The organism is Microbacterium sp. (genome assembly GCF_036566905.1).
Taxonomy (GTDB): Bacteria; Actinomycetota; Actinomycetes; order Actinomycetales; family Microbacteriaceae; genus Microbacterium.
Window position 1 is genome coordinate 113,505 of record NZ_DATCVK010000169.1, and the last position, 57,671, is coordinate 171,175.

44 protein-coding genes (2 of these 44 cut by a window edge) are annotated in these 57,671 nt (G+C 70.0%); 13 read left to right on the top strand and 31 right to left on the bottom strand.

Annotation, left to right across the window (positions count from 1 at the left end):
• Together VIP82_RS13115 and VIP82_RS13120 are read right to left on the bottom strand one after the other, a co-directional pair.
• Window positions 1-617: the 5' portion of an MFS transporter gene (locus VIP82_RS13115; protein WP_331909274.1), read on the bottom strand. Its footprint begins 781 nt before the window's first position; 617 of the gene's 1,398 nt are visible here — the first part of the coding sequence; its start codon is at window positions 615-617; the stop codon falls past the left edge of the window.
• 28 nt (window positions 618-645) lie between these two features.
• On the bottom strand, window positions 646-1,878 hold the full coding sequence (locus tag VIP82_RS13120) for a glycoside hydrolase family 1 protein (RefSeq protein WP_331909276.1): 1,233 nt from the start codon (window positions 1,876-1,878) through the stop codon (window positions 646-648).
• A gap of 97 nt (window positions 1,879-1,975) precedes the next feature.
• Between VIP82_RS13120 and VIP82_RS13125 the strand changes: the two genes are divergently transcribed.
• Window positions 1,976-2,599 (top strand): TetR/AcrR family transcriptional regulator, encoded by a 624-nt coding sequence (locus tag VIP82_RS13125; protein WP_331909278.1) that lies wholly within the window; start codon window positions 1,976-1,978, stop codon window positions 2,597-2,599.
• On the opposite strand, the gene VIP82_RS13130 is transcribed toward VIP82_RS13125, so the two are convergent.
• The 9 genes from VIP82_RS13130 to VIP82_RS13170 form a co-directional block, all read right to left on the bottom strand.
• Window positions 2,588-4,042: a glycoside hydrolase family 43 protein gene (locus tag VIP82_RS13130; RefSeq protein WP_331909280.1), complete on the bottom strand. Its 1,455-nt coding sequence runs from the start codon at window positions 4,040-4,042 to the stop codon at window positions 2,588-2,590. The genes VIP82_RS13125 and VIP82_RS13130 overlap by 12 nt on opposite strands.
• A gap of 1 nt (window position 4,043) precedes the next feature.
• The gene (locus tag VIP82_RS13135; protein WP_331909282.1) at window positions 4,044-4,883 is read right to left on the bottom strand and encodes an ATP-binding cassette domain-containing protein; all 840 of its coding nucleotides are present in this window, start codon (window positions 4,881-4,883) and stop codon (window positions 4,044-4,046) included.
• The gene (locus VIP82_RS13140) at window positions 4,880-6,667 is read right to left on the bottom strand and encodes an ATP-binding cassette domain-containing protein (protein ID WP_331909284.1); all 1,788 of its coding nucleotides are present in this window, start codon (window positions 6,665-6,667) and stop codon (window positions 4,880-4,882) included. Before VIP82_RS13140 ends, VIP82_RS13135 begins: the two co-directional genes overlap by 4 nt.
• A gap of 29 nt (window positions 6,668-6,696) precedes the next feature.
• Window positions 6,697-7,638 carry an ABC transporter permease gene (locus VIP82_RS13145; RefSeq protein ID WP_331909286.1) on the bottom strand — a complete coding sequence of 314 codons (942 nt, stop codon included), beginning with the start codon at window positions 7,636-7,638 and terminating at the stop codon, window positions 6,697-6,699.
• A 57-nt stretch (window positions 7,639-7,695) separates the two neighbouring features.
• On the bottom strand, window positions 7,696-9,258 hold the full coding sequence (locus VIP82_RS13150; RefSeq protein ID WP_331909288.1) for an ABC transporter substrate-binding protein: 1,563 nt from the start codon (window positions 9,256-9,258) through the stop codon (window positions 7,696-7,698).
• A gap of 160 nt (window positions 9,259-9,418) precedes the next feature.
• Window positions 9,419-10,693 (bottom strand): mannitol dehydrogenase family protein, encoded by a 1,275-nt coding sequence (locus VIP82_RS13155; protein WP_331909290.1) that lies wholly within the window; start codon window positions 10,691-10,693, stop codon window positions 9,419-9,421.
• A 71-nt stretch (window positions 10,694-10,764) separates the two neighbouring features.
• Window positions 10,765-12,198, bottom strand: a complete 1,434-nt coding sequence (gene uxaC / locus VIP82_RS13160) for a glucuronate isomerase (protein ID WP_331909292.1) — start codon at window positions 12,196-12,198, stop codon at window positions 10,765-10,767.
• On the bottom strand, window positions 12,195-14,843 hold the full coding sequence (locus VIP82_RS13165) for a family 78 glycoside hydrolase catalytic domain (RefSeq protein ID WP_331909294.1): 2,649 nt from the start codon (window positions 14,841-14,843) through the stop codon (window positions 12,195-12,197). The genes uxaC and VIP82_RS13165 overlap by 4 nt, the downstream gene beginning before the upstream one ends.
• A gap of 145 nt (window positions 14,844-14,988) precedes the next feature.
• Entirely contained in the window at window positions 14,989-15,444 is a 456-nt protein-coding gene (locus VIP82_RS13170; protein ID WP_331909296.1) for a MarR family winged helix-turn-helix transcriptional regulator, read from the bottom strand.
• A 180-nt stretch (window positions 15,445-15,624) separates the two neighbouring features.
• On the opposite strand from VIP82_RS13170, the gene VIP82_RS13175 reads away from it, so the two are divergent.
• The 3 genes from VIP82_RS13175 (at window position 15,625) to VIP82_RS13185 (ending at window position 20,263) form a co-directional block, all read left to right on the top strand.
• A complete protein-coding gene (locus tag VIP82_RS13175; protein WP_331909298.1) occupies window positions 15,625-17,484 on the top strand; it encodes a flavin-containing monooxygenase in 1,860 nt (619 codons plus the stop codon).
• Window positions 17,481-18,488: an SMP-30/gluconolactonase/LRE family protein gene (locus tag VIP82_RS13180; protein ID WP_331909300.1), complete on the top strand. Its 1,008-nt coding sequence runs from the start codon at window positions 17,481-17,483 to the stop codon at window positions 18,486-18,488. Before VIP82_RS13175 ends, VIP82_RS13180 begins: the two co-directional genes overlap by 4 nt.
• Before the next feature lie 176 nt (window positions 18,489-18,664).
• On the top strand, window positions 18,665-20,263 hold the full coding sequence (locus VIP82_RS13185; RefSeq protein ID WP_331909302.1) for a GH35 family beta-galactosidase: 1,599 nt from the start codon (window positions 18,665-18,667) through the stop codon (window positions 20,261-20,263).
• A gap of 38 nt (window positions 20,264-20,301) precedes the next feature.
• Here the strand turns inward: VIP82_RS13185 and VIP82_RS13190 are convergent, their stop codons facing one another.
• Complete coding sequence (locus VIP82_RS13190; protein ID WP_331909304.1) at window positions 20,302-21,213, bottom strand: SDR family NAD(P)-dependent oxidoreductase; 912 nt, start codon at window positions 21,211-21,213, stop codon at window positions 20,302-20,304.
• A 108-nt stretch (window positions 21,214-21,321) separates the two neighbouring features.
• On the opposite strand from VIP82_RS13190, the gene VIP82_RS13195 reads away from it, so the two are divergent.
• Entirely contained in the window at window positions 21,322-21,777 is a 456-nt protein-coding gene (locus VIP82_RS13195; protein ID WP_331909306.1) for a MarR family winged helix-turn-helix transcriptional regulator, read from the top strand.
• Window positions 21,778-21,822: 45 nt separating this feature from the next.
• On the opposite strand, the gene VIP82_RS13200 is transcribed toward VIP82_RS13195, so the two are convergent.
• Window positions 21,823-22,335 (bottom strand): DUF1990 domain-containing protein, encoded by a 513-nt coding sequence (locus VIP82_RS13200; protein WP_331909308.1) that lies wholly within the window; start codon window positions 22,333-22,335, stop codon window positions 21,823-21,825.
• Window positions 22,336-22,527: 192 nt separating this feature from the next.
• Between VIP82_RS13200 and VIP82_RS13205 the strand changes: the two genes are divergently transcribed.
• Complete coding sequence (locus VIP82_RS13205) at window positions 22,528-25,572, top strand: alpha-mannosidase (RefSeq protein WP_331909310.1); 3,045 nt, start codon at window positions 22,528-22,530, stop codon at window positions 25,570-25,572.
• A 59-nt stretch (window positions 25,573-25,631) separates the two neighbouring features.
• On the opposite strand, the gene VIP82_RS13210 is transcribed toward VIP82_RS13205, so the two are convergent.
• On the bottom strand, window positions 25,632-26,882 hold the full coding sequence (locus VIP82_RS13210; protein ID WP_331909312.1) for a multidrug effflux MFS transporter: 1,251 nt from the start codon (window positions 26,880-26,882) through the stop codon (window positions 25,632-25,634).
• Between the two features lie 100 nt (window positions 26,883-26,982).
• Here VIP82_RS13210 and VIP82_RS13215 point away from each other — a divergent pair, with 100 nt between their 5' ends.
• Window positions 26,983-27,855: a helix-turn-helix transcriptional regulator gene (locus VIP82_RS13215; RefSeq protein ID WP_331909314.1), complete on the top strand. Its 873-nt coding sequence runs from the start codon at window positions 26,983-26,985 to the stop codon at window positions 27,853-27,855.
• Window positions 27,856-27,961: 106 nt separating this feature from the next.
• On the opposite strand, the gene VIP82_RS13220 is transcribed toward VIP82_RS13215, so the two are convergent.
• Window positions 27,962-28,783, bottom strand: coding sequence for an alpha/beta fold hydrolase (locus VIP82_RS13220; protein WP_331909316.1), 822 nt, complete (start codon window positions 28,781-28,783; stop codon window positions 27,962-27,964).
• A gap of 56 nt (window positions 28,784-28,839) precedes the next feature.
• Entirely contained in the window at window positions 28,840-29,556 is a 717-nt protein-coding gene (locus VIP82_RS13225; RefSeq protein WP_331909318.1) for an alpha/beta fold hydrolase, read from the bottom strand.
• Window positions 29,557-29,899: 343 nt separating this feature from the next.
• On the opposite strand from VIP82_RS13225, the gene VIP82_RS13230 reads away from it, so the two are divergent.
• Window positions 29,900-32,167, top strand: coding sequence for a helix-turn-helix domain-containing protein (locus tag VIP82_RS13230; RefSeq protein ID WP_331909320.1), 2,268 nt, complete (start codon window positions 29,900-29,902; stop codon window positions 32,165-32,167).
• 42 nt (window positions 32,168-32,209) lie between these two features.
• On the opposite strand, the gene VIP82_RS13235 is transcribed toward VIP82_RS13230, so the two are convergent.
• The 8 genes from VIP82_RS13235 to VIP82_RS13270 form a co-directional block, all read right to left on the bottom strand.
• A complete protein-coding gene (locus VIP82_RS13235) occupies window positions 32,210-33,430 on the bottom strand; it encodes an RNA polymerase sigma factor (protein ID WP_331909322.1) in 1,221 nt (406 codons plus the stop codon).
• Complete coding sequence (locus tag VIP82_RS13240) at window positions 33,427-33,756, bottom strand: YciI family protein (RefSeq protein WP_331909324.1); 330 nt, start codon at window positions 33,754-33,756, stop codon at window positions 33,427-33,429. Before VIP82_RS13240 ends, VIP82_RS13235 begins: the two co-directional genes overlap by 4 nt.
• Before the next feature lie 68 nt (window positions 33,757-33,824).
• Window positions 33,825-34,424 carry a dihydrofolate reductase family protein gene (locus VIP82_RS13245; RefSeq protein WP_331909326.1) on the bottom strand — a complete coding sequence of 200 codons (600 nt, stop codon included), beginning with the start codon at window positions 34,422-34,424 and terminating at the stop codon, window positions 33,825-33,827.
• A 189-nt stretch (window positions 34,425-34,613) separates the two neighbouring features.
• Complete coding sequence (locus VIP82_RS13250) at window positions 34,614-36,095, bottom strand: aldehyde dehydrogenase family protein (protein ID WP_331909328.1); 1,482 nt, start codon at window positions 36,093-36,095, stop codon at window positions 34,614-34,616.
• Entirely contained in the window at window positions 36,092-37,258 is a 1,167-nt protein-coding gene (locus tag VIP82_RS13255) for an amidohydrolase (RefSeq protein ID WP_414684672.1), read from the bottom strand. Before VIP82_RS13255 ends, VIP82_RS13250 begins: the two co-directional genes overlap by 4 nt.
• Window positions 37,248-37,916, bottom strand: coding sequence for a DUF1028 domain-containing protein (locus tag VIP82_RS13260; RefSeq protein WP_331909330.1), 669 nt, complete (start codon window positions 37,914-37,916; stop codon window positions 37,248-37,250). Before VIP82_RS13260 ends, VIP82_RS13255 begins: the two co-directional genes overlap by 11 nt.
• Complete coding sequence (locus tag VIP82_RS13265) at window positions 37,913-38,347, bottom strand: RidA family protein (RefSeq protein WP_331909332.1); 435 nt, start codon at window positions 38,345-38,347, stop codon at window positions 37,913-37,915. Before VIP82_RS13265 ends, VIP82_RS13260 begins: the two co-directional genes overlap by 4 nt.
• Window positions 38,347-39,651, bottom strand: a complete 1,305-nt coding sequence (locus VIP82_RS13270) for a flavin-containing monooxygenase (RefSeq protein WP_331909334.1) — start codon at window positions 39,649-39,651, stop codon at window positions 38,347-38,349. The genes VIP82_RS13265 and VIP82_RS13270 overlap by 1 nt, the downstream gene beginning before the upstream one ends.
• Before the next feature lie 121 nt (window positions 39,652-39,772).
• On the opposite strand from VIP82_RS13270, the gene VIP82_RS13275 reads away from it, so the two are divergent.
• Complete coding sequence (locus tag VIP82_RS13275; RefSeq protein WP_331909336.1) at window positions 39,773-40,705, top strand: LysR substrate-binding domain-containing protein; 933 nt, start codon at window positions 39,773-39,775, stop codon at window positions 40,703-40,705.
• Here the strand turns inward: VIP82_RS13275 and VIP82_RS13280 are convergent.
• The 4 genes from VIP82_RS13280 to VIP82_RS13295 form a co-directional block, all read right to left on the bottom strand.
• On the bottom strand, window positions 40,696-42,660 hold the full coding sequence (locus VIP82_RS13280) for a primary-amine oxidase (protein ID WP_331909338.1): 1,965 nt from the start codon (window positions 42,658-42,660) through the stop codon (window positions 40,696-40,698). The two genes, VIP82_RS13275 and VIP82_RS13280, sit on opposite strands and share 10 nt — an antisense overlap.
• Window positions 42,660-44,159 carry an APC family permease gene (locus tag VIP82_RS13285; protein WP_331909340.1) on the bottom strand — a complete coding sequence of 500 codons (1,500 nt, stop codon included), beginning with the start codon at window positions 44,157-44,159 and terminating at the stop codon, window positions 42,660-42,662. The genes VIP82_RS13280 and VIP82_RS13285 overlap by 1 nt, the downstream gene beginning before the upstream one ends.
• A 216-nt stretch (window positions 44,160-44,375) precedes the next feature.
• Window positions 44,376-49,460, bottom strand: a complete 5,085-nt coding sequence (locus VIP82_RS13290; protein ID WP_331909342.1) for a family 78 glycoside hydrolase catalytic domain — start codon at window positions 49,458-49,460, stop codon at window positions 44,376-44,378.
• Between the two features lie 16 nt (window positions 49,461-49,476).
• On the bottom strand, window positions 49,477-50,820 hold the full coding sequence (locus tag VIP82_RS13295; protein WP_331909344.1) for an MFS transporter: 1,344 nt from the start codon (window positions 50,818-50,820) through the stop codon (window positions 49,477-49,479).
• A gap of 100 nt (window positions 50,821-50,920) precedes the next feature.
• Between VIP82_RS13295 and VIP82_RS13300 the strand changes: the two genes are divergently transcribed.
• The gene (locus VIP82_RS13300; protein ID WP_331909346.1) at window positions 50,921-51,913 is read left to right on the top strand and encodes a LacI family DNA-binding transcriptional regulator; all 993 of its coding nucleotides are present in this window, start codon (window positions 50,921-50,923) and stop codon (window positions 51,911-51,913) included.
• A gap of 118 nt (window positions 51,914-52,031) precedes the next feature.
• On the opposite strand, the gene VIP82_RS13305 is transcribed toward VIP82_RS13300, so the two are convergent.
• Both VIP82_RS13305 and VIP82_RS13310 read right to left on the bottom strand, forming a co-directional pair.
• A complete protein-coding gene (locus VIP82_RS13305; RefSeq protein WP_331909348.1) occupies window positions 52,032-54,053 on the bottom strand; it encodes a hypothetical protein in 2,022 nt (673 codons plus the stop codon).
• A complete protein-coding gene (locus tag VIP82_RS13310; RefSeq protein WP_331909350.1) occupies window positions 54,053-55,492 on the bottom strand; it encodes an MFS transporter in 1,440 nt (479 codons plus the stop codon). Before VIP82_RS13310 ends, VIP82_RS13305 begins: the two co-directional genes overlap by 1 nt.
• Window positions 55,493-55,623: 131 nt before the next feature.
• On the opposite strand from VIP82_RS13310, the gene VIP82_RS13315 reads away from it, so the two are divergent.
• The 3 genes from VIP82_RS13315 (at window position 55,624) to VIP82_RS13325 (ending at window position 57,139) form a co-directional block, all read left to right on the top strand.
• Complete coding sequence (locus VIP82_RS13315) at window positions 55,624-56,238, top strand: TetR/AcrR family transcriptional regulator (protein ID WP_331909352.1); 615 nt, start codon at window positions 55,624-55,626, stop codon at window positions 56,236-56,238.
• A 167-nt stretch (window positions 56,239-56,405) separates the two neighbouring features.
• Window positions 56,406-56,645, top strand: a complete 240-nt coding sequence (locus VIP82_RS13320; RefSeq protein ID WP_331909354.1) for a TMEM175 family protein — start codon at window positions 56,406-56,408, stop codon at window positions 56,643-56,645.
• Complete coding sequence (locus VIP82_RS13325) at window positions 56,597-57,139, top strand: TMEM175 family protein (protein ID WP_331909356.1); 543 nt, start codon at window positions 56,597-56,599, stop codon at window positions 57,137-57,139. The genes VIP82_RS13320 and VIP82_RS13325 overlap by 49 nt, the downstream gene beginning before the upstream one ends.
• A 150-nt stretch (window positions 57,140-57,289) precedes the next feature.
• Here VIP82_RS13325 and VIP82_RS13330 read toward each other — a convergent pair whose 3' ends face one another.
• A protein-coding gene (locus VIP82_RS13330; protein ID WP_331909358.1) for an MFS transporter crosses the window boundary here: on the bottom strand, window positions 57,290-57,671 show its 3' end. It continues 1,172 nt past the right edge of the window; 382 of the gene's 1,554 nt are visible here — the last part of the coding sequence; the start codon falls outside the window, past its right edge; it ends in the stop codon at window positions 57,290-57,292.

Sequence of the window (57,671 nt, forward strand, 5' to 3'; positions counted from 1 at the left end):
GAGATCTGCATCATCAGACCGGTCAGACCCGACACGCTGCCGCGCTGGCTGGCCGGCAGGCGGTCGGCCTGCCAGTTGCCCACGGAGCCGGCCGCGGTCCCCCAGCCCACGGTCGACAGCACCCAGCCGGCGCCGAGCCAGACGAGGTCGGGTGCGAGGGCCATGACGGGGATCGAGGCGATGCCGAGGACGAGCCCCAGGACGGTGAAAGGCCGCCGGCGACCCCAGCGCGTACGCGTCCGATCGCTCAGGATGCCGGTCAGCGGGGCGACGACCAGGGTCGCTGCCGACCCGATTCCCAGGATGTAGCCCAGGATGTCGGTGCGTCCGGGCGCGAGCTGATCCAGCCGGACGGCGAGCGAGTACGCCATCGGCACGACCATCGCCATGCCGCCGCCGAAGGTCGCCGCGACCAGCAGCACGAGCTGCCACCGGGGGACGCGCGGCAGATCGGCGGCATCCTCCTCCGACCGCCCGCCGGGTCCAGCCGGGGGCTGCGGAAGAGCGACGTTCCCGGTGGGAACGCGCTCCTCCGCCGCCTCCAGCGCGTCGTGCGCGACGTCCGGCTGGGCGCCCTCCGCGGGCGGTGACCCGCTGGCGGCGGCATCGACTGCCACGCTGGCTCCTCTCGTCCCCGAAGTCGGCTCAGGCCAGACCGTTGCGAACCGCGACCTCGCCCAGCCACCCGAGACTCGGCTTCGGCGTGCGGACGAAGGTCTCGCGGTCGACGGCGATGAGTCCGAATGTCGGGCCCCAGTGACCCCACTCGTAGTTGTCGAGGAGGCTCCAGTGCAGGTAGCCGCGCACGTCGATGCCCTCGGCCATCGCCGCCTGCAGGCCGCGGAGCGCCTCGTCGGTGTAGCGGATGCGCTGGGTGTCGTCAGCGGTGGCGATTCCGTTCTCGGTGATCACGATGGGTACGCCCTCCGAGACGTTCCACGCATGACGGACGGCCATGGCCAGCGCGTCTGGGCGGTAGGAGGTGCCGACCAGGGTGTTGTCGGGGTTCTGCGGGTGAGGCACCAGGCCGTTCGCGTCGACCTCCTGGCTCGAGTACGCCTGCACGCCGACGAAGTCGTCGCCGCGGGCCCCCTCCCAGTAGACGTCCTCCTTGCCGTAGCGGATCTCTTCCAGCTTCTTCTCCCCGCCCGGAGCCGCCGTGAGCGCGCCGGCCGCGATGGTCCAGCCCACCTTCGCGCCGGTCCGCGCGCGGACGATCTCACGAGCGGCATGGTGGATGTCGACGAAGCTCCGCCCGATCTCGGGGTCGGCGTAGGTCAGGAACTCGCTGTGGGTGTTCTTCTTGCGGTCGGCGTCGCCCGTGCCGTCGCTCTCGACCGTCGGACTCTGCCACTGGCCGTCACCGGCCTGCTGCATGCGGCGCATCGCGGTCATGATCGCCGCCTGCATGTTGGGCTCGTTCATGGTCGCGACCCACTCGACGCCGTCGAGGATCGTCGTCGCCTCGGTGGTGAAGCGCTGGAAGCGCTCGGAGGCGTCGGGTGCGGTCCACCCGCCGGCGGCGGCGAACCACTGGGGCGTGGTGAAGTGCTGCAGTGTGACGACGGGGGTCACCCCGCGGTCGAAGCACGCCTCGATCACGCGGCGGTAGTGCGCGAGCTCGGCGCGGGAGAAGCGGCCAGGCAACGGCTCGATGCGCGACCACTCGAGACTGAAGCGATACGAGGTGAGCCCCGCGTCGGCCAGCAGGTCGATGTCTTCGCGGTAGCGGTGGTAGCTGTCGCACGCATCACCCGATGGCTCCATGCCCGGCATCTGCTGTTCGCGTGCCCACCAGTCGCTGTTGACGTTGTTGCCCTCGATCTGGTGCCCGGCGGTCGCCGCGCCCCAGAGAAAGCCGTCGGGGAAGTTCGTCATCGCACATCCTTGTTTCGCTCGAATGAACCGTCAACCGGTTGCCAGACACCACGCTAACATAGAATTCGAAAGGTCTCACTAATTTGAGGAGTCGACGATGGCGCAGTACGCGAAGACCGCCGAAGTCCGCCGGGGCATCATCGCCGCGTGCCTGTCGGCCTTCGGCGACTCCGGGTTCCACGGCGCGTCGATGGCGGAGATCGCCCGACGGGCGGGGATCAGCCACACCGGTCTGCTGCATCACTTCCCGCGCAAGGAGGACCTGCTGACGGCGGTGCTCGACCTGCAGGACGAGCGCAGCGCGGCGTACCTGCGCACCCACTCCGCGCTCGCAGCCGATGCCGATCCCCTCGACATGCTGCGGGGGATGGCCGAGACACTGGTCGATCGCGACCGCCACGTCGGCCTCGTAGAGCTCGGCGCCGTGCTCACCGGCGAGGCCACGGCGCCCGGGCACCCCGCGCACGCGTATTTCGCTCAGCGCTACCGGAACGTCCGCGGGTTCATGACCCGGCTGTTTGACAGGCTGCACGAGGAAGGGCGCCTGTCCTCGCCCCTGCCCCCGGCATCCCTTGCCGCCATCACCATCGCGGTGATGGACGGCCTCCACACCCAGTGGCTGTTCGATCGCGAGGCTGTCGACGTCGAAGAGACGGTGCAGTCCTTCCTCGCGACGCTGGCGCCGGAACTCGCGAAGGACCTGCCGCCGTCAGGCTCGTGAAGAGAGCCCCTGGTACGCGAACCTGGTCACGACGACGTCATCGCGGGTCGCCTCGACGCCCACGACTCGGCCGGTGAAACCGCCCGCCACCTCGGTTGCGAGATAGCGTCCGTCCACGCGCGCGAGTTCGACGAACTCGTCGATCGCGTAGCCGAGCCTGACGAGATCCGGGCCCCGCCGCGCCCCGCGCTCGGCGTCGAACTCCTCTGCGCGAATCTCGAGCGAGTAGGTGGAGCGGGGCGCATCGGCGCGGGCGAGGACTCCGTCGAGCGGGCCGATCACGCCGCGCACGACCAGCTCTTCGCCGATGCGCTCGATGCTCACACGATGCACATCATCGATCCGGACGGACAGCGCGAAGTCGCCGAGCGCATCGGCTTGCGCCGACCACGTCTCATCGCGGACGCGGGTGACCAGCGGGCGGGCTTCTCCCGACGCACCACGGCTCAGCGTCACCCCGCCCTCACCAGGCACGGCGAACGACGCGGGCATGACCCCGGGTGCAATCCACCGCGCGTCCAGCTCGGCGCCCCCGAAGCCGTCCTCGAACGCTGTGTCGGGCGTGGCGATGTCGAAGCGGCTCTCGTCGACCACGGGCCAGTCATCCACCCAGTCGATGCCCGCGAGGAAGGTCTCTCGGCCGTTCGTGTGCCAACGGGGGAACGTGCCTCTGGGCCTGGTCCCCAGGAACACCATCGCCCAGGTGCCGTCGGCGAGCTCCACCAGGTCCGCGTGCCCCGTCGACTGGACGTCGGCGCTCGTGCTGCGATGCGTCAGGACCGGGTTGGCGGGCGAGGACTCGAACGGACCCTCGGGCTGTCGCGAGCGCGCGACGGTCACCATGTGACCGGGGCCCGTGCCGCCTTCCGCCACGATCAGGTACCACCAGTCTCCGCGGCGCACCAGGTGCGGCCCTTCCGCGTGGGCCCCTCCCGTGCCGGCCCACACCGTCTGGGGCTCCGACAGCACGGCGCCGCTGGCGGGATCGACTATCGCCTGGGAGATGCCGGGGCGCAGGACATCGCTCCAGGTGATCCGGCACACTCCGTCGTCATCCCACGAGAGGTCGGGATCGATCCCGAGGAGGCCCTCGGTGTAGACCGGCTCGCTCCACGGACCCGCGGGGTCGTCGGCGTGGACGATGAGCTGTCCTCGGGCGATGTCATGGATGTTCGTCGTCGTCAACCAGAAACGTCCGCCGTGGTGACGCAATGTCGGTGCATAGATCCCGCCGCTCGCCCCGGCGAGCCCGGTGCGCACGTTCAGCTGCGACGGACGATCGAGGACGTTCCCCAGCTGCGTCCACTCGACGAGGTCGCGCGAGCGGAAGATCGGCACACCGGGGAAGTACTCGAAAGAAGATGTGGCGAGGTAGTACTCGTCGCCGACACGGCAGATCGAGGGGTCGGGGTGGAATCCGGGAAGGATGGGGAGCTGCGTCATGTCAGGCTGTCACTACTCTCTCTGCCGTCACCAGTTTGCGACGTTCCTCACGCCGCTGCTGCTGAACCACCGGATCGGCGACGGGTGATGCCAGAAGCAGCCGTCGCGTGTAGTCGTGCTCGGGGTCCGAGGTCACCAGGGCAGCCGCCCCTGTCTCGACGAGATCTCCGCGGTACAGCACCGCCACGCGATGGCTGATGTGGCGGACGACCGTCAGGTCGTGCGAGATGAAGAGATAGGCCACACCGGTCGAGCGCTGGATGTCGACGAAGAGGTCGAGCACCCGCTCCTGCGTCGACAGATCCAGGGCGCTGACGGGCTCATCGCAGACGATGAGCTTCGGCCTCGGCGCGAGAGCGCGCGCAATGGCGACACGCTGGCGCTGACCACCGGAGAACTCGCGCGGGAGTCTCTCGGCGGCATCCGCCGGCAGCCCCACCTGGTCCAGCAGCGTCCGCACCCGTGCCCGCGCGTCTTTCGCCGTCGCGCCCTGCACCACGAGCGGCTCGGCGAGGATGTCGCCCACCGTGAGCGAGGGATTCAGCGACGTGTACGGGTCCTGGAACACCACCTGGATGTCTCTGGCGAGGCGTCGCCGCTCCCGTGTCCCCACCGCGGTGATGTCCTCGCCGTCGAAGACGATGCTGCCGCCGGAGGGCTTGACGAGCCCCAGTACCGCCCGGCCGATCGTGGTCTTGCCCGACCCGGACTCCCCCACCAGGCCGAGGGTCTCCCCCTCGCCCACGTCGAGCGACACGCCGTGCAGGACCTCTACGGGCTTCGCCCGCCAGCCACGGCCGGGGAAGCCGACGCGCAGGTCACTGATCTCGAGGAGGCTCACCGCAGGATCCCTTCCGCCGGCGCAGCCGCCGGCTCGTCGGCGCGGACCGATCCCTCATCGAGGATCGCGCCGAGCAGCATCCTCGTGTAGTCGTCCTGCGGATTCTGGAAGATCTCGAGCGCGGATCCCGCCTCCACCACAGCCCCCTTCTGCATGACGACGATGCGGTCGCACAGGTCGGCCACGACGCCGAAGTTGTGGGTGACGAGCAGGATCGCCATGTCGAGCTCCGACTGCAGATCGCGCAGCAGGTCGAGGATCTCGGCCTGCACGGTCACGTCCAGTGCGGTGGTGGGCTCGTCGGCGATGAGCAGCTGCGGCCGGCTGGCGACGGCACCCGCGATGAGCACGCGCTGGGCCATGCCGCCCGAGATCTGGTGCGGATACGAGTCGAACGTGCGGGCGGGATCCGCGATGCCGCATCGCTCGAGCAGAGCGAGGACGCGCGACTTGGCCTCGCGCTTCGAGATTCCGAGCGCGGAACGAACGCCCTCGACCAGCTGCGACCCGACGCGGTACGACGGATCCAGGTTCGACATGGGCTCCTGCGGGATGTACGCGATCGCCTTCCCGCGCAGCGGCCGCATCTGGGCGTCGGTGAGGCCGACCAGCTCCTGACCGTCGAAGAGGATCGAGCCGCGGGTGATGACCGCCTCCGCCGGGAGCACGCCGAGCGTGGCGAAGGCGGTCTGGGTCTTGCCCGACCCGGACTCCCCGACGACGCCGACGACCTGGCCGCGCGCGACCGAAAGGGACACCCCGCGGACCACCTCGCGGGGCTGGCCGCTCGGACCGCGGTACGCGATGCCGAGATCGGTGATCTCGAGGAGCGCCCCGGACCGCCGCGGCTCGACCTGGTCGGCCGATGCCACGCGCTGGCCGGTGCCGACCTTGACCGGTGCCGGCTTCGACCCTTCGAGCGTGTCGCGCAGGGCGTTGCCGAGGAGCACCAGGGATGCCGTGATGACGCCGAGCAGCAGACTCGGCCAGAGGAACTGCGTCGGAGCGATGTAGAGGTTGCGGAAGCCGGACGAGATCATCGAGCCGAAGCTCGGGATCTGCAGCGAGCCGACGCCGAGGAAGGCGAGCCCGGACTGCACGGCGATGGCCGAACCGGCCATGAACGCCGCGGCGATGATGATCGGGCCGCGGACGACGAAGAGCACATGTCGGCTCAGGATGCGCAGGTTGCCGAGTCCCGAGACGCGTGCGGCATCCACGTACAGCTCGTTCTTGACGCCGACGACGAGGTTGCGGACGATGCGGTAGATGCCCGGCGAGAGCAGCACGCCGAAGATCAGCATCGTGAAGCGGTAGTCGCCTCCGGTCACCGGCATGAGGATGATCAGGAGCAGGATGCCGGGGAAGGTCATGATGAGGCTGAACAGCCACTCCGTCGACGCGCGGGTCACCGCGCCGAAGTACCCGCCGACGAGGCCCGCGATCACGCCGACCGTCAGCGCCACGCCCGCACCGATGAGGGCGGAGATGGCGGCCGTGTTGATGGAGTGCAGGAGCCGCGTCCAGATGTCGCGGCCCGACTCGTCGGCGCCCAGCGGATAGCCGGGGGTGCCGGCCGGCGCGTTGACCATCGCGAGGTCGGCGTCGTTCGGTCCCTGCTGCGTGAGCACGGGGGTGAGGACGCCCATCAGGAAGATGAGCAGCAGGATGCTCGCCGTGATCACGAACTGCGGATCTTTCAGCAGGCGCTTCCACATCGGCGTCCGCGAGGCGGTCGCCGCATCCTCGATGGCGACGATGAGCTCGGTGCTCGGCGTCGTCATCGCCTCCATCATGGGTCCACGGTCGTCGCTCAATGGACTCTCGCTTTCGGGTTGAGCCAGCCGTTGGCCAGGTCGGTAAGCAGGTTGACCAGCGTGACGAGCAGCACGCCGAAGGCGGTGATACCCAGGATCACGGGGATGTCACCCTGCAGGGAGGCGTTGAAGGCGAAGCTTCCGTAGCCGGGCAGTGCGAAGACGTTCTCGATGATGAGCGCACCGCCGAACATCGCGATGAACTCGAGGGACATGACCGTCAGCGCCGGGCTCGCCGCGTTGCGCAGCGCATGACGCAGCACGATCGAGGTCGTCGAGGTGCCCCGGGTGCGGAGCGTCCGAACGTAGTCGCGGCGGAGCTCGTCGATCATGCGGCCGCGCACCTGGGCCGCCATGTTGGCGACGCCGCCGATCACGAGCACGATCACCGGGATGGTGATGCTGCGCGCCCAGGCGGCGGGGTCCTCGCCGGGCGGTGTGTAGCCGGTGGCGGGCAGCCACTTGAGCTGGACGGCGAAGATGACGACGAGTCCGATCGCGAGGAGGAGACCCGGGACGATGTAGCCGACGAGGGAGATCCCCTGCGACAGGCGGTCGGCGACGCCGCCGCGCGATGCTGCCCAGACGCCGAGCACCGTCGAGATGATGACCGTCAGGATGAGCGCCGGGATGATCACCGAGAGGGTGACCGCCAGTCGCTGCAGCACGGTGGGGCCGACGGGGAGCGACGTGTACACCGATGTCCCGAAGTCGCCGCGGACGGCCGCGCCGAGCCAGTCGAAGTACTGCACGAGCACGGGCTGGTCCCAGCCCTTGGCGTGCATCAGCGCCGCCGTCGCCTCGGGCGTGGCCGACTGGCCCAGGATCGTCTTCGCGACGTCCTCGAACGAGGTGCTGAGCAGCAGGAAGGTGATGAAGGTCACCAGCAGGATCAGGATCAGCCCGGCGCCGAGCCGGCGCAGCGTGTAGGAGATCATCGTCGTTCCCTGGGGTAGCTCCGGGGATGCGGGCGCGGCCCGCATCCCCGGATGTTCTTACTCGCTGACGCCGAACAGCCGCACGGTGGGCACCGAGCTGCGACCGTCGTCGACCATCACGATCCCGTCGCGGCCCGCCCATGTGGCGCCGACGAACACGATCGGCACTTCGAACGCCTGCTCCACGGCATAGGTGTTGAGGTCCTGATACGCCGGCAGCGCGGCTTCGAAGTCGACGGTCGAGTTGATGGTGCCGAAGAGCTCGTCGATGGTGTCGTCGGTGTAGCCGCGCGGGTTGGCATACCCGCTCGCGCCATAGTGCGAGGCGGCGTCCGCAGGGTCGGAGTTGAACCCCGTGAACTGGAAGCTGAGCGGGTAGTCGCCCGAAAGGTGCGCCGACTGCGCCTGCTGCGGCGGCACCGGCACCCATTCCAGGGTGAGCCCGACGTCCGCGAACGCCTGCGTGAGGGTCGGCTCGAGGGACGTCGACAGGAACGTGCTCGGGATCTGGAAGGTCTCGCCGGCGTAGCCCGCCTCCTCGACGAGCTCCTTGCCCTTCTCGGGGTCGTAGTCGTACGTCTCGTTGAGGGACTCGTCGTAGACCTGGCCGTAAGGGCTGAAGATCTGCTCCGTCACCATGCCCACACCGCTGAAGATGCCCTTCAGGACGCCCTCGCGATCGATCGCGTAGTTGAGAGCCTGGCGCACACGCTCGTCGCCGAGAGCCGGCCACTTCTCGCCGCCGCGGTCCAGGATGTCGAGATACGCGACGGCCTGCGCGTCGATCTGCTGCACGGCGTACTCGTCGCCGAGCTGGCCGAGCAGCTGCGTCTGCACCGTGGCAGCATTGATCTCCCCGGCCTGGAGCGCGTTGAACGAAGCCGTCGGGTCCTGGAGAACACGGACGGTGAACGTCTTGAACGGGATCGCGTCGGCGTTCCAGTAGTCGTCGCGCTTGGTGAGCACGTACGTGCTGCCCGGCACGGTCTTCGCGACGTCGAGCGTGAAGGGGCCCGAGCCGACGGGGTCTGTGGCGGTCCGCTCGTCGTCGAGGGTCGCGGGGTCGCCGATGGCGCCGGCGCCTCCCGTCAGATTCGACAGGAACTGCGGGTCGAACGAGCTGAACGTCACCTTCACGGTGAGGTCGTCCTCGGCGGTCACATCCGAGACCGCGCCGTACTTCACCTGCACGACGCCGGGGGTGTTCTTGTTGCGCAGCATGGTGGCGACGACGGCGTCGGCGTTCACCGGGTCGCCGGTGCTGAACGTCATGCCCTCGCGGAGCGTGAGCGTGAGCTCGGTGCCGTCCTCGTTGTACTCCCAGCTCTCGGCGGCATTGGGGATGAGTTCGCCCGTGTTGTTCTCCTTGGCGAGGAGGGTGTCGAGGATCGACGACCACACGAACTGCTGCTGTCCGTCGACGAGCTGTGCAGGGTCCAGTGAGTTGGGCCCCGACACCGCCGCGATGGCGAGATCCTTCTCGGCCACGGCGCCGGCCGAACCGGAGGGCGCCGCTTCCGGCGAACCGCTGCAGGCGGAGAGGGCGAGTGCGGCGGCGAGCGCCGCGGCGCCCAACGCTGCGAACCTGATCGGCCGGCGGCCGGTGCGGGGTATCGACATGATCCAGACTCCTTCGAATGAATACTTCATGCAACCGCTTGTCACTGACGTCGTGGCGAGGAGCATGCTTGGGGCTGTCGGCCAGTAAAGCAGGATCCGTTCCGTTTGACAACCGATTGCCAGAATGTGACCGAGCCGTTACTTCGAAGGGCCGCGCCCTTCAGCGGCGCGCCGCCCGGATGCTCTGCACCGACAGCGCCACCGACGAGACGAATTCCTCATCCGCCGCGAGAGACGCACTCACGCCCGCGACGAGGTCACGCACCCCGGCGACCCCGGCCGGCCGATCCACTGAGACGACCCACGCGGCGAGCGCGCCGGCGCATCCCTCGGCTGCACGCCCTGCGGCGCGTTCGAGTTCGGCGACGGGGATGATGCGCAGTCGGATCTTCGTCGCGGTATCCGAGGCGATCTGCGACAGCAGGTGGGCGATCCGCGGATTCGTGAAGCGCTCGAGGAGGGCGTGGCGGTAGGGCGCGATAACGAGCTGCGGGGGCAGGTTGCGCTCTGCATCGTCCCAGAACCTCTCGACGGCGGCCCGGCACACCGGATCGCCGATCGCCTCCGACACCCGGCTGTGGCCGCGAAGCGGGCCGAGGCACGCCAGGATCGTGTGAGCCCCGTTGAGCAGCCACAGCTTGCGCGCCTCCCACGGCTCGAGCTCGTCGGTGAAGCGTGCCCCCGCGGTCTCCCACGCGGGCCTGCCGGCGGGGAAGGCGCCCGAGAGCACCCAGTCGCTGAACGGCTCCGCCACGACGGGCACGGCATCTCCGTATCGCTCGGACAGTCGCGACAGCTCGTCCGCCTCGATCCGCGGCGTGATCCGGTCGACCGAGCCCGACACGAACGACACGTTCGCCCGGCACCAGTCCGCGGTGTCGGGGACAGATGCCGCGAGCGCGAGAAGCGCCCGCGCCACGTGCCCGCCGTTGTCGGGGATGTTGTCGCACGAGACCACGGCCAGCGGTCCCGCGCCGGCGCGCCGCCGCGCATCGATCCCCGCGAGGAGTCGGCCGAGCACCGTCTGGAGCCCGAACGCGGCTTCGGAGTCGCCGCCGGCCAGCTGAGCGAGAAGCCGGCGATCTGCGCGGACCAGCGGGTCGCCTTCGTCGGGAAGTCCGTCCGCGCCGGTGCGATAGCCGGCCTCCGTGATCGAGAGCGTCACGACGGCGGTCGCCGGAGCGGCGATGTCGGCGAGCAGCGACGCGACGTCGTCGCCCGGATGAGCCCGCACGATGCTCTCGACGACCTCGTTGCGATCGCCGTCGGCAGAACGTTCGACGAGCGTGTAGACCCCGTCCTGCGCGGTGAGCGCCGCGGCGAGTTCGGCGCTGCGCCCGGTGTACGCGGCGATGCCCCAGCCCTCGGCATCGGTGGCCCGGCCGGTGTACCAGGCGGTATGCGATCGGCTGAAGGCGCCGAGGCCCAGATGCACGATTCGGACGGGCGGCGCCGGCCGCGACCTGCGGAGGCCGGTGGCCCTCTCGAGGTCGGTCGAGGGACCGGTCACAGCTTGAACACCCGCTTCGGCTGCGGGCCGACAATGTCGTCGATGACCTTCCCCGCTGTCGCTTCGGTGATGCGCCCCTCCCGCACGAGACGCGCCAGGAACCCGGCATCCGCTCGTCGTGCCGTGTCGTGACGGGCCGGGATCGACAGGAAGGCGCGGGTGTCGTCGATGAAGCCCGAGCCCCGCGAGAAGCCGGCGGACTCGGTGACCGCGGACCGGAAGCGCGCCATTGCGTCGGGGGCATCGAGGAACCACCACGGAGCGCCGATGTAGACGCTCGGGTAGAAGCTCGCCATCGGGGCGATCTCTCGGGAGTACACGGTCTCGTCGACGGTGAACAGCACGAGGTGGAAGGACTTCTCGAGCCCGAAGCGCTCGAGCAGCGGACGCAGGCCGCGTACGAAGTCGGTGCGGCGAGGGAAGTCATGGCCGGTGTCGGCGCCGAAGCGCTCGAATGTCGCAGTGCTGTGGTTGCGGATGACGCCCGCGTGCACGGTCATGACGAGGCCGTCCTCGACGCTCATCCGCGCCATCTGGAGCAGCATGTGGCCGCGGAACGTCTGACGCTCGGCAGCGTCCGCGCGACCCGACAGCACCCGCTGGAAGAGCTGCGCCGCCTCACCGTCGGCGAGATCGACGGTCGCCGGATCCTCGATGCCGTGGTCGGCCGAGGTCGCGCCGTGGCGGATGAAGTGCGCGCGGCGGGCCTCGAGCGCGGTGAGATAGCCGCGGAAGCTGGTGGCCTGTCCCTCGCCGGCGAGAAGGCGGGCGACATCGTCGGCGAAGGTCGCGGAGTCCGGATCCAGATAACGATCGGGGCGGAATGTCGGCAGCACCCGGCCAGGAAACCCGCTCGCCGCGATCTCGTCGTGGAAGCGCAGGTCGTCGAGCGGGTCGTCGGTGGTCGCGAGCACCTCGATGCCGAAGCGCTCGAAGAGGGCGCGCGGGCGGAATCCGGGAGTGTCGAGCTTCTCCTGGATGCGGTCGTAGACGGCGTCTGCGGTCTCGGCCGAGAGCGCGAGGTCGATGCCGAGCACGTTCCGCAGCTCTTCGTCGATCCAGTAGCCGGTCGCCGTGCCGGCGAACACGGCCTGACGCTCGGCGAAGAGCCGCCAGGCCGCGCGCGGGTCGATGCGGTGGCCGCCGGCGCCGAGCTCGGCGAGGTCGATGCCCGAGGCGTGCAGCAGCCGCGTGACGTAGTGGTCGTGGGTGACCAGCAGCGCCGTCGGATCGGAGAACGGGATGTCGCGGGCGATCCACTCGGCGGGCACATGGCCATGCGGCGAGACGATCGGGGCGGTGGCCACCCGCTCGTAGAGCGCGTGCGCGATGTCGCGGGTGCGCCGGTCGCCGGGCAGCAGCCGGTAGGGATCGCGAGGCTCGGGCAGGGTCCCGTCAGGGGTCGCGGCCAGTGGCGTGAGGGTGCTCATGCGAGGACCCCCGTCGTCGTGGAGGCCGTGATGCGGCCAGGAGCCAGCTCCCGCTCTGATCCGTCCGGCAGCACCAGGGTGCCGCGCGTACCGGCGGGCAGGTCGACGTCGACCTCGAACCGGCCGTCGTCATTGCGCCACGCGACGCTGATGGGGCCCTGCGGCGACTCGTGCGTGGTCTTCGCCCACGTGAGCGTGGCGTGCGGAGCCGGCTGTACGATCACGGACTCCCAGGCGATCGAGCCGGGAGCCTGGCGAAGTCCGGCGACGTGGGTGTGCAGGAACCTCACCACCGCGCCCTTGCTGTAATGGTTGAGCGATTCATGGGCGCTGCCCGCATCGTCGATGCCGTCCCAGTCCTCCCAGATCGTCGTCGCGCCCTTGTCGATCATGTTGAGCCAGGACGGTGAGGAGCGCTGCAGCAGCACGTCGTACGCGACATCCGCATGCCCGCTCTCGACCAGCACAGGAAGCAGGTCTCCCGTCGAGAGGAATCCGGTGCCGAGATGGTCGCCCGCCTCGCGGATCAGCTCGACCAGGCGCAACGCCGCGGCATCCCGCAGGTCATCGGGGATGAGCCCGAACGACAGCGCCCGCACGTAGGCGGCCTGGGTGTCGGCGACGGTGCAGCCGTCACCCACGAGGAACTCGGTGCGCCACGCGTCGCGGACGCGGCCGGCGAGCTCGCGGTACGTGGCCGCGTCGCCCGAGCGCCCGAGGACCGCCGCCGTGCGTGCCACCGTGTCCAGCGAACGGTACAGGAACGCCGTGCCGACCTCGCCCTTGTCGGCCATGAACCACGCCTGCGGGTTGTCCTTCACAGGGTCGATGAGCGTGCCGTCGGCGCGCTTGCGCTTGGGCTCGATCCACTCGCCCCAGTGGAACGAGCCGTCCCAGAGGTAGCGCTCGTGCGGCTGCGGCTCGCTGGACCGCTGGACGCGGGACGGATGCCGTGAGCCCTCGGCGGTGGCGAGGGCCCAACGCACCCACCGCACCATGGCATCCCAGTTCTCCGACAGCACGGCTCGGTCGCCGTAAGAGGTGTACATCTCCCACGGCACGGCGGTGATGGCGTCGCCCCAGCCCGCAGAGCCCGTCATCATCGCGAACTGCGCGTCGGTATGCAGTTTGACCCGCCTGCCGTCGGGCGAGAAGTTGGCGATCCGCCCGTCATCGAGCTGATCGTCCCGCACCGAGCGCAGCCACTTGCGTGTGAAGCCGCTGACGTCGTACAGCCGCGTCGCTGTGGGCGCGAAGATCTGGTAGTCGCCGGTCCAGCCGAGGCGCTCCCGGGTCGGGCAGTCCGTCGGGATGTCGACCGCGTTGCCCCGGAAGCTCCAGTCCGCGAGCGCGTGGAGCCGCGTGAGATCGGGGTCGCTGCATTCGAACGACCCGGTGCGGGCGAGGTCGGTGTGGACGATCTGCATCTCGATGCTCGCCGGGTCGAGCGCCGCATCCCGCGTGATCCGCACGTACTGGAAGCCGTGGATCGTGTGTCGAGGCTCGAACACCGAGCCGTCGCCCGCCGAGACGACCTCGTCGCGCTGGACGAACACCATCGATGCGTCGGGACGGTGCGAGTCGAGGTGCGACGTGGAGAGGTCGCCGGTGGCGTCGCGGAACTCGCCGTATTCGAGCACGGTCCTCGTGCCGGCGGGACCGAGGTCGCGCAGGGTGATCCACCCCGACGCGTTCTGGCCGAAGTCCGCCACCCATACGCCGTCGCGCACGGCTGCGACCGCCACCGCTGGCCGGGACTCGATCACGCGGACCGGTGGGGCGGGCGACCACTCGATCGGCGGTGCGTCGACCCGGTCGACGAGCACCGGCAGCGCGGGTCCCGTCGCCGCGGTGAAGTCGGTGGTCTGGCCGTCCATGAGGTCGGCCCGCGTGATGACGCCGGGCGCGCTGGTCCAGTCGGCGTCGGTGCGGATCACACGGCGGGAGCCGTCTTCGAGGACGATGTGCAGTTCGGCCCGCGCGCCGAGCACGCTCCCCCACCCGGCGGGGGCCCGGAAGGCGCCGACCTGGCCGCGGTACCAGCCGTCCGACAGGACGATCTCGAGTCGGTTGGCGCCGGGTGCCAGGCCGGCCGTGACATCGGATGCCTGCGCGTAGAGCGTGCGGTCGTACGACGTGGCACCCGGCGCGAGTTCGGCGGTCCCTGCACGACGGCCGTTCACGAGAGCTTCGTACAGGCCGAGAGCCGTGGCGTAGAGACGGGCGGACACGGCTTGTGCAGGAAGCTCGAAGGCGACCGCGAGCGTGTGCGCCGGCCGATGGCCGTATCCGGGGTCGTCGCCCTCGACGGGACTGATCCACCGCGCCTGCCAGTCCTGGTCGAGCAGGCCCACCTCGAACTCGTGCCAGGCGGACCAGTCCGAGACGGTGCCGGACGACACTGCGCGCACGCGCCATGCGACCCGCTCGCAGCTCTTCGGGGCGCGCCAGGGCCAGTCGACGTGACGACGGCCGGCGATGCGGGCGACCGGCAGTCTCACGGCGTCGACCGTCGCCTCCAACTCGAACCCGTCCTCGTCACCGGCGCGAACCGCGTCTTTCCACGAGAGGCGCGGCGCGGCGCCGGCAACCGGGAACTGGTCCCCGCCGCTGTCGATCGCGAGGTCGTAGGGCGCTGAAGTCATCGTCGTCTTTCGTGGGATGGCACGGTCGGCGCGCGTGCGGGATCTCGCATGGCAACCGATTGCACAGTACCTCGCACCACGCCCGCCCGCAAGCCCGCCGCGCTCCTCGACAGCGCGAACAACCACCGAGGGGAGCGCTCCCGAGCTAGCTCACGCCGTCGCGCAGCACGCGACCCACCGCGCCGAGGCCGATCTCGAGCGCATGCAGCTCTTCGAGCGACAGGTGACCGAGGACGTCGGCGCCGAGCTCGGGTCGCGCGCCCATCACCCGCTGCACGACGGCACGGCCGAGGTCCGTGCTGTGGACGCGGCGGACACGCAGGTCGCGAGCGTCGGCCGCGCGTTCGGCGAACCCGCCGGCGACGAGCCGGTCGACGAGGTTGGACATCGATGCCATGGTCACGCCGAAACTCCCGGCGAGCTGGGCGACGCTCGCCCCCTCCTCGGTCGTGACGACGACCGACAGGACCTTCAACTGCTGCAGCGAGAGGCTGCCCGAACGCAGCGGCTCGAGCATCCTCGGGATGGAGCGGACGGCGATCGAGATCGACAGCGCCTCGATCCGCTGGAGCACCGCTCGACGATCGTCGTCCTCCCCCATGCGCTCACGCTATCCCAGTGGACTCCCAGCCAACATTACTTAGCCAGGGGCTAACCTTTTCGAGCAATCCGATCCACGGCTGTGTCGGCGCGAAGAGAGTGCGGCTGGTGTGCCGCAGCCGTGCCCTGCCCGGTGGTCCTCGAGGCGCCGTCGCTGCGACGACGAGCGAGAACGAGGACGATGACGAACACGCATGAGCCCCCCGCTGAGATCGATCTGGCCGCCCTGCGCGCCAAGTATGCGCACGAGCGCGACCGGCGGCTCCGCCCTGACGGCGCGACGCAGTACCGTCGGGCCGCAGGCGCCTTCGGCTACTACGCCGAAGATCCCTACACCGAGCACCAGGAGCGCGCGGCCGTCACGACGCCGGTGGAGGCCCTGGTCATCGGCGCAGGATTCGGCGGACTGCTCACCGCGACCCGCCTCCAGCAGGCCGGCATCCGATCCGTCCGCCTCATGGACGAAGCCGGCGACGTCGGCGGCACCTGGTACTGGAACCGCTACCCCGGCATCCACTGCGACATCGAGTCGTACGTGTACATGCCGCTGCTCGAGGAGCTGGGATATGTACCCGCCTGGCGCTATGCGCCCGGTGAGGAGATCCGCCGTCATGCGGTGGCGATCGCGGAACGATTCGACCTGTACCGCGACGCCCTCTTCCAGACCCGTGCGACCTCGCTCACCTGGGACGAGGATCTCGCGCAGTGGAGTGTCGAGACAGATCGCGGCGACCGGTTCCACGCCCGCCACGTCGTCGTGTCGTCCGGCACGCTCACGCACCCCAAGCTGCCCGGCATCCCGGGGATCGAGGACTTCCGCGGCCACACCTTCCACACGAGCCGCTGGGACTACGACTACACCGGCGGCAGCGCCGACGGCGGTCTGACGAAGCTCGGCGACAAGCGCGTGGCCGTGGTGGGCACCGGCGCGACCGGACTCCAAGCAGTCCCGCACCTCGCCGAGGCCTCCGGCCACCTCCTGGTGTTCCAGCGCACGCCCTCCACCGTGGACGTCCGAGACAACCGCCCCACCGACCCGGAGTGGGCAGCGTCCCTCGAGCCGGGCTGGCAGCAGGAGCGGATGGACAACTTCCTCGCGGTCCTCGCCGGCGAGCCGGTCGAGCACAGCCTCGTGGACGACGGGTGGACACGGACGCCGCACCTGCAGCGGCAGATCCTCTCCGGCGCCGTGGACGAGTCGCTCCCCCTCGAACAGCGCCGTCTGCAGGACGAGCTGGCGGACGCGGCGACGATGGAGCGCATCCGCGCGCGGGTGGACGAGATCGTCGACGACCCCGAGACGGCCGAGCTGCTCAAGCCCTGGTACCGCTACATGTGCAAGCGGCCGGGATTCAGCGACACCTACCTGTCGTCCTTCAACCGCGAGAACGTCACGCTCGTCGACACCGCCGATCACGGCGGCATCACCCGCATGACCGCGACCGGCATCGTCGTCGGCGACACCGAGTACGAGGTCGACGCCGTCATCTTCGCGACGGGCTTCGAGGCCGGCGTCTCCGGCGTGCTGTCGGGCACCCTGCCCGTGTTCGGGCGCGGCGGTCGTCCGCTGCTGCAGCACTGGCAGTACGGTCCGCGCACACTGCACGGGTTCTACAGCCACGGCTTTCCGAACCTCTTCCACCTCGGGGCGCTGCAGAACGCCAACTCGGTGAACTTCGTGCACATCCTGCAGGACCAGGCGGAGCACATCGCCGCCGTCATCGCACGCGGCCGCGGCGAAGGCGTCGACGTCATCGAGCCGACGGCGGAGGCGGAAGAGCTCTGGTGCCGCGAGATCGTCGCGACCGCCAACGACACCAGTGCGTTCCAGGCCGAGTGCACGCCGGGCTACTACAACGGCGAAGGCACGCGCGCGATCACGGGCATGACCTACAGCCCCGGCCCGGTGGTGTTCCGCCGCCTCCTGCGCGAGTGGCGCGCAGGGTCGATGGCAGACGTCTTCGTTCGCGACGACCGCGACGACCTCGACGGCGAGCTCGACGGCCTCGACCGCGAGGCCGCCGCGGGAGTCGCGCGATGAGGCGGCTCACCGTCGCAGCGCTCGCCGCGCTCACGCTCGCGGGAGCGACCGGCTGCGCGGCTGCAGCGGACGGCGCCGGCGCGGGGGGCCCGAGCCACCGGGAGACCGCGGAGCTCGAGCGACAGGTGCAGGTGTCGTCCGTGCATGAGGCGACCGGGATGACGCTCGTCGAGGGCCCCGTCATCGGACCCGACGGCGACCTCTATGTGGTCGACGTGACGGCGCCTCCGGGCGCCGCCAAGGTGATGCGCGTGGACCTCGAGAGCACCGAGGTCAGCACCGTGTACACGGACGACACCCGCGCCATCACGTCCGCCCAGTTCAGCCCGCACGACGGCCGCCTCTACCTCACCGACTTCCTCGGCTCGATCATCAGCACCACGGCGGACGGCGAGGATCCGCGGACGTTCTTCGACGCGGAGTTCGAGGGAGTGCGCATGGCTCCGGACGACATCGCGTTCGACGAGGAGGGCCATCTCTACGTGACGGATTCGCAGGGCGCGCAGGACCCGTACTGGGAGGCGAGCGGCCGTCTGCTCCGCATCGACCGCGACGGCGAGACGGCCACAGTGCTGGCGTCCGACCTGCCCGCGCCGAACGGACTCGCGTTCACGCCCGAGTCCGACGGGCTGTGGGTGAGTCAGAACACCGGCAATCGGATCGACTTCCTCCGCCTCGATGCGGAGGGCACGGTCGTGGCCACGGCGCATCCGGCCGTGTTCGCGAGCGTCGGGGAGGCTCAGATCGACTCGCTCGCCACCGACGCGGACGGCAATCTCTACGTCGGCCTGCACCATCGGGCGGCGGTCCTCGTGTACGACACGCACGGCGAACTCCTGACGACGTTCGAGGCGCCCGCCGGCGACGATGCGACCTCGGCGACCAACGTCGCGATCGTTCCGGGAGAGACCACCGGCTACGCGACGGTCAGCGGCCCGGGCGGCGGTTTCGTGTACACATTCGAGGCCCTCGCCGACGGCATCCGCTCGTCCAACGGCGGCTGACAGCGACACGGTGGGGCAGGGTGCGCCATCGGAGATGGCTGTGGCGCACCCTCAGCGGGACGGTTCGTCGCGGCCAGATCATTGAGCGTCATCGCCGTTTGACAACCGATTGCCGCACTGTCAGCATCGGAGCGACAGGGACCGCTGGGTGCCCGACGACGAGGAGTGATGCCGCTGTGACCGACACGACGACCGAGCCGACGGCCGCACGGGTGCTGCCCGCGGTGCAGCGCAACGGATCAGCAACCCACCTGTTCGTCGACGGCAAGCCGCATCTCGCACTCGGCGGCGAGCTGCACAACTCGAGTGCGTCGAGTCCCGAGTACATGGCGCCGGTGTGGGACCACCTCGCGTCCAACGGCGTGGGCACCGTCATCGGCACGGCGAGCTGGCAGCTCGTCGAGCCGGAGGAGGGGCGCTTCGACTTCACCGCCGTCGACGATCAGATCCGTCAGGCCGAGCGGCGCGGCATCCGTCTCGTCCTCATCTGGTTCGGCGCGTACAAGAACGCCGAGTCGACATACGCCCCGTCGTGGGTGCGACGCGACGAGGATCGCTTCACCCGCGCCGGGCGCGACCAGACCCAGCTGCTCACCGGACGCTTCACTCTCGACGCGCCGATCCTCAGCGTCTTCGACGAGCGACTTCGGGATGCCGACGCCCGCGCGTTCGCGGAGCTCATGGCCCACATCGCCGAGGTCGACTCCTCGGGCACGGTCATCGCCGTGCAGGTCGAGAACGAGGTCGGCCTGCTCGGCGACAGCCGCGATCGCTCCCCGCACGCGCTGGCCGCCTGGAACGCGGCGGTTCCCGCCGAACTCCTCGAAGGGCTCGCCGCCCGCGGCGAGCGCCTGCACCCCCACGTGCGGGCTGTCTGGGACCGCAACGGCGCTCTCGCCGCCGGCACCTGGGCCGAGGTCTTCGGCAGCGACGGCGAGGCCGGCGAGATCTTCATGAGCTGGGGGTTCAGCCGGTACGTCGACGCGGTGGCACGGGCCGGCGTCTCTCGGCACGAGCTGCCGGTGTTCGCCAACGCGTGGCTCGGCCCGCAGCCCAACGCACTCGAACCCGGCCGCTATCCGAGCGGTGGCCCGGTCGCACGGATGCTGGACGTCTGGCGGATCGGCGCCCCGTCGCTCGCCTTCCTCTCGCCCGACATCTACGTCGACGATTTCGACGGCACGCTCGCGCAGTATGCGATCGAAGGCAACCCGATCTACGTGCCGGAGGCGAAGCCGGAGGCGGCACTCGCCTTCATCGCTGTGGGCGCCTACAAGGCGATCGGCTTCAACCCGTTCGGGATCGAGGACCTGCCGACGGGGCACGAGGTCTTCCGCGCGTACGAGGTGCTGAACGCCCTGTCGGGCGAGATCGTGCAGGCACAGGCGGACGACCGCATCCACGGCTTCCGCGTGAGCACCGGCGAGCAGCAGCAGGTCGAGATCGGCGGGTTCCAGATCACGATCAGCGGACCGTTCGACACGCGCGGCATCTTCGGCACCGGCACCGGCTCCAACGCCGAGGACAAGGTCGGGTACGGGCTCATCCTGCACACCGGCGAGGACGAGTTCCTCGTGACGGCGACGTCGGCATCCCTGTCCTTCGCGCGTGAGGACGCCGTCGTCGAGATCGATGAGCTCAAGGAGGAGGTGCTTCGGGACGGCGTGTGGGTTCCCCGTCGTACCCTCAACGGCGACGAGCGGCACTTCATGTTCTACGGCGACGAGCTTCGCACGGTGCGGATCTCGCTGCTGCGCCGCCGCGCACACCCCTGAGCCGGAGCGGGGCTCCTGGGCGCAGGCCGCGAGCCCGTCTACTCAGCGCCTGAGCCGGAGGGCCGCCGCGCGGCGGGCGTTTCAGCCGTCCGGCGCCCAAGGAGCGCCACGGTCGCGTCCCACAGTTCGCGCTGCACGGCCGGATCGTCACCGGGCGTGCTGGGCGTGATCCGCCTGCGGCCCCGCGCCGTGACATAGACCCCGGTCTCTCGACCGAAGGCGGGATCGGTCGCGACATCCACGATGAGCCCCGCGCCGCGGCGGGGATCGCCGATTCGCAGCGCCCGCAGAACACGCTCCAACGGCGCCGCGAAGCTCAGCTCGCGCCCGAGGCCGGTCACGTTGAATCCCGGGTCGAGGGCGTTGACGGTGATGCCCGTGCCGGCGAGCCGCCGGGCGAGCTCCATGGTGAACATGATGTTCATCAGCTTGGTCTTGCCGTACACCTCCGAAGATCCCCGCGCGGTGAACGGGGCGGTGTCGGTGAGATCGGCGGGGAGGGTGAGCGTGCCGTGGCGACGGGATGCCTCGGACGCGACGTTGACGATCCGCGCGGAGGTCCCGCGGCGGAGGGCGGGCAGCAGCGACTCGGCCAGCAGGAACGGCGCGAGGTGGTTCACGGCGACCATCTGCGGATAGCCGTCCACGGTGACCCGCTGCTCGAACGCGTGGAGCCCGGCGTTGTTGACGAGCACGTCTACGCGCTCGTATCGTTCGCGGATCTCAGCGCCCACACGCCTCACGTCGTCCATCCGCGACAGATCTCCGAGGTGGATGCCGACCTGTGCACCCGGCGCGGCGGCGTCGATCTCGCTTCGCGTCTCGGCCGCCTTCTGCTCGTCCCGCGCGGTGAGGGCCAGACGAAATCCTCGTCGGGCGAGCGAGATCGCGGCGAGGCGGCCCAGGCCGCTCGTGGCACCGGTCAGGACGATGGTCTGCGGATCGGACATGAGCGGGTTCCTTCTGCCGGGCCGACGCCAGGCGCGACGGCGGCGACGTAGTTTGCAAATCCCCATCACTGTACGAGGTATAGTTTGGATATGCAAACGAGTTCTGCCGTGCCTTCCGACGATCGGGATCGCCTGGAGCTCGCCCTCGGAGAGCAGGTGAACGCTCTGCTCAGCGCGACGCGAGCCCTCACCGAACGAAGCGCCGCCCGGTTCCACGAGGGACTCCAGCCGGCCGCATTCCACATCGCGCGATGGCTCTACGCATTCGGTCCTGCCAAGCCGAGCGTGATCGCGGATGCGGTCGGCATGGACCGCAGCTCGACCAGCACGCTGATCGGCAGGATGCGGAGCCTGGGTCTCGTCGCCGGCTCTCCCGACCCGGACGACAGGCGCGGTGTGATCGTGGGCCTCACCGAGGCCGGAACAGTGCGCGTGGCGGCCGCGCTGGCCGACAGAGGCGCTGAACTTCATGACCGCACACGGGACTGGACGACGGACGATCTGTCGCAGCTCGTCACGCTGCTCGGGCGACTCACCGGCGGACACGCCTCCGGCGGAGAGTGATCGCGACGGCGGGCAGGGGCCTCGCCCCTACCCGTGCCCGGCCGATCAGCGCGGAGCCCGCACGCGCAGCGCCCGGAAGTAGCGCCGGCGCGCGACCTGCTGCGCCATCAGCAGAGCCGGGTAGGCCGCCCGCCATGCCCCGCGGGGGCTCGGGCGCGTGAGGGAGCGGACCGTCAGGATCACCGCGTCCCCGTGCCGGTGGACGATGAAGGCCTCCTCGCCGCTCACGGGATGACCGGGCAGCGTGCGGTAGGCGAAACCGACCCGATCTCTCTCCTGCACCACCTCGACAATCTCGACGGGTTCACGCACCGCGAAACCGAACGGGTGCGCCATGATGACGGGGCGGTCCCCCGCGGTCACGCGGTCCCCCGCGGTTGCGGAGTCGCCCGGCATCACGGTGAATCCGCTCCGGGTCTTGATCCCCCACCGCAGCACCTCGCGGCTCGCCCAGCGCCAGACGTCATCTCCGCGGCCCAGCTCGGCCGACTTCTCCCAGCGACGGAATCCGGCACCCGTCTGCCGCCACTGCGGATCCGCGGGCCGGGTCAGAGACATCCCCTCGTCTGGGACCATTCTCCGATGATCTCACCGTCCGGGTGGAGCAGTGCCCGCCGGCTGAGAGCGAACCGGCCGCGTCCTCGACGACGAGGCCGCCGGGCACGACGCCCCGCCGGAGCGGGGGATGTACGCTCATCGGCGGGCTCGCGGGATGTGAAGACGCGGCCGCCCCGGCAGTGAGGAGCAAAGGTGCACGACGACCGGTCGCATGTGCAGGCACGCCTGCGGAGGTTCACCAGGGAGCGGCTCGAGCCGGCCGTGCACCCCGAGTTCCACCCGCTGCGGGTCGAGCACTGGTCCGTGCCCGACGAGCCGGTGCCGTTCGCCGAGGCGGTCGATCGTGAGTACGAGCCGACTCCGGCGGGCTGGACGTGGGGTCGTGCGTGGAGCTCGACATGGTTCCGGCTCTCGGGGCGGCTCCCCGAGGGGTGGAGCCCGCAGCACACCGAGATCGTCTGCGACCTCGGCTTCACGGCCGACCGCCCGGGCTTCCAGGTCGAGGGTCTGGCGTACCGCCCGGACGGCAGCATCCTCAAGGCGGTCTCACCCCGCGGCCACCACCTGCCGCTCGACGCGGACGCCGGCGACGACCTCACGCTGTACGTCGAAGCCGCCGCGAACCCCGACGTCGCGGGCGAGTGGACCTTCGCGGCGACGCCGCTGGGCGACAAGCTGACGTCGGGTGAAGGGCCGCTGTACAGCCTCGGCGCCATCGGCTTCGTCCGGCGAGACGAGACGGCGTGGGAGCTGCTGCAGGACATCCAGGTGCTCAGCGGCCTGCTGGGCGAGCTTCCGCAGGACTCCCCGCGACACCACACCATCGTGCGAGGGCTCGAGCGGATGCTCGACGTCGTCGATCCCGACGACGTCGCGGCCACCGCGGCGCTCGCCCGCGAGACCATCGCACCCCTGCTCGCCTCCCCCGCGCACGCGTCCAGCCACCGCATCGTCGCGGTCGGCCACGCGCACATCGACTCCGCATGGCTGTGGCCCACCCGCGAGACCATCCGCAAGGTCGCGCGGACGTTCGCGAACGCACTGGAGCTCATGCAGCGGCATCCGGAGTTCGTCTTCGCGGCCTCGTCGGCGCAGCAGTACGCGTGGCTCGAGCAGTATCAGCCCGCGCTGTTCGCGCGGGTGCGCGAGCAGGTACAGGCGGGCAGGTTCGTCCCCGTCGGCGGCATGTGGGTCGAGTCCGACACGAACATGCCCGGCGGCGAGTCGATGATCCGCCAGTTCCTGCACGGCAAGCGGTTCTTCCGCGAGCGCCTCGGGGTCGAGACCGAAGAGGTCTGGCTTCCGGACTCGTTCGGCTACTCGGCAGCGCTGCCGCAGATCGTCCGCGGCACCGGCAACCGGTGGTTCCTGACGCAGAAGCTGTCGTGGAGTCAGGTGAACCAGCTGCCCCACCACACCTTCTGGTGGGAGGGGATCGACGGCACGCGCGTGTTCACCCACCTGCCGCCCGCCGACACCTACAACTCCGAGCTGACGCCCGCCGAGCTGCTGCACACCGAACGCAACTTCAAGGACGCCGGCGCCGCCACGACCTCGCTGGTGCCGTTCGGATACGGCGACGGAGGCGGCGGGCCCACCCGCGAGATGCTGGCCGCGGCCGAGCGCTCGCGCGACCTGGAGGGTCTTCCCCGCGTCGAGATCGCCGCACCAACCCGCTTCTTCACGGACGCCGAGGCCGAGTACGCGGACGCGCCGGTGTGGGCGGGCGAGATGTACCTCGAGCTGCACCGGGGCACCTACACCTCTCAGCTGCGCACCAAGCAGGGCAACCGGCGCAGCGAGCAGCTGCTGCACGAGGCGGAGCTCTGGTCGGCGACGGCCGCGATCCGCACCGGCGAGCCGTACCCCTACGCCGAGCTGCGGCGCGCCTGGGAGAACGTACTGCTGCTGCAGTTCCACGACATCCTCCCCGGCAGCTCGATCGCCTGGGTCCACCGTGAGGCCGAGCGAGACCACGCGCGCATCCGCGACGAGCTGACGGTCCTCATCGACCGCAGTGTCGCGGCGCTCGTCGGCGCCGGATCCACCGAGCTCGTCGCCAATCCGATGCCGCTGCCCGGTTCGGGCGTCGATGCGTTCGCGATCGGCACTCCGGCCGCAACGGCAGCCGCAGCGACGTGGGAGCGCCGGCCCGACGGCGGCCTCGTGGTCGACAACGGCGTGCTCCGAGCCGTGGTCGACGCGCGCGGTCTCGTCGTCTCACTCGTCGACGCGGTCTCGGGCCGGGAGGCGGTGGCCCGGGGCGGCGCGGCGAACCGGCTCGTACTGCACCGCGACACCCCGAACGAGTGGGATGCCTGGGACATCGACGACCACTACCGTCGCAACGCCACGCCGCTCGACGCCGGCGCCCCCGAGTCGCTGGATGCGGTCACCGGCGACGACGGATCGGTGACCGTCGTCGTGGTCCGCTCGTTCGGCGCGTCGCGCGTCGCGCAGCGGCTCACCCTCGCGCCCGGCGCGCCCGCGCTGGACCTCGAGCTGACCATCGACTGGCACGAGTGCCAGAAGCTGCTGAAGCTGTACGTCGACATCGACGTGCACGCCGACGTCACCGCCGCGGAGACCCAGTTCGGCCATGTCCACCGCGTCACGCACGAGAACACGTCGTGGGAGGCCGCGCGCTTCGAGTTCTGCGCGCATCGCTGGGTGCACGTCGGCGAGCCCGGCTACGGCGTCGCCGTGGCCAACGACTCCACCCACGGGCACGACGCCCGCCGCACACCGCGCCCCGGAGGCGGGCGCTCCACCACGCTGGGCATGTCGCTCATTCGCGCACCCCGCTTCCCCGACCCGGTGGCCGACCAGGGCACGCACACGCTGAGGGTCGCGCTGCGGCCGAATGCCGGCATCCGGCATGCCGTCGCCGAGGGCTACCGGCTCAACCGGCCCGCGCGGCCCGTGGTCGGCGACCACACCGCGGCGGCCCTGTTCGCCGTGCGCAGCGAGACCGTCGTGGCCGAGACGGTCAAGCTCGCCGACGACGAGTCCGGCGACGTCATCCTCCGGCTGTACGAATCGGCCGGCGGTCGGGGATCGGTCTCGGTGACGGCGCTGTTCGACGCCGCGGGCTGCGAGCGCACCGACCTGCTCGAGCGCGCGACCGGCGATGCGCAGGACGCGTCCGCCGCGACGCTCGAGCTGCGGCCGTTCGAGATCGTCACCCTCCGCTATCGCCCTGCTGCGCACGAGGATGTCGAGGCACCCAGGTCGTGATGTACATGCGTTCCCCGCGCGGGACCAGCGCGGGGAACGCCTCGGGTTGCCGACCGTTGTCAGCGTGCCGACACCTCCGCGATCCGGTCGGCCGGGTCGGGTGAAGCACCGCCGTCACGGCGGACGATCAGCAGAGACGCCGCGGCCGCGAGGAGCACCGCGACGGTGGTCACCACGCCGAGCGGAAGGATGCTGAGGGCACCGGCGACGCCGACCAGCGGAGCGGCGACGCCGCCGAATCCGAACCGAACCATGCCCAAGAGCGACGACGCGGTCCCGGCGATCTGCGGGTACTCGATCAGGGCGAGCGTGGTCGCCGGCGGGGACGAGATCGCGACGCCGCTGGCCAGCAGGAAGAGCGACACGATGACCACCCACAGCGGCACTGCCGTGAGGCCGGCCACGAGCAGTCCGGCCGCACCGATTCCGGCGACCAGGATGCCGGTGGCGAGCGTTCCCGCGATGCTCCACCGCTCGGCCGCGCGGCCGGCGAGGTAGCCGAAGGCCATGAAGCCGGCGGAGTTGAGCCCGAAGGCCAGGGCGTACCCCATCGGGGACAGTCCGTAGATGTCCTGCAGCACGAAGGTCGCGCCCGACAAGTACGCGAAGAGCGCCGCGTACAGGAACCCCTGGTTGAGGACCGCTCCGAGGAAGACGCGGTCCGACAGGAGCGTCCGGAAGTCGTGCAGGGTCTGCGTGAATCCCCCGCGCGAGCGCCGCGCGACGGGGAGCGTCTCGCGGAACACGAGCAGCGTGGCGATCAGGATGAGCGCGCCGATGGCGGCGAGGAAGACGAAGAGTCCGCGCCAGTCGGTCACGGCGTTGAGCATTCCTCCCAGCAGGGGACCGACGATGGCGGCGAGACCGCCGATGACGGTGAGCCGGCCGTAGAAGCGGATCAGTGCGCCGCCCGCATAGACGTCCCGGCCGGCCGCCTGGGCGATCACGATCCCGACGCCACCGGCGAGGCCCTGCACGAACCGGGCGACGATGAGCAGCTCGACGGTCGGGCTGATCGCGCAGAGCAGCGAGGTGGCGATGTACGCGACGATGCCGATGAGCAGGATGCCGCGCCGCCCGAAGCGGTCCGACAGCGGCCCGGCGATCAGCTGCCCCGCGGCGAGCCCGATCAGGCAGGCGGTGACGGTCAGCTGCGCGACGGAGGTGGCGGCATCCAACTCCGCAGTCAGCGCCGGGAGGGCGGGCAGGTACAGATCCATCGAGATCGGCCCGAACACGGTCAGCAGCAGCAGGAGCGTCGGCAGCAGCCGACGGAACGGGGTCGAAGGCGGAGCGGTCTGATCGAGCATGCCCCCAGCCTTCCGGCCGCGCGACGGCGGGAGGAGTCCCTGACGAAGGGTGTACCGCCAAGGCATCCCCCGGCAGCGGCGCCCGACCTACGATGTCGACATGGACAACCGAGCCGAGGTGCGTGAGTTCCTCATGTCGCGGCGGGCGAAGGTCACCCCGGATGCGGCGGGTCTCACCGCCGGCTCGAACCGGCGTGTGGCGGGCCTCCGACGCACCGAGGTGGCGATGCTGGCGGGCGTCAGCGTGGAGTACTACGCCAAGCTCGAACGCGGGGCGATCGCCGGCGCCTCCGCGTCCGTGCTCGAGGCCGTGTCGCGCGCACTGCAGCTGGACGACACCGAGCGCGCACACCTGCTCGACCTGGCGCGTGCCGCCGACGGCATCCCGTCCTCCGGGCGTGCTCGCCGCCGCGCGGCGAAGGCGGCGGCGCCGCGACCCAGCCTGCTCTGGGCGATGTCGGCCATCACCGACGCGGTGGCGTTCGTGCGCGATCAGCACCAGGACATGCTCGCGACCAACGCCCTCGGCCGCGCGTTCTACTCCCCGCTCATCGGGGACGGCGGACGGACCCCGAACCTGGCTCGATTCCAGTTCCTCGACCCGGCGTCGCGGGAGTTCTACCCGGACTGGGATCGCATGGCAGAGATGTGCGTGGCGATCATGCGCAGCGAGGCCGGCCGCGACCCGCACGACAAGGGACTGCAGGACCTGGTCGGTGAGCTGTCGACCCGCAGCGACACGTTCCGCCGACTGTGGGGTGCGCACGATGTGCGCACGCATGGGGCGGGCACGAAGCACTTCCGTCATCCCGTCGTGGGCGACGTCACCCTCGCCTTCGAAGAGCTCGCGGTCACGGCCGAGCCGGGCCAGGTGCTGCTGATCTACACCGCCGAGCCGGGGTCGCCGTCGGCCGAGCGGCTGCGGCTGCTCGCCTCGTGGAGCGCCGAGCACCCCGTCGACGTCTCCTCGTAGAGACCGGGAACGCTCGGCCCGCGAGGGTGAGCTGAGTCCAACGCCGGACCAGACGACCCCGACCGCACCCGCGTCTGCGGGTGCGGCCGGGGTCTCCGGGTACGAGCTACTCGGCGATGAACGCGAGGATGTCGGCGTCGAGCTGCTCCTGGTAGTCGCCGTAGATGCCGTGCGGTGCACCCGGGTAGACCTTCAGCACGCCGTGCGCGACCAGATCGGCGCTCTTGATCGCGGCATCCGCGATCGGCACGATCTGGTCGTCATCGCCGTGCGCGAGGAGGATCGGCACGTCGAGCGCCTTCAGGTCCTCGGTGAAGTCGGTCTCCGAGAAGGCGGCGACGCAGTCGTAGGCGGCCTTGAGCCCGACGAGCATGCCCTGACGCCAGAAGTCGTCGCGAGCACCCTGCGACACCTCGGCCCCCTCGCGATTCGCACCGAAGAACGGCACCGAGAGGTCCTGGTAGAACTGCGACCGGTCCTTCAGCACGCCCGCGCGGATGCCGTCGAACGCCTCGATCGGCGTGCCCTCGGGGTTCGCCTCCGACTTCACCATGACCGGCGGGACGGCGCCGGCCGTGATGATCTTCGCGACCCGGCCCTTGCCGTGCCGGGCGGCATACCGCACCACCTCGCCGCCCCCCGTGGAGTGGCCGATCAGCACGATGTCGTGCAGGTCGAGCTGCTCGACGAGCTCGGCGAGGTCACGTGCATAGGTGTCCATGTCGTTGCCCTGCCAGGGCTGCGACGACCGGCCGTGACCGCGGCGGTCGTGGGCGATGGCGCGGTAGCCGTGATCGGCGAGCAGCTTCAGCTCGACCTGCCAGGCATCCGAGCTGAGGGGCCAGCCGTGGCTCAGGATCACGGGCTGGCCCGAGCCCTGGTCGGTGTAGTAGATCTGCGTTCCGTCGGAGGTGGTGATGTACGGCATTGCGGCGCGCTCCTTCTGGGCGGTCGGTGGGTGGTGAGGGGTGAGGCGATGCCGGGTCAGCCGAGCTCGGCGATCGCCGCGGTGATCACGTCGGCGACCTCGGCGGGGTGCGTCTGCATCACGAGGTGGGGCGCGTCGATCTCGATGACCTTGCGCACGCCCGCTCGCTGGTAGCCGAACCGTTCGACGTCCGGGTTGATGGTGTGGTCGGCGCTCGAGACGATGCCCCAGGCGGGCTTGGTCTTCCACGCGGCCACCGAGGCGGGCTCGCCGAACGCGACCGCCGAGAGAGGCCGCTGCGAGACGGCGAGCACGCGCGCAGCCTCGGGGTCGACGCCCGCGGCGAACACCTGCGGGAACGCATCGATCTTGACCGAGACGTCGGTGCCCGGCTCGCCACCCTCGACCGGGTACGGCGCGTAGACCAGGTTCGCGGCGAGCTCGGAGTCGGGGAAGCCGCCCTGCAGTTGCCCGAGGCTCTCGCCCTCGTCGAGCGCGTAGCCCGCCACGTAGACGAGGCCCACGACGTTCTCGGCGACGCCGGCGACGCTGATCACCGCACCGCCGTAGGAGTGGCCGGCGAGCAGCACCGGGCCCTCGATCTGCTCGACGAACGACTTGATGTAGGCGGAGTCGCCCGAGAGGCTCCGGTTGAACACCGGTGGCACGAGAACGGTGTAGCCCTCGCTGAGCAGCCGCGCGGTGACGGGTGCCCAGCTCGCCGCGTCGGCGAAGGCGCCGTGAACGAGCACGATGGTCGGTGAATCCGACATGGGTTTCTCTCTTTCTCTGTGGTGCCGGACGTGGCTTGTGGATCGTCCGGCGGGGACGGCGGGCGCATCGACGGCTGGCTCATCGACGACGCGGCCTGCGTGGTGGTCGGCGGCGGCGGACACGACACGGAGATCGGCGCTCGGCGAGGGCCGGTGAGCTGCTCGACATCCGCAGCCGCCGGCCCGATCGGATGCCGGGGCGCCGGGCTTCGGCGGATGGAGTCACGATGGTCCTCAAGGTGCGATTTGCCAGAGTGGCGCAACGCTGAGACCCTCGGACTGTGGTCAGTACGTCCATTGGATCCGATCGTCGCCGCAGGCACCACGAAGTTTCCACGCAGAAGTGAACTCGCTCGTTTCTGCCTCGACGAATACTCCGCGACCCCTCCGCGAACTGCTCCGGGAGCACCGCCGGGACGCCGACCTCACACTCGAAGGCCTCGCCGAACGATCCGGTGTCAGCGATCGCACGATCAGCGACATCGAACGCGGCATCAGCCTCGGCCCGCAGCGCCGCACGATGCTCGCTCTCGCCGATGCGCTGGCGCTTCAAGGCACCGAACGAGACCGCTTCCTCGCGTCGGCTCGTGCCGGGAGGAAGAACGCCGCGCCCGCCGCTCGAGCGGTCGACATCGAGCCGCACCGGCTGACCGACTTCACCGGACGCGAATCCGAGATCGTCGGCGTCGTGGCTCACCTCGCACCGTCGGGTGCCGACGGCGAGCCCGCAGCGCCCGTGGTGCTGTGCGGCGCTCCGGGCGTCGGCAAGACGTCGATCGCCATCGAAGCGCTCCATCGGTGCGCCACCCGGCGGCCCACCCGCCTCTTCGTCGACCTCGGCGGCCTCGACCCCGTGCCCCTGACGCCGTTGCAGGTTCTGCAGTCGCTGCTGCGACAGCTCGGCGGCGAGCCGGATGCGGCGAAGTCGCTCGGCGACGCGACGGCGGCATGGCGCGCGGCGGTCGTGGCATCCCCTGTCGCCGTGCTCCTCGACGACGCGGCGAACGAGGCGCAGATCCGCCCCGTCCTGACGTCCGAAGGGCGGAGCGCCGTCGTGGTCACCTCCCGCCGCACGCTGGCGGGGCTCGAAGGGGCGCGACGGCTGACGATCGGCCCGCTCCCCCGAGACGAGAGCGTGGCGTTCCTGCGGCGTATCCTTCCTCCGGCGCAGGCCGAGACCGGCGATCTCGACGAGCTGGCCGGGTTCTGCGACGACATCCCGCTCGCGCTGCGCATCGCCGGCAACCGTCTGGCGAGCCAGCCGACGTGGACGGTCGAGGACTTCGTCGGGCGGCTGCGCAGCGAGGAGCGTCGCCTCAGCGCGCTCGTGGCCGGCGATCTCGGCCTCGCATCGACGTTCACCCTGTCGTACGACCACCTCGCCGAGCCCCCGCGCCGGCTGTTCCGCCGCCTGTCCCTGCTCGACGGAGGTTCGTTCGACGCGCGCCTCGCGAGCGCCGTCGATGACCACGACGAGGCGGAGACGCAGGATCTGCTCGACGGGCTGGCCGAACTCGGACTCGTCGAGGCCATGCGGGGTGACCGCTACCGCCTGCACGACCTGCTGCGGCTCTACGCCGCGTCGCGACTGCGCGAGGAGGAGGCCGCCGAGGCGATCTCCGCGCAGCGCCGACGGGTCCGCGACTGGCTGCTCGCGACGACGATCGCGGCGGGCGCGCGATTCGAACCGCGACCGCCGCACGCGGCTCCGGCCGCCGGCATCCTCACGTTCTCCTCGAACGAGGAAGCACGCGACTGGCTCATGACCGAAGCGGAGCACTGGTTCTCCGCCTACCAGGCGGCCGCCTCTCGGGGGGACCACGCCACGGTGCTCCTGGTGGCCGACTCCCTGCACTGGTTCTCCGACCTGTGGCTCGGGTGGGGACGCTGGCACGAGCTGTTCACGACCTCGGCGGCGTCGGCCCGCGCGCTGGGCGACCCGTCGCAGCAGGCGCGCCATCTCGGGTACCTGGCGTGGGCTCAGCTCGCCGAGACATTCGATCCCGCGGCGGCGCGGGCCACCGCCGACGCGGCCCTGCACGCCGCGCGGCGCGCCGATGACGCCGGCGAGTGCGGCTGGGCGAACTTCTATCTCGCGTGGAGTCTGCTGCACCTCGGCGACGCCGGCGCCGCCCACACGTACGCGGATGCCGCCGTCGCGGACTTCGCCAGGGCGGGCGACGCCCAGGGCGAGCTGCAGGCGCGCTCGATCAGGGCGGGCATCCGCAGCCGCAGCGAGCCGGAAGCGTCCATCGGCGAGCACCGTGAACTGCTCGCCTTCCTCGCGCGGGTCGGCGACGACCTGCCGCGCAACATCCGCGGCGTCACCGAGACCAACGCCCATACCGTCATCGCCTCGGCTCTGCTGGCGCTCCACCGGTTCGAGGATGCCGTCGCCGCGGCATCCGATGCCCTCCAGGTCGGCGCACCCGGCGAGTTCCCGAGCGGGCAGGCGGCGGCGCACCGGCACCGGGGCATGGCCGAACTGGCCCTCGGCCGTGGAGACGCGGCACGCTCAGACCTGACGGCCGCGCTCAGGCTGGGGGCGGGAGCACGCGCTGAGGACTGGCTCGACGAGGTGCGGGCCGCTCTCCACTCGATCCCGGAGTGAGGCGGCTGCGGGCGCTGTCGCCGTCGCCCGCCACGCTGCCGCTCATTCCGGTCGCGTCGAGTCCCGCTGGCGCGTGAGGTACGCGACCTCCGCCGTGTTGCCCGCCAGTGCGATGGCGGCGTCGTACGCCTCTCCCGCTTCGGCGGGCCGTCCCAGTCGCCGCAGCAGCTCCGCGCGGGCGGCGTGATACGGGTGATAGGCCTCCAGCTCGGGCCTGAGAGCGTCGACGAGGGCGAGCCCCGCCTCGGGGCCGTCGCGCTCGCTCACCGCGATCGCGCGGTTCAGTCGCCCGATCGGCGAGCCGTCGAGCCGCAGGAGGTGATCGTAGAGGGCGACCACCTGCGTCCAGTCCGTCGCGTCACCGTCGGTGTGGACGGCATTGATCGCGGCGAGCAGCTGGAATCGGCCCGGCGGCAGGCCGGATGCCAGTCGCCCGCGGACCAGCGCGTGCCCCTCCGCGATCAGCACGGCATCCCACTGGCCGCGGTCCTGCGCGCCTAGGGGGACCAGCTCGCCCGCCGACGACACGCGCGCCGTGCGGCGCGCGTCGGTGAGCAGCATCAGCGCCAGCATCCCGGTCGCCTCGCCGTCGTCGGGCAGCAGCTGGTGCAGGAGGCGGGCGAGCCGGATCGCCTCGCCGGTCAGTTCCTCGCGCACCGGGGCGCTGTCGGGGCCGGTGGCGAGATATCCCTCGTTGAAGATCAGGAACAGCACGGTCAGCACACCCGCCACCCGGCCCGGGAGGTCCTCGGTCGCCGGCACTCGGTACGGGATGCCGGCCGTGGCGATCTTCGCCTTCGCGCGGGTGATGCGCGCCCCCATCGTGGTCTCCTGCACGAGGAACGCGCGGGCGATCTCGGGCACGCTCAGTCCGCCGCCCATCCGGAGCGTCAGCGCGACGCGGGCCTCCATCGCGAGGGCCGGATGACAGCAGATGAAGAGGAGCCGCAGCCGGTCGTCGTCGATCGCACCGAGCGGCTCGGGTTCTGCGTCGTACACGAGCTGCGCCTCCCGGTGTCTCGCGTCACGGCTGCTCTCGCGCCGGATGCGGTCGATCGCCTTGTGGGTGGCGGTGGTGGTGAGCCACGCGCCGGGGTTGGGCGGGATGCCCTCCGCCGGCCAGCGCTCGGCGGCGGTGGCGAACGCGTCCGCGGCCGCCTCCTCGGCGATGTCGAGGTTGCCGAACCGCTTGGCGAGTGTCGCCACCACCCGCGCCCACTCGTCGCGGTGGGCGCTGGTCAGGGCATCCTGTGCGTCTGTCACCCGGCGAGGAGGGGCCGCACCTCGAGCCGACGGTTGCAGGCCCTCGAGCCCTCGCCCATCAGCTTCAGCGCGACGTCCAGGTCGGGCGCTTCGATGATCCAGAAGCCGGCGGCCCACTCCTTCGCCTCGACGAACGGTCCGTCGGTGAACACGGGCTGGTCGCCACGGCCGTCGATGACGGTCGAGACAGTCGGGTCGGCCAGTCCGGCGGCGAAGACCCAGTGACCGCCTTCGCGGAGCTTGTCGTTGAACGCATCGATCGCGACGCCCTCCTCGGCGGTCCCCGAGTTGCTGCGGCTGTCGATGACGTTGACCAGGTACTGCATGCTCATATCCTCTCTCTCGTATGACACCCCAGACCAGGGCCGGCCTGAGGTTGCGCGGCACGCCGCCCTCAGGCGGCCTTGCGGCGCTGCGGCCCGGCGCCCGCCGGGATCTCGCCGTGCGGCCGCGGGGCGTACACGAGCTTCTGCGTACGGCCGTCGAGCACGGTGGACTCGATCAGGTCGAGGTCGAGCTCCGCCCCGCCGTGCAGAAGCGCGGCCCCGCCGGCGCGTCCGGAGACGGCAGGGAACATCATCACCTCGAGCCGGTCGACGAGGCCCGCGGCGAGCAGCGCACGGTTCAGCGCGACGCTGCCGTGCGAGCGCATGGGCACATCGGTCGTGCGCTTCAGGCGCTCGATCGCCACCACCGCGTCCTCCGCGAGAACAGTGGAGTTCTGCCAGCCGAGCGGCTCTTCCAGAGTGCGCGAGAACACGATCTTCGGCAGTTCGTTCAAGCTGTCGTAGTACGGCTCGTCGAACATGGTCACGAACTTCCGGAACTGCCGGAAGGTCGTCGCGCCGAAGACGAGCACCTGGTCCTGCGCGAAGGTGCGCACTCGGTCCTCGATCAGCTCGGGACCCTCTTTGCCCCAGTAGCCGGGCCAGCCCTCGGCCATGCCGTAGCCATCGAGGCTGCAGAAGAAGTCGACGGTGAACGTGGTGCTCATGGTCGTATCCCTTTCGGTTCGCGTGGCGGTGCGTACGGCGGGATCGCGGTCATCGCGGAGCGTGCAACGCTCGACAGTGGTCGCGGATCCTCGCCTTCACTACCGCTACGAACGGGACCGAGGGGATTCGACAGGGCGTCAGAACTTTTTACAGCGACCGGCGACGGGCGCTCCTGGTCGGCGGCGTCCTCAGCCGTGCTGGAACCAGGTGGTCTTCCAGTCCGTGTAGTTGTCGAGGGCGTGACGCGAGAGGTCGCGCCCGAACCCGGACTGCCCGAATCCGCCGAACGGCGTCGTCAGCCCGAGCGCATCGACCGTGTTCACCGAGACGGTGCCGGCGACGAGGTGCTCCGCCACCCGGTGGGCGCGCGAGAAGTCCGAGGTCCACAGCGATGCGGCGAGGCCGAACTCCGTCGCATTGGCGAGTCGGACCGCCTCCTCCTCCGAGTCGAAGGCGAGCACCGCCACCAGTGGGCCGAAGACCTCCACGCGGTGGAGCTCGTGATTCGCGTCCAGCCCTGTGACGATCGCGGGACGCAGATAGGCATCGGAGCCCGTGATGGTGACCCGGTCCCCGCCGCTCACGAGGGTGCCGTCGTTCGCCGCGCGTTCGATCGCCCCGCCGACCGCGTCCGCATGGGCACGGCTGATCAGACTCCCGTTGCCGGGAGCGCCCGCGAGCGGATCGCTCGGCTCGTAATCGCGGGATGCCGCGGCCAGCAGCGCGACGAACTCGTCGTGGGCCTCACGCTGGATGAGGATGCGGGAGTTGGCCGAGCACACCTGGCCCTGGTTGTAGAACGCTCCGAACGCAGCCTTCGCCGCCGCGGCCAGCAGGTCGGCGTCGGCGAAGACGACGTTGGCGCTCTTGCCGCCCGCCTCGAGTGCGAGTCGCTTCATGTTGGAGGTGCCGGCGTCGATCATCAGCTGCTTGGCGACGGCAGTCGATCCGGTGAAGGCCAGGACGTCGATGTCGGGATGCCGCGCGATGCGGCTGCCGGCTGTCGAGCCGTGCCCCGGCACGACGTTGAGCACGCCCGGCGGCAGGCCGGCTTCGAGAGCGAGATCCGCCAGCCGCAGCGCGGTGAGCGATGTCTCGGTCGCAGGTTTGAGCACGACGCTGTTCCCGGCGGCGAGAGCGGGAGCGAGCTTCCAGGCGGCGATCTCGAGCGGGTAGTTCCAGGGGACGATCGCGCCGACGACGCCCAACGGCACCCGCCGCACGAGTGCGGTGGACCCCGGGGGCGTCGCCGGAACCTCGTCGAATCGCTTGTCGGCGAGCTCCCCATACCACCGGAAGGTCTCGGCGGCTCCCGGCACGTCGACGGTGAGCGTCTGCGCGATGGGCTTGCCCGAGTCGAGCGTCTCCAGCAGGGCGAGCTCGTCGAGGTGCTCCATGATCAGGTCGGCGAGGCGGATGAGCACGCGGCCCCGGTCGGCGGAGCCGAGGCGGCACCAGTCGCCCTGCTCGAATGCCCGGCGGGCGCGCGCGACCGCCAGGTCGACGTCGCGCGCGGTTCCGGCCGCGAGGTCGGCCAGGGTGCGGAGCGACCCCGGACTGACGGCCGCGATCGTCCCGCCGTCGGCGGCGTCGACACGGCGCCCGTCGATCACGGCGCGACCGTCGATCGTGAGTTCACGGCTGCGGGCAGCCCAATCGGTCGTGTTCATATCTCGTCCTCCTGGCGGGTTTCGGCGGATGCGTCGATCACGGTCCATGCCATCAGCACGGCGGCGTCGAGCAGCGCGCGCTCCGCGGCCGGTCCGACGCACGCCGCCGCGAACTCCTTCTGATGATTCGCGTACGGCAAGGAGTCGACGCCGATGTAGGGGTGGATGGCGGGCACGAGCTGCGAGACGTTGCCCATGTCGGTGGAGGCACGGTTCATCCGCTGCGCGCGACCGTCCTCGGCGAAGACGCGGCCCCGCGCCTCGGCGTTGGTCCGGTACGCGGCGAGCGCTCGCGCGTCGGTGCGGAACTCCGCGTAGGGCTTGCTCTCGGGCGTGATGGTCAGCGTCGCCCCGGTCGCGAGGGCTCCGGCTTGGAAGCAGCGATGCACGCGCTCTTCCAGCAGAGCGAGTTCGGCGAGCGAGGCGGCGCGTGTGTACCAGCGACCCTCGGTACGATCGGGAATCGCGTTGGGAGCGGAGCCGCCGACCGTCTGGATGCCGTGCACGCGGGTGTCGGGCGGCAGCTGCTGTCGCAGCATCCCGATGGCGACCTGGGCGATGACGAACGCGTCGTTGGCGTTGACGCCCTCATCGGGGTACGCGCCCGCGTGGGCCGAGACGCCGTCGTACGCGACGTGACTGTGCGACACCGCGAACGGGCGTGCTTCTGCGACGTCGACCGGCGCCGGGTGGACCATCATCGCGAGATCCAGGTCACCGAAGGCTCCGGCATCCATCATCTCGATCTTGCCGCCGCCGCCTTCTTCGGCGGGTGTGCCGTAGATCCGCACGGTGATGCCGAGGTCGTCCGCCAGCCGCGCGAGCGCCACACCGGCGCCGACGGCGCTCGCGGCGATGAGGTTGTGGCCGCACGCGTGTCCGAGGCCGGGCAGCGCGTCGTACTCGGCCATGACGCCGATGACGGTCGGGCCGCTTCCCGCCTCGGCGAGGAGTGCGGTGTCGAATCCGAGGTACGCGGGCGTGACGCGGAACCCCGCGTCGTGCAGGGCATCGCCGACCCAGGCCGCGGCCCGGTGCTCCTCCCACGCCGTCTCGGGATGAGCGTGCAGCGTCTCCGAGAGCGCGATGAGACCAGCGGATGCCGCTGCCACCGCCTCGTCCGCGGCCCGCTTCATCGTGCTCGACGCACGGTCACTCGTCACCGGGCACTCCGTACGAGGGGGCGGCGCCGGGGTTCAGTGCTCGGGTGACGTAGTCGTCGCGCTGCGGCATCCACACCGCCGCGAGGGCCTCCAGCTCGTCGATGGGGCGGTCCGCCCAGTCCACGCGCAGGTCGGTGACCCGCCATCCCGCCTGCCGCACGACCGCGAGCCCGGCGGAGTGGACCGGACCGGCCTCTCCCCCGGCGGCGATCGCGGTGCGCAGCGCCGCGAGGAGCCGCCACTCCAGGTCGCCGCCCGCCCGCCGATACGCATCGACCATGAGCTCGGGGATGCCTGCGGCCGCCAGCATGTTCCCGCCGGCTGCGACACCGTCGGCGACCGCATCGCCGAAGATGCCCAGGGCCTGCGTCCCCGAGTAGGCCGCCGAGCGGCCCTCGTCGTCGACGACGAGCAGCTGGCGCGACTGGATGTGCTCGCTGGCGTCGACGATCACCGCGAGCGCCTCGGTGGCCGAGAGGCCGTCGCGGAGACGAGAGAGGAGTTGCGGCCCCAGTCGCGGGTCGGTGATGTTCTGCGAGTTGACCGCGCCCACGCCGTCTGTCAGGTGAACGCAGCGGGCCGCGACGGCGGGCGACGACGAGCAGATGGCCGATCCGAAGGCGCCGGATGCGTCCCGGGCAACGATCGAGAAGGTCATGGGCCGGCCTCGACGGCCGGTGTGCTGACCACCGCGGTCGCATCGATCTCGACGAGCCACTCGGGGCGGGCGAGCGCGCTGACGACGAGGCCGGTGGAGACCGGATAGACGCCCTTCAGCCAGCGCCCCATCACGCGGTAGACGGGCTCGCGATAGCGAGGATCGATGAGGTAGACGACGACCTTGACGATGTCGTCGAGCGACGAGCCGGCCTCTTCGAGCAGCATCGCGATGTTGGCCATCGCCTTCTCGGCCTGCGCTTCGACATCTCCGATCCCGACGGACTCCCTCGTGTCGAGGTCCTGGCCGATCTGGCCGCGCAGGTACACGACCCCGCCCGCGATGACGGCCTGGCAGAGGTCGTTGTCGAGGTTCTGCTCGGGGTAGGTCTCGCGGGTGTTGAAGGGACGGATGCGGGTGTGCGTGGGCATCAGGAGGCTCCTCCGGTCAGGATCACGGCGTCTTCGGCGAACGCCTCGGGTGACGCATCGGGATCGCTGTAGGCGAGATAGCGTCGCTGGATCTCGATCTGGTCGGCGAGGTACTTCGCGTCGTGCCACACCCCCCAGATGAAGCTCGACCCGCGTCGCGACTGCCAGGGCAGCCCCAGGAAGTAGATGCCGGGCTCGGTCGACACACCCCGCTGCTGCACGGGCCGGCCACGCTCGTCGAACGCGTCGATGTGGAGCCAGCTGTAGTCCACGGCGAATCCGGTCGCCCAGACGATCGACGTGATTCCGGCCGCCTCGAGGTCGAGCTCGAGGATCGGGTTCGTCACCGCATCGGGGTCGGGACCGAGGACGCGCGCCTCCGGCTCCTCCGGCAGGTCGAGACCGTTGCGCGCGACGTGCGCATCGGCCTCATCGAGCAGCGACAGGTAGTTGGCGTCGCCGTTCGCGATGTTCTCGCCGAGGTCGGGAGCGAACCGCATGACACCCGCGGTGAACTCGCGTGCGCGGCCGACGAGCGTGATGCCGCTCGCGGCGAGCGCCCGGAAGTCGACCGTGTGACCGCCGCGCGCTCCGCTGACGGCGATCGTCACGTGCTCGGCGCCGAGCGGTGGCGCGACAGCATCCCACTTGCCGAGGACCCCCAGCCACCAGCAGAAGTCGCGCCCCCGATAGCTGCGCGGGGGCCGGTCGTGGGGACCCACCGCGAGGTGGACGGATCGTCCCGATCTGCGCAGTTCGTCGGCGATCTGCACACCTGAGGACCCCGCCCCGACCACCAGCACGCCTCCCGGCGGAAGCTGCTGCGGGTTGCGATACGAACTCGAGTGGAGCTGGAGCAGCCCCGCGTCGTCGGGTACGACCGTCGGGATGACCGGACGCTGGAATGGGCCGGTCGCAGCCACGACGAAGCGCGCGTCGATGGGGCCGTCGGAGGTCTCGACGCGGAATCCGGGTCGCCCCGCGTTCCGATGCACGGCCGTCACGCGGACGCCGCACCGGATGGGCGCGGCGATCTTCTCCGCGTAGGCGGTGAAGTAGTCCGCCACCTGATCCTTCGACGCGAACGCATCGGGTGCGAGGTCGAACTCCAGACCGGGGAAGCGGTCGTGCCACGCGGGCCCGTTGGCGACGAGCGAGTCCCAGCGACCCGTGCGCCAGCGCTCGGCGATGCGGTGACGCTCCACGACGAGATGCGGGATGCCGCGTGCGCTCAGGTGCTCGCTCATCGCCACGCCGGCCTGGCCTGCGCCGACGACGAGAACCTCGACCTCTGCTACCGACATCCCAACCTCCATCACTCCGTGCCGAAACTGCCTCGACCCGGTTCACGCTAGGCACCGTCAGGTCATCTGCATACTTCTGTCTTTGGGACCAGTGCATCTGTTGAATTGATACAGTGCTCGCATGGCCCGTCTGAGTCGCGCCGATATGACGCTCGTGCAGCTGCGGTACTTCGTCACCACCGCCACGCGACGCTCGATGACCGAGGCGTCCGGCGATCTCCACGTCGCCCAGTCCGCGGTGTCGACGGCCATCGCGCAGCTCGAGCGGACGCTCGGAGTACAGCTCTTCGTCCGTCAGCGCAGCAAAGGGCTGGCTCTGACGGATGCCGGCGAGCAGCTGCTGCGCGACGCGCGGTCACTGCTGGCCCAGGTCGACGAGATCACCGACAACGTGCGCGGGCACCACCACGAGGTCCGCGGCACCCTGCGTCTCGCCTGCTTCGTGACCCTCGCTCCGTTCGTGCTGCCGCGACTGATCTCACGGGTCGAGGAGCAGCATCCGCTCCTTCGCATCGAGATCATCGAGGCCGACGTCGACGGCACCGTGGAGCTCCTGCTCAACGGCACGGTGGAAGGCGCCATCGCCTACGACTTCGGCTCGGTGCACGACCTCTCGTTCGACCACCTGTACTCGGCGGCACCGCACGTGATCCTGCCGACCGGCCACCCGCTGGCACGGCGCAAGCGGGTGAAGCTCACCGAGCTCGCCGGTCAGGACATGGTGCTGCTCGACATCGCGCACTCGCGCGAGTACTTCCTGGGGATCCTCCAGGCCGCGGGGGTCGAACCGCAGGTCCGCTACAGCTCACGCAGCTACGAGACGGTCCGCTCGCTCGTCGCGCGCGGCCAGGGGTACTCGATCCTCAACCATGTCCCCCAGTCGCCGCGCACGTACGATGGCGGCGAGCTCGCCGCCATCCCGATCGCCGGCGACGCGCCGCCGCTGGACGTCTGCTTCGTGCGGGTCACGGATGTGCGGGCAACCGCCCGTGCCCGGGTGATCGGCGCGCTCGCCCGCGAGCTGTTCGGAACCTCTCCCGCCCCTCAGCAGTGACAGCTGCCGCTGCCGCTGTGGCACTCCGCCTGCGCGGGCATCGAGGGCGGCACGTCGAGAGCGGGGTTCTGGTCGAAGAAGCCGGTGGGCTTGAGGGTGAAGCCGGTGTAGTCGACCGGCATGATGGGCCAGTCCTCCACGCGCGGGAAGTGGGTGAGCCCGAAGCTGTGCCAGAGGACGACGTTCTCGCCGTCGATGCTGCGGTCGGCCCGGATGTACTCGGGAAGCCCCGGGGTGCCGACGCTCTGGTTGACGTAGTCGCCGGCCGGGAACCTCTCGTCCTCCGCGAACTGCGTGACCCAGAGGTGCTCGGTGGCGAACGCGGCGCGCTTGCTGATCGACGAGCCGTCTGCGGCGGCGAGGGTGGGCAGCGCCTCGGGGATCAGCGTGTACGCGACCGGTTCCCCGACCCGGTTGGTCTTCTCGGTGTTGATGATCTCCCAGACCCGCCCGACGGAGCCGTCCGCCTTGCGGCGCGCGTCGGCCTCGGTGGCGAACACGTGACGCGATCGTGAAAACGCGTTGCCGTGCGGGTTGCCCTCGCCCTGCGGCATCCGCTTCATGTCCAGCTCGTGCACGGCGTTGCGATCGCCGTCGACCGCCATGTCGAGGCGGGCGCAGAAGATGTGCTGGTGGTACGGGGCGGCCAGCCCGGGCGCGATCTGCGACGCGTAGGGATACCCCTCACCCGGGTAGCGGGCCGTGAAGACGATGCCGGTCGCCTTCGCCTCGAACTGGATCGTGCCGTCGAGGTAGAAGTACCAGTAGAAGCCGTAATCGTAGTTGCCGACGGTGGTGAAGAAACTCACCACCAGGCGGCGCTGTCGCCGTGTCGAGCGGTGGTTCGCCCACTCGTCGGTGTGCTTCCACAGCAGGCCGAAATCCTCCTCGTGGATGCAGATCGCCTGCGGGATCTCGCGCGGGTTGCCGAAGTCGTCGGCGACGACCGGTGACAGGTAGGTGATCTCGCCAAGGCAATCGCACCCGAGTTCGAGCGAGTTCGCATCGCGCCCGACGAGGTACTCGCCGGTGTCGAAGTAGTTCTGCCACGACCGGTACGGCGCGGGATCGCCGTAGGGCACGACCATTTCGGCGATCGAGGCGCGGTCAATGATCGACCGGCGCCGGCCGCGGTCCTCGATGCCGATCCGGCTGAGCACCAGCCCTTCACGGGCATCGAACCCGACGTGCAGGTCCCACTTCTGCCACCGCAGCACGTTGCCGTCGAGTGTGAAGCTCGGGCCCTCCGGCTGAGTGATGTGCAGGGGCTTCAGGTCCGTGCGGACGGGACCGGTGAGCTCCGGCGACTCGAAGTTGCCGTTCGTGAGCGGGTCGTTCGACGGCCCGTCGTCGAGGATGCGCACGACGCGTCGCTCGATCATGTCGACGAAAGCGACGAGCTGATCGATCGGATGCCCCCACGCATAGTCGCCGGGCTCATGCTGCACGAACGCCAGGCCGCGCAGCAGGCGCCTGCCCTCTTCACCCTCGTAGTCGAAGATGCCCGCCGACAGCGGGGCGACGCGCACCTGGTGCGGCTCGAGGCCACGCGCTCTCAGCGCCGCGCGCCAGCCGTCGTCCGCCGCGAGGATGCTCTCGATCGCGTCGAACTCCTCGAGCAGCACCGGCGCTTGGCCGACACCGGCGTCCACGGTGGTCGCCGACAGCGTCACCCCGTTCGTGACGTCGATGACGGCATCCGTCGTCTCACCCGTCGCGGTGTCGAGGAGGACAGCCCTCGCGCGGCGCGCGGGGGTCGGCGCGCCGTCCCGGAGCGACGCCTTGTCGGGCTCCTTGAGGCTGAGATACGCGACCCGCACGGTGTCGCCCAGCCGTCCCTCTGCGACGAGGTGGTCGCGGGCGGCGGTCATCTCGTCGGCGGTGAGCGGATCGAGCGGGTGCGCAGGCGACGTGCCGACCGCGGGGCGCGTGCCGATGCGGATCTGCTGTTCCATCAGACCGAGGCCTCCTCGAGTTCTGGCTCGACGGTCGACGGGCCGCGGCGCTTCTCCCAGAAGTAGCCGACGAGTGCGAGCGCCGTGATCGCCAGCAGGGTGCCGATCGTGAAGCCCTCGAAGGTCAGCTGGTCGACGCCCCAGATGTCGATGAAGTCGTACTCGAGACCCAGCGCGGGCTCGATCGTGCCGGGGAAGACGGCGACCCACGATCCGAGCAGCACCCACGCGTAGATCACGCCGGTGCAGATCCACAGGCCGACGCGTCCGCCCGGCACGGTGAACGGGCGCTCGACGTCCGGGTACTTGCGGCGCAGCACGATGATCGTCGGGAAGATGACCAGGTATGACAGCAGCAGTGTCGAGATCGCGATGATCAGCACGACCGTGAAGACGGCGGCCGCGCTGCCCGTGAGCAGCACAGTGGCCATGACGCAGAAGACCGAGGCGACGACGCCCGACAGGATGTTCATGCGCACCGGGGTGCCGAAGCGCTCCGAGAACTTCCCGAAGTAGCGGAAGAACGCGCCGTCGGCGCCGGCCGCCGCCTGCACGCGGTCGGAGGCGATCATCCAGGCGCTGGCCTGGGTGAGGACGATGAAGATGAACAGCAGCGCCGCGATCGTCATGACGGGTACCGAGGCGATGCCGTAGACGCTGAAGACCTCCTCGAACGCGTCGAGGAAGCCGCTGGCGCCCTGGACCTTCTCCGCCGGCAGCACCGCGAGGATGGCGAAGACCGGCACGAGGTAGCACAGAATCGAGATCGTGCCCGAGGAGGCGATCGCGCGCGGCACGTCCTTCTGCGGGTTGCGCATCTCTTCGGCGGCGCCGTTCGGCGCCTCGAAGCCGACCACGGCGAACAGGATGAGCGGCGTCACCGCCAGGAAGCCGGCGAGCGTCGGGGCGAAGTCACCGGCTGCGTAACCCTGCACGCCGTTCTGGAGCGCGTAGATCACCACCGTGACGACGAAGATGACCAGCAGCGAGACCTTGACGATCGCCCCGGCCGCGACGATGCGCTTGCCGTACTGCAGGCCGATGATCGCGGTCGCGATGGCAGCCCAGATGAAGACGAGCTTGAAGACGAAGTCCCAGAAGCCGCCCTCCTCGAGGGGGCTGATGTACGCGCTCCAGGTGGCCGCGGCGATGAAGACCAGCGCACCGCCCATCCACAGCGGATTGGTGATCCAGTAGAACATCGTCGCGATCGCGGCGGTGAGCTTGCCGAACGCCAGCCTCACCCACACGAACGGACCGCCCTCCCCGTGGAACGTGCTGCCCAGCTCGGCGATCACCAGGGCGTACGGGAACAGGAACGTCACGCCGATCACGAGCGTCCACGTGAACGCCTCGGCGCCGCCGACCGCCGCGATCTGCGCAATCGTGTCGATCGCGATGATGGCGCTGACGGACAGGAAGATGATGTCGAGGCGGCCCAGCGTCTTGCGGAAGGGCTGGTTTCGGATATCCGATGTCTCGATCTGTAGAGCACTCATGGGGACTCCTCGGTCCAACGTCACGGCTGCCTCGAACGCCTCCATCGGCTTCGATCGCGCGTTGAGTCAACCTCACGCAGGCGCCCCGCGCCAATATCGGTACCCGGTGCACTAGATCAGTTCATGTGATGGAGTAGGGAGATGAAATCCACTTGACACATGCAGGAAATCGGATCCGCTCCAGCACGGTGCGGTTCGCCCGGTTCGACGTGGTCCTCATACGCGCGCTCGAACGTCTGTCGCGGCCGGCGCGGTGCTCAAGGCGATGAGCTGATCCAGTGCCTCATCGGGAATCTCCACCCCCGGGAAGCGCGCGAACTGGCCCATGGGCATGGACTCGACCATCCTCAGCATGCCGGCGCTCTCATCGGCCGCCGCCCGCTGCTGCGGCGTGGCGTTCGCCATCATCGCCTGCATCATGGCCGGTCCCACCGTCGGATGCCCGAACCACTCTCCCACGGTCGAGTCGAGCGTCAGCGGCGCGGGCAAGTCGCTGTCTCCTTCGAGCGTGATCGGCAGCGCCGATTCGACGTCCGTCGCCGACCGCGCGACCTCGACCGTGTACTGGCCGGGCTCCACCCACCAGCGCTTCTTCTCGACATCCCAGTACGCGAACGCACGCCGGTCGAGTTCGACCGCGACGGTCGTCGCCTCGCCCGGAGTCAGGTGCACCTTCGCGAATCCGGCGAGCTCCCGCACGGGGCGGCGCACCGCCGAGGACGCCGGGGCGACGTAGACCTGGACGACGTCCGAACCGGGGAGTGTGCCCGTGTTCCGCACGGTGAGACGAACCACGGCCGAGTCGCCGCCGGATGCGGCGACCTCGGCATCCTCGTACGCGAAGGTCGTGTAGCTGAGGCCATGACCGAAGGGATAACGGACCGCTCTGTCGACGGAGGTGTAGTACCGGTATCCGACGAACATGCTCTCGCCGTAGTGGGCGACGCTCTTCTCGCCGGGGAAGCTGAGGTACGCCGGCGTGTCCTCCAACCGCAGCGGGATGGTCTCCGCGAGCCGTCCGCTCGGGTTCACGACACCCGTCAGGATGTCGGCGAGCGCCCCACCGACGCCTTGGCCGAGAGCCAGTCCCTCGATGATCGCGTCGACCGAGTCATGCCAGGGCTCGAGCTGCACGACGCCACCGTTGGACAGCACGACCACCGTGCGCTTCGCGGCCGCCGCGACTGACTCGATGAGCGCGACGTGCGCGTCGGGCAGGTCGATCGTCTCGCGGTCGAACCCTTCGGACTGGTCCTGCTCGTACAGCCCCACGAAGACGACGGCGACGTCCGCCGCGGCGGCCGCGGCGGCGGCTTCGTCGCGCAGCACGCGGAGATCGGCGTCCGGTCGTTTCGTGTATCCGAGCACGTACGTCACGTGCTCGTCGCCGAGAGCTGTGCGCAGTTCGTCGAGCGGGATGTCCAGACGCGTCGGGTTCACGTGCGAGCTCCCGCCGCCCTGGAACGGGGGATGCGCCGCGAATTCGCCGATGACCGCCACCTTCTGCCCGCTGGTCAGCGGGAGCGTCTCGTGCTCGTTGCGGAGCAGGACGACGGATGCCGCGGCCGCACGCCGCGCAAGCGCGTGATGGGCGTCCACATCGAAGCCCTGCGCGGGCTGTCCTGAAGAGGCGGTGCGATCGGCGAGCCGGGCGAGTCGCGTGACGCTCTGGTCGACGAGTGCGCTGTCGATCCGGCCGGATCGGACGGCGTCGATGATCGCTGCCGCACCCTCGTCGCCGGTTCCGGGCATCTCGAGGTCGAGCCCGGCGACGAGCGCTTCGACTCGATCCTTGATGGCTCCCCAGTCCGAGACGACGAGGCCGTCGAACCCCCACTCGTCGCGCAGCAGCTCGGTGAGCAGCCATCGATTCTCCGAAGCGAAGACGCCGTTGATCGCGTTGTACGCGCTCATCACCGTCGTCGGCGCCGCTTCCTTCACGACGCGCTCGAACGCCGGGAGGTAGAGCTCTCGCAGGGCGCGCTCGTCGACCTGTGCGTCGATCCGCATCCGGTCCGTCTCCTGGTTGTTCACGGCGAAGTGCTTGAGCGAGGTGCCGACGCCCATGCTCTGTACGCCCTGTACGTACGCCGTCGCGAGGATGCCGGTGAGGAGCGGGTCTTCGGAGAAGTACTCGAACGTGCGGCCGCCGAGCGGTGACCGTTTGATGTTGATCGCCGGGCCGAGGAGGACGTCCACGTCGAGCGCGCGAGCCTCCTCGCCGAGGGCGACTCCGATCTCGCGGATCAGGGCCGGGTCCCAGGTGGAGCCCATCGCGACGCCGGGAGGGAAGCACGTCGAGGGCAGACTCTCGTGGAACCCGAGGTTGTCAGCGGTCCCCTCCTGCCGGCGGACTCCGTGGGGTCCGTCGACCATCACGATCGAGCGGATGCCGTCGCCTTCGCGTGTCGACCAGAAGTCCCGTCCGCTGAGCAGCGCCGCCTTCTCCTCGAGCTCGGCGTCGTCGGCCTCGGCGGGCTCGGGGGCGGTGATCACGTCGAGGGGGATCTCCTCGCCGGCGGAGACGGCGGCGAAGCCTCGCTCGAGATCCTGGAGCACGCCGTCGGGTCGCGGCAGCATGCCGGAGATCTGGCGCGGGGTGACATGCTCCTGACCGCGCAGTCCGGCGGACATGTGCTCGGCCGCTTCGGGGATGTGCTTCGTGATGACCCCGGTGAGCACCGTCATCGCCTGCGGGTCGTCGACGAGTTCGCCCAGCGGGGTGTCGACGGTGATCGTCTTCCGTGTGTCCACGTCGAGGTCGAACGGCTCCTCGAAGGTGTGCGCACCATGGCCGACGTCGCGTGCATCCCCGGAAGGCAGGATCACCTCGGCGGTGGCGCCGACGGGAACGGTGACGGCGAGCCGCAGCATCCCGCCCTCGAGCGTCCAGGCCGACGACGCGTCCCCGTACGGGGTGCGCAGGCGCGCTGACGCCGACGTGAGGCCGCGATGGGGAGGCTGCGGGGCGATCCGCAGGCGGCGATAGCCGGGAGACGCGGGGGCGAGGCCGGCGACGACGCGGTGCATCCAGTCGGCGACCGCGCCGAAGGCGTAGTGGTTGAACGAGGTCATGCCGCTGGGGTTGACGGTGCCGTCGGGCAGCAGCGAGTCCCATCGCTCCCAGATCGTGGTCGCACCCATTTTGACCGCGTAGAGCCACGACGGGTTCTCGGTCTGCAACAGCAGCCGGTAGGCGGTGTCGGCGTGGCCGTTTGCGCTGAGGGCGTCGCAGATCAGCGGGGTGCCCACGAATCCGGTGGAGATGCGATACCGGTTCTCCTTGACGATCTGAGCGAGCCGATCGGCGGCGCGATCGCGCTCTGCCGCGTCTTCGATCAGGTCGAACTGGAGAGCGAGCGCGTACGCGGTGGCGGAGTCGGAGAGCACGCGGCCCGAACGAGCGACGTACTCCCGGTGGAACGCTGCCCGCACGTCATCGGCCAGTGCGCCGTACCGGGCGGCGTCGGCGTCGCGACCGAGGAGGGCGGCGGTCTCGGCGACGATGCGCGCGGAGCGGGCGAAATACGCGGTGGCGACGATCTCGGGATACGTCTGCGCCGCCTCAGGACGCCCTGCGGGCGCGGCCGGGTCGAGCCAGTCGCCGTACTGGAATCCGGCGTCCCAGATGCGGTTCTCGCCGGCGGCAGCCGCCACCTCGTCAACCCAGGACGCCATGCTCGCGAACTGGGCGGCGAGCGTGCCGAGGTCTCCCGATGCCTGGTACATCGTCCACGGCACGACGGTCGCGGCATCCGCCCATGCCGCCATCGGGCCGTTGTACCCGATGGAGCGGGCGGGTACGACCGACGGCGTGCCGCCGTAGAGTCGCTGCTCGGCGGCGAGGTCCTTCAGCCATGAGGCCAGGAATCCGGCCGAGTCATAGAGGTACTCCGCGGTCGGCGCGAATACCTGCAGGTCACCGGTCCACCCCAGGCGCTCGTCTCGCTGCGGGCAGTCGGTCGGCACGTCGACGAAGTTGCCGCGCATCCCCCACACGACGTTCTCGTGCAGGCGATCGACGAGCGGGTCGGATGCCGTGAACCAGCCGGTGCGCTCCATGTCGGAGTGCAGGACTTCGGCGACGACGTCTGCGGGATCGAACCCGCCCGGCCAGCCGGTCACCTCCGCGTAGCGGAAACCGTGGAAGGTGAACCGGGGCGCCCATTCCTCGGTGTCCGTGCCGGCGAGGATGTATGTGTCGGTGGCCTTCGCGGCGCGCAGCGGCGCGGTGGCGAGTTCGCCGTGCTCGAGGACCTCGGCGTGGCGGAGTGTGACCGTGTCGCCGGCCTCTCCGTGAACGCGAATGCGAAGCCGCCCGACCAGGTTCTGGCCGAAGTCGAGGATCGTTCGGCCGGTGGGGCTGGTGCTGACGGCCTGCACCGCGATGGTGTCGACGTGCCGCACGGGCGGTCCGTCGGGTGCGACCAGGACCGCCGGGTCGAAATCTCGCACCACGACCGCAGCCCAATCGCCGGCACTCGAGCCCGGCGTCGACCACGACGGGTCGTCGAGACGGGCGTCGAAGTGCTCGCCGTTGTAGAGGTCGGCCGCGCGGATGGGGCCCTCACCCGCACTCCACTGCGGACCGGAGCCCACGACCTGCCGCTGTCCATCCTCGTACTCGATCTCGAGCTGGACGATCACGCCGAGCTCCGAGCCGTAGAGCTCCCGCCGGCCGTCCCATCCGAGGTAGCCGCGCCACCAGCCGTCGCCCAGCCACGCACCGATCGCGTTCGCGCCGGGCCGCAGCATCCGGGCCACGTCGTAACAGGCGTATCGAAGTCGAGACTCGTACGCCGTCCACCCGGGGGCGAGCTCGTCATCCCCGACGCGTGCGCCGTTGAGCTCGAGTTGGAAGACGCCGTGGGCGCTCGCGTAGACGCGGGCGCTCCGGATGCCGGCATCCCGCACCTCGAACGCTCCACGCGTGCGCGGGGCGGCGATCGCGTCGTCCGCGGGCCCGACCATCCGCGCCGACCAATCGCCGGGCTCGAGCAGTCCCGCTTCGACGGCGCTCCAGTTGCTCCAGTCGCTGAGTGTGCCATCCCGCCCGATGACACGCACCCGCACCTCGCGGTGATCACGGGACACGAGCGGCTCGAACGGCCACTTGACCAGTACGGACTCCATCGAATCGACTCGTACGACACCACCGCCGCGTTCTTCGAGCTCGTACGCAATCTGCCACCATCCAGCAGGAGCCGACTCGACGATCCAGCTGAGACGCGGGCGCGTCTCGCCGATGCCGAGCGCATCGCGGTGGTGCTCGAAGCGGACCGGGGTGAGGGAGATGGCCATGCGAGGTCTTTCTGGATCAGCGAACGGAGCGGATGCGGAGGATGACGAGTCCGCCGAGCAGGACCAGCGCTGCGGCGATGACGTAGAGGAGCGTGTAGTTCTTCTCAGCCCCCGTGACGCCGACCAGCAGGATTGCGGACGCCGCCAGCGGGGCGACCGACTGCGGAATGGAGGTCGCGAAGCCGGTGATGCCCATGAAGCGGCCGGCATCCGTCGCCTTCTCGGGGAGGACATCCAAGAGCAGCGCCTGGTCGACGGCCGAGAACATGCCGATGCCCGCCGAGACGATCAGCGAGCCGGCGATCAGGAACGGGACGTCGCCGGTGAAGGCCATCAGCAGCATGCCGGCGGCCATCAGTGCGCCTCCCAGCAGGACGAAGGGCTTGCGACGGCGGAGCCTGTCGGAGAGGAAGCCGCCGCCGAGCGCGCCGGCGGTCACGGCGAGCACGCCCACGCCACCGAGCGCGGCGATGATGCCGGCGACCTCGGCGATGTCGACGCCTAGGCGGCTGGCGAAGAAGAACGCGGTGAAGGTCGTGTTCAGCGTGAGGCCGAAGTAGAAGAGGAATCGGCCGAGCCAGTTGATCGAGAAGTCCGGGTACTTGGCTGGGTTGTAGAGGTACTTGCGCAGCAGTCCGCCGAGCCCGATGCGGTCACGCGCGAGGGAGCGGCTGTCGTCCTCGTGCACGAGCGTCACGAACAGGGTGACGAGCACGACGCCCACGGCGCCGGGGATGAGGAACAGCAGCAGCGGGTCGCCGGTGACGCCGAAGGTGAGGATGACGCCGAACACGGGCGCGACCTGCGTGGCGAAGCCGGTGAGGCCGGCGACCTTGCCGCGCTGCGACTCGGGGAGCCGGTCGGCGGTGGAGATCTGCAGGTTACTGAGGACGGTGCCCCACCCCCACTGGGCCAGCACCCAGCCGAGACCGAGCAGCAGCACAGTGGGCGAGAGGGCCATCACGACGAGCGAGACGACGCCGACGATCATGCCGCCGACCATGAAGGGGCGGCGGCGGCCGTACCGGGTGCGGGTGCGGTCGCTCCAGACGCCCATGAAGGGCGCCGAGAGCATCACGAAGAGCGCGCCGGCGCCGGTGATGTAGCCGAGGTACTCCTCGTGCCCGGGAGCCAGTGCGTTGACCTTGATCGAGAGGGAGATCGCCAACGGGGTGATGAATGCCATGAAGACGCCGAACTGCGCCAGCACCATGAACCAGATGTAGCGGGCGTTCACCTTCGGCAGATCGCCGCCGGCGTGCTGGATCGTCTCGTCCAGAGCGATCGCATCCAGGGCAGGGGCGGGCACTGATGCCGGAAGGGGTGTGGCAACTGGCTCATCGTTGCTCGGGGTCGTCATGGGGACTCCATTGTCGTGTCGGGTAGCTAGCGCGTGCTAGTGACTGACCGCGATGCTACGGTACGATCACTAGCACGCGCAAGTTCGAGGAGGACATCGGATGCCGGCATCCACGGTCAAGCGGGTCACGGCTGCCGATGTCGCACGATCCCTGGGGCTCTCCCGCGCGACGGTGGGGTTCGTGCTGAACGACACTCCGGGCCAGACGATCCCCGAGGCCACACGCGCGCGCGTACTGGCCGAGGCGAAACGACTGGGCTACCGCGCGAACACCGCTGCACGTGCGCTCGCCAGTGGGCGCAGCCGAATCATCCTCCTCGTGCTGCCCGACTGGCCGCTCGACTACAGCATGCGCACCCACCTCGATGAGGCCTCGCTCGCGCTTGACAAGGCCGGCTACTCCCTGGTCACGATGACACCGCATCCCGGTGGCCACGCCCGACCCCTGTGGGAGACGCTACGACCCGACGTGGTCATCGGGATGACGCCATTCGAGGCCGATCGACTCGCCGAGATCCGCGCCAGCGGCGTCGAGCATGTGATTCCGTCCGTCCCGGCGGGCGAATTCGGGGCCGTGGGTGACCTCGGCTACGTCGACGGACCCCGCCTGCAGGTCGAACACCTCGTCGCTCGCGGACGCTCCCGGCTGGCATTCGCCGCGTCGCCCGACCCGCGCCTCGCCGACCTCGTCGCACAGCGTCGAGACCTCGCCGCGCAGACGCTTCGTGAACGGACAGGGACCGAGCTCGTGGCGGCGGCGTCAATGACCGAATCGAGCGCCCCCGACCATCTCAGGGCGTGGATGGCGGCGGGCGTCGACGGAGTCGTCGCCTACAACGACGACGTGGCCGCACTCGTGCTGGGAGCCGCGCTTCGGTCAGGCGTTCGAGTGCCGGAGGATCTCGCTGTCGTCGGTCACGACGACACGCCCCTCGCTCGTCTGCTGGTGCCGGCGCTCTCGAGTGTTCGCATCGACACCGCCGGAATCGGCCGATACCTCGCCGACCTCGCCCTCAGCGCCGCGACCGGCACGCCGCCGCCGGTCGCCGGTCCGGAGACCGACGCCTACCTCGTGGAGCGCGAGACTTCCTGAGCTCAGGCGGGCAGACACGTTCGATCACCGCCACCACCGACCCCGGCCGAACCGAGCCCCGTGTCAGCGCATCGGACCAGCTGGTCACTCCAAACTGCGACGAGGACCCGAGTCGGTGTCAGGCCGTCACCGTGATGCGCGCTCGGCCGATGTTCTGAGCACGAGCGTGCGGGTCGTCCGCGTCGCCCGCGGTCTGCGCCGAGACGCGGACCGCGACGAAGTGCGTGCCCGGCTCGTCGAAGACGACCTCGTGGTCGATCGCCACCGATGCCGCCGGTTCGAAAGCGATTGGCTCGCCGAGGACTCCACCCGTCACGGGTCGAACCTCGACGACGACACCATCGCCGACCGCCTCGGCCGAGATCCGAACCACGACCGGCTCGCCCAGCCGTGCCAGGGCGTTGGACTCGCCGTTGACAGTGAGCGTCACGACCGGCTGCACGCCGCCGCGCTCGGTTGCGGCCTCCGGGATCACGACCTGCCCGTCCGTCACCGTGTAGGTCGATGTGGAAGCAGGCTCGACGCCGTCCTCGACCCAGGCGGCGAGCTGACGCAGCGCGGTCTCCAGAACGCCGAGATAGGCGACGGAGCGGTCGGGGAACTCCTGTGGATCGTCGTCGCCGTGGAGCGCGTTGTCGACGTACCAGAGTCGGAAGCGGTCGTCCGTCGCATCGCCGAGGTGCTCGCTCACGCGCGCGCGGTACCAGTCCGCCTGCCATGGGAAGGCCTCGCGGTCGAGCAGACAGGCGACCGCGATCATCTTCCCGCTGATCTGCCCCGCCGGGACTGTGCCGGCGGCGTGCTGCGTGAACATCGGTCCGAGCAGCATCGGTCGCTGCGGGAGGAGCGGGTGGCCGGCGTCGTCTCGGAACTGGTCCCACACCGCGTACTCCGGGCCCGGCACCTGGTGGCGGTGGTAGGTCTGAACTGCGAGGAAGCTCGAGTTGTCGAGCACCACCTCGTCACCGACGCCGAGGAGGGAAACCACGGCATCCTGACCGGGCTCGATGTGGGCGAGGTCGCCATCCACGCCGGACAGGCGGATGACGCTGCCCGCCGCGGCGCCGGATCCGACGACGAGCTGGGCGCCCAGCATCCATCCGCCCGAAACGTGCGCCAGCCTGATCGCTGAAGCCGTCTGCCCGTCGACCGAGTGGAGGAACGACTCATCGACCCCGCCGGCGGTGAGCTGCTCGCCGCGCGTCTCGGTGACTCCTACGAGCTGGGCCACGGTCGTCGCAGACCGCACGCGGTCGCGATGCACCGACGACCCGTGCTCGGCGCCGAGGTAGCCGTCGACGCTCCAGAACTCGTCGGCGTAGGTCGGGTCCGCCGCCATGACTCCGGGGTAGAGCACGCTGAACGCGTGCATCCCCATCGTCTTCCACGCGAACCACGAGCGCGGCGGGAAGCCCATCCGCGTCACCTCTTCGAGTGCTGCGCTCTCCTCGTCGGTGAGGACGAGGGATGCCGGATCCCCGCCGACGTCGTAGGCGTCGACGATCTCGGAGAAGCGGTCGCGGAGAATGCGCTGCGCGTGCATGCGCACGCTGAAGACGTTCGGGATCGACATCGGGCTGCCCGGCACGTAGGGCACGAACCCGTCCCACACCGCTGAGGTGTTCTCGGAGGAGCCGATCGTGCGGTACGCGCCGCCCGACCCGCCGTAGAGGTATCCGTACGGGCGGTGCCGCCGGCCGTAGACCTGCTGTGCCACGTGACGCGAGAATCGAGCGACCGCGGCATTCGCACGGTAGGCGCCGATCGTCTGATCCGTGCCGGAGAACGGGTTCGCGGCATCCGGACCCCCGCCGTTGGATTCGACGAAATAAGCGCCGCTGTCGACAGCGAACGCGATCGGGTTGTAGTCGCTGGCTGAGACCTGCGCGAGATTCTCGCTCTGCGGCACCGGCGTCACGTGCTGGAAGAACCGGCCCTCATAGGCGTCCGGGCCGGGGAGGTACAGCGAGAACCGGGTGTCGGTGCCGGTGAACCCGCCGTGCACGTACCGGTGTCGCACGGGGCTGTCGCGCCACTGGTCCAGATCGACGAAAGGCTGGGAGAAGTCGACATCGTCGTCGTGATCCCACACGACGTCTGTCAGCGCCGCGACGGCGAGCGTCTCATCGATCGAAGTCATCACTTGACACCTTTCAGCGGGAGAACGGCGACCGCGGCGAGCAGAACCAGGACGAAAGCGGCGATCCACACCCCGAGGTAGGCGCCGGTGAGGGCGACCACGGCACCCGCGAGAGCGGGGCCGAGCGCCTGGCCCAGGTTCGAGCCCAGCGCGGCGACGCCGAGGTCGCGGCCCGCCGCCCTCTGGTCGGGAAGCACGTCGATGAAGAGAGCCTGGTCGACGGGCAGGTAGGCGCCGAACGCGATGCCGCCGATGATCGCCTGGATGAACAGCGCGGGGAGCGTCGGCGAGAGGATCGGGATCAGCATCGACAGAGCCATCAGGCCCGAGGAGAAGATCACGAACGAGCGGCGCTTCTGAAGCTTGTCGGAGAGCCTGCCGGCGACCAGCACGGCGATGATCATGAACGGCACGCCGACGAGTGCGAGCAGACCGGCCATCTGAGTGGCCTCCGCCGCGCTGAGGGCGGGGCGGATGTAGCTCTGCATCATGTACAGCGACAGCGCCGTCGATACGGCATACCCGAAGGTGAGGAGGATGCGGGCGACCCACACCCACCGGAAGTTGCGGGTGCGCAGCGCGACGGTGAAGCCCAGCAGGAACGGCTTCCAGTGCAGCTTCTCGACAGCGAGGTCCTTCGACGATGCGTCCCGCGCGAAGATGACGAACATCGTGCCTGCGAAGGCGACGAGGGCGGCGAGCACGAAGTACATGTCCAGGCCGAGGGTCGCGAACAGCAGACCGGCGCCGACGCCACCGAGCACGCCGCCGAAGAAGTTGCCGAAGCCGCCGAGCGCCGACGCGGTGCCGCGGCGGTTCTCGGGCATCCGGTCGGCGACCGTCGCCGCAAGCGGGCCCGATGCCGTGTTGAGCACCGCCTGCGCGGTCATCCAGATGATGGCGAGCACCGCGATGCTGGGCGCGTACCGCACGCCGACGAGGAAGACCGCTCCGGCCAGGGTGCCGAACAGGATCCAGGGCGCACGTCGTCCCAGTCGGGTGCGAGTGCGGTCCGACGCGACGCCGACCAGCGGCTGAAGCAGCATCGTGAGGATCACACCCAGCGACGCGATGACCGACAGCGACTGAGCGCGCGCGGCATCGAAGCCGGCCAGCAGGTCCAGCTGGCGCGACTGCTCAGGCGTCGCCGTGGCCGAGCCTGCCGCGATCTGCTGCTGGAGGAGCGTCAACTGCTGCAGATCGACACCGGCATCCGCCCCGGTGAACCACTGTCCGAACTCCAGCATCTGCACCTGATTGGCGAGGAGGATGCTCGTCGCCCCCCATACCGCCGTGATCGACAGCGTGACGATCGTGTACCAGGTGAGGTACCGGCGCGACAGCGGCCCCTTGATCAGGATCGGCGAGGTGCCCGGCTCGGCCGGATCGACGATCACGTCGCCCTTCGCCTTCGGCGGAGCGGCCGTCGTTTCAGTCATGTGCAGATTCCCATCGACAGTGATGTCCGACACTCCGCGTACGTCACTGGCGCGGCTGTGCTGGTCGGGTGAAACCAGCATGTCATGCGGGATTGGGTGCGTGCAAGCCAAACCCGTATATCGTGCTGTTTATGGCTGCAGCGCGGGGACCGTACGCGAAGGGCAGGGCGAAACGCGCGGAGATCTTGGATGCCGCGCTCGACGTGATCGACCGCGAAGGGTATGCGTCTGCGACGGTCAAGGAGCTGGCGGATGCCGTGGGCCTCAGCCAGAACGGACTGCTCCACTACTTCGGGTCGAAGGACGCGCTCTTCGCCGAGATCCTGCGCCGGCGCGACGAGGTCACCGCCGTCCAGATCGACGCCGAGCATCAGGATTTCGCCGACGACCTGGTGCAGCGCATCCTGCTGGCGGTAGACGACGAAGCCGCCGCACCGGGCTTCACTCAGCTGTCGCTGCGCGTGACCGGCGAGGCGACCGAACCCGACCATGCGGCTCACGACTTCATCCACGACCGGTACAAGAGCGTCCGGTTCGTCGTCCGCGACGCCGTGACGAGGCTTCAGGCCGCGGGCCGATTGTCGCCGGACATCGATCCTGCGATCGCTGCGAGCCTGGTCTTCGCGGCGTGGGATGGACTGCGGCTGCAGTGGATGTACGACCGGTCGATCGACATCCGTGCGAACCTGCTCTATCTGTTGCGCGCCCTGGGCATCGAAGAGACCGCGGCCGACGAGCGCGGATAGGCGTCTCGACCTGAGAGGTCGGACGGCATTTTCCTCCCGTCCGCGTCATCTGTGAAGCCGGTGCCGATCAGTCGGCACACGCCTTATCGTGACCGGGGTTCGGCGTAGACCGGGGTGTTCCGGAGGCATCGCTCTCGGTCGACGCATCCACAGTTCAGTCGCGAAGGATGGAGGAGGCCGTGGCAGGAGAAGGCCGGCACCGCCAGCGAGGCGGGGGAAGAGACGCCACGCGCTCGGACCCAGGCCGGGCGATCGCGTTCAGCGACGCGATCATCGCGATCGTCATCACACTGCTCGGGCTCGATCTCAGGCCACCCGAGAGCGAGCCCGGTGGACTGCTGACGGCCCTGCTGGCTGAGTGGCCGACGTATCTGGCGTTGCGGCGTCCTATACCTACCTGGCCGTGATCTGGCTGAACCACAAGGCCGCCTTCACGCGAATCCGTGAGATGGACCGCGGCCTGCAGTGGGCGAATCTGGCGATCCTCGCGACGCTCGCGCTGGTTCCCTGGCCAACAGCTGTGATCGCCGAAACGGCCAGGACGGGCAACCTGGCGGATGAGCGGGTCGCGGTCGCTCTCTACGCGATAGTCGGAGCGCTGCTGTGCCTGTCGTGGCTGGTGTTCTTCTCGTACTTGGCACGGCATCCCGACCTCACGAGGGAGGAGGTCGACGATGAGTATTTCGCACGGGAGCGCCCGCGCGCGCTCGTCGGAGTCGTACTGTACGTAGCGGCGGGAATTGCCGGCGTCCTCATCCACCCGCTCGTGGCATCGGTCGTCTTCCTGCTCCTTCCGGCCTTCTACGGCCTCACCAGCCACGGATTCGACCAGCGGCCCGCCTTCTTCCGCGGTGCCGACAACGACGCCACCGGAACCAGCGACGACCCGAAGAGCAGCTGACGAGTCGCCGCCCGACACCGCCTCACCGTCACCACTGCTGCGAGGCGGATTCTGCGTCGCTCGGCGCTGTGCGCGAGATGCACGAGCGGCCCCGATGGGCCGCTCTGCGCGCCGGCCAATCGGGGACTCTCAGCGCCGAGCGGCAACGACCTATCGAGCCCCGACCGCTCCCTCGAGCGTCTCCAGGACCACCTCATCCGCGCTGTGCCGGCCCGGCCGGCGCAGCAGCGTCCCGGCGAGCAGCGCGACGGCGCCGGTCACGATCGCGCCGACCAGCATCGCTTCGTGCATGCCTGCGAGGAAGGCGTCTTGCGCCGCCTCCGCCGTGGCTCCGCTCATGCCCGGGGGCACAATGCCTTGCGCGAGCGCATCCGCCTGGGCGTGATCGAGCGGAAGGTCCGCCGACTCCCGCGCCGCGCCCGCACCCACGACCGCCGCGAAGACCGCCGTACCCAGGGCCCCGCCGAGTTGGAGCATCGTGGCCTGGAAGCCGCCCGCCACACCCGCGAGGTGCACAGGAGCGCTGCCCACG

What these genes read in the sequence shown, in the direction of transcription:
- VIP82_RS13120 (WP_331909276.1), bottom strand. Translation starts at nt 1,878, where the DNA reads ATGACGAACTTCCCCGACGGCTTTCTCTGGGGCGCGGCGACCGCCGGG.
- VIP82_RS13125 (WP_331909278.1), top strand. Translation starts at nt 1,976, where the DNA reads ATGGCGCAGTACGCGAAGACCGCCGAAGTCCGCCGGGGCATCATCGCC.
- VIP82_RS13130 (WP_331909280.1), bottom strand. Translation starts at nt 4,042, where the DNA reads ATGACGCAGCTCCCCATCCTTCCCGGATTCCACCCCGACCCCTCGATC.
- VIP82_RS13140 (WP_331909284.1), bottom strand. Translation starts at nt 6,667, where the DNA reads ATGACGACGCCGAGCACCGAGCTCATCGTCGCCATCGAGGATGCGGCG.
- VIP82_RS13145 (WP_331909286.1), bottom strand. Translation starts at nt 7,638, where the DNA reads ATGATCTCCTACACGCTGCGCCGGCTCGGCGCCGGGCTGATCCTGATC.
- VIP82_RS13150 (WP_331909288.1), bottom strand. Translation starts at nt 9,258, where the DNA reads ATGTCGATACCCCGCACCGGCCGCCGGCCGATCAGGTTCGCAGCGTTG.
- uxaC (WP_331909292.1), bottom strand. Translation starts at nt 12,198, where the DNA reads ATGAGCACCCTCACGCCACTGGCCGCGACCCCTGACGGGACCCTGCCC.
- VIP82_RS13165 (WP_331909294.1), bottom strand. Translation starts at nt 14,843, where the DNA reads ATGACTTCAGCGCCCTACGACCTCGCGATCGACAGCGGCGGGGACCAG.
- VIP82_RS13170 (WP_331909296.1), bottom strand. Translation starts at nt 15,444, where the DNA reads ATGGGGGAGGACGACGATCGTCGAGCGGTGCTCCAGCGGATCGAGGCG.
- VIP82_RS13175 (WP_331909298.1), top strand. Translation starts at nt 15,625, where the DNA reads ATGACGAACACGCATGAGCCCCCCGCTGAGATCGATCTGGCCGCCCTG.
- VIP82_RS13180 (WP_331909300.1), top strand. Translation starts at nt 17,481, where the DNA reads ATGAGGCGGCTCACCGTCGCAGCGCTCGCCGCGCTCACGCTCGCGGGA.
- VIP82_RS13190 (WP_331909304.1), bottom strand. Translation starts at nt 21,213, where the DNA reads ATGTCCGATCCGCAGACCATCGTCCTGACCGGTGCCACGAGCGGCCTG.
- VIP82_RS13200 (WP_331909308.1), bottom strand. Translation starts at nt 22,335, where the DNA reads ATGTCTCTGACCCGGCCCGCGGATCCGCAGTGGCGGCAGACGGGTGCC.
- VIP82_RS13210 (WP_331909312.1), bottom strand. Translation starts at nt 26,882, where the DNA reads ATGCTCGATCAGACCGCTCCGCCTTCGACCCCGTTCCGTCGGCTGCTG.
- VIP82_RS13215 (WP_331909314.1), top strand. Translation starts at nt 26,983, where the DNA reads ATGGACAACCGAGCCGAGGTGCGTGAGTTCCTCATGTCGCGGCGGGCG.
- VIP82_RS13220 (WP_331909316.1), bottom strand. Translation starts at nt 28,783, where the DNA reads ATGCCGTACATCACCACCTCCGACGGAACGCAGATCTACTACACCGAC.
- VIP82_RS13225 (WP_331909318.1), bottom strand. Translation starts at nt 29,556, where the DNA reads ATGTCGGATTCACCGACCATCGTGCTCGTTCACGGCGCCTTCGCCGAC.
- VIP82_RS13240 (WP_331909324.1), bottom strand. Translation starts at nt 33,756, where the DNA reads ATGCAGTACCTGGTCAACGTCATCGACAGCCGCAGCAACTCGGGGACC.
- VIP82_RS13245 (WP_331909326.1), bottom strand. Translation starts at nt 34,424, where the DNA reads ATGAGCACCACGTTCACCGTCGACTTCTTCTGCAGCCTCGATGGCTAC.
- VIP82_RS13250 (WP_331909328.1), bottom strand. Translation starts at nt 36,095, where the DNA reads ATGAACACGACCGATTGGGCTGCCCGCAGCCGTGAACTCACGATCGAC.
- VIP82_RS13260 (WP_331909330.1), bottom strand. Translation starts at nt 37,916, where the DNA reads ATGACCTTCTCGATCGTTGCCCGGGACGCATCCGGCGCCTTCGGATCG.
- VIP82_RS13265 (WP_331909332.1), bottom strand. Translation starts at nt 38,347, where the DNA reads ATGCCCACGCACACCCGCATCCGTCCCTTCAACACCCGCGAGACCTAC.
- VIP82_RS13270 (WP_331909334.1), bottom strand. Translation starts at nt 39,651, where the DNA reads ATGTCGGTAGCAGAGGTCGAGGTTCTCGTCGTCGGCGCAGGCCAGGCC.
- VIP82_RS13275 (WP_331909336.1), top strand. Translation starts at nt 39,773, where the DNA reads ATGGCCCGTCTGAGTCGCGCCGATATGACGCTCGTGCAGCTGCGGTAC.
- VIP82_RS13280 (WP_331909338.1), bottom strand. Translation starts at nt 42,660, where the DNA reads ATGGAACAGCAGATCCGCATCGGCACGCGCCCCGCGGTCGGCACGTCG.
- VIP82_RS13285 (WP_331909340.1), bottom strand. Translation starts at nt 44,159, where the DNA reads ATGAGTGCTCTACAGATCGAGACATCGGATATCCGAAACCAGCCCTTC.
- VIP82_RS13290 (WP_331909342.1), bottom strand. Translation starts at nt 49,460, where the DNA reads ATGGCCATCTCCCTCACCCCGGTCCGCTTCGAGCACCACCGCGATGCG.
- VIP82_RS13295 (WP_331909344.1), bottom strand. Translation starts at nt 50,820, where the DNA reads ATGACGACCCCGAGCAACGATGAGCCAGTTGCCACACCCCTTCCGGCA.
- VIP82_RS13300 (WP_331909346.1), top strand. Translation starts at nt 50,921, where the DNA reads ATGCCGGCATCCACGGTCAAGCGGGTCACGGCTGCCGATGTCGCACGA.
- VIP82_RS13305 (WP_331909348.1), bottom strand. Translation starts at nt 54,053, where the DNA reads ATGACTTCGATCGATGAGACGCTCGCCGTCGCGGCGCTGACAGACGTC.
- VIP82_RS13310 (WP_331909350.1), bottom strand. Translation starts at nt 55,492, where the DNA reads ATGACTGAAACGACGGCCGCTCCGCCGAAGGCGAAGGGCGACGTGATC.
- VIP82_RS13315 (WP_331909352.1), top strand. Translation starts at nt 55,624, where the DNA reads ATGGCTGCAGCGCGGGGACCGTACGCGAAGGGCAGGGCGAAACGCGCG.
- VIP82_RS13320 (WP_331909354.1), top strand. Translation starts at nt 56,406, where the DNA reads ATGGAGGAGGCCGTGGCAGGAGAAGGCCGGCACCGCCAGCGAGGCGGG.